Origin of the sequence: Enterobacter sp. HK-058-C-ECC (assembly GCF_047531125.1) — a bacterium.
GTDB lineage: Bacteria > Pseudomonadota > Gammaproteobacteria > Enterobacterales > Enterobacteriaceae > Enterobacter > Enterobacter quasiroggenkampii.
On the sequence record NZ_JBLKCH010000002.1, the window covers coordinates 599,696 to 656,309 of the forward strand.

General features: G+C 56.1%; 54 protein-coding genes (1 of these 54 only partly in view). 22 read left to right on the top strand and 32 right to left on the bottom strand.

The window, feature by feature from the left end; translation table 11 throughout:
* Positions 1–19 precede the first annotated feature (19 nt).
* Positions 20–811, bottom strand: coding sequence for a DNA-binding transcriptional regulator KdgR (gene kdgR / locus ACMWJS_RS06940; protein WP_023312208.1), 792 nt, complete (start codon positions 809–811; stop codon positions 20–22).
* A 178-nt stretch (positions 812–989) separates the two neighbouring features.
* On the opposite strand from kdgR, the gene ACMWJS_RS06945 reads away from it, so the two are divergent.
* Positions 990–2,363, top strand: coding sequence for an MFS transporter (locus ACMWJS_RS06945; protein ID WP_045908229.1), 1,374 nt, complete (start codon positions 990–992; stop codon positions 2,361–2,363).
* 50 nt (positions 2,364–2,413) lie between these two features.
* On the opposite strand, the gene htpX is transcribed toward ACMWJS_RS06945, so the two are convergent.
* The 4 genes from htpX to ACMWJS_RS06965 all read right to left on the bottom strand — a co-directional run bounded on the left by htpX (position 2,414) and on the right by ACMWJS_RS06965 (position 6,836).
* On the bottom strand, positions 2,414–3,295 hold the full coding sequence (htpX, locus tag ACMWJS_RS06950; RefSeq protein ID WP_014884290.1) for a protease HtpX: 882 nt from the start codon (positions 3,293–3,295) through the stop codon (positions 2,414–2,416).
* A 192-nt stretch (positions 3,296–3,487) separates the two neighbouring features.
* Positions 3,488–5,536: a carboxy terminal-processing peptidase gene (prc, locus tag ACMWJS_RS06955; protein ID WP_025910096.1), complete on the bottom strand. Its 2,049-nt coding sequence runs from the start codon at positions 5,534–5,536 to the stop codon at positions 3,488–3,490.
* Positions 5,537–5,555: 19 nt separating this feature from the next.
* The gene (gene proQ / locus ACMWJS_RS06960) at positions 5,556–6,242 is read right to left on the bottom strand and encodes an RNA chaperone ProQ (protein ID WP_014884292.1); all 687 of its coding nucleotides are present in this window, start codon (positions 6,240–6,242) and stop codon (positions 5,556–5,558) included.
* Positions 6,243–6,338: 96 nt separating this feature from the next.
* Positions 6,339–6,836, bottom strand: a complete 498-nt coding sequence (locus tag ACMWJS_RS06965; protein WP_008500476.1) for a GAF domain-containing protein — start codon at positions 6,834–6,836, stop codon at positions 6,339–6,341.
* Between the two features lie 132 nt (positions 6,837–6,968).
* Here ACMWJS_RS06965 and yebS point away from each other — a divergent pair, with 132 nt between their 5' ends.
* The 4 genes from yebS to ACMWJS_RS06985 all read left to right on the top strand — a co-directional run bounded on the left by yebS (position 6,969) and on the right by ACMWJS_RS06985 (position 12,720).
* The gene (yebS, locus tag ACMWJS_RS06970; protein WP_045908227.1) at positions 6,969–8,252 is read left to right on the top strand and encodes a membrane integrity lipid transport subunit YebS; all 1,284 of its coding nucleotides are present in this window, start codon (positions 6,969–6,971) and stop codon (positions 8,250–8,252) included.
* On the top strand, positions 8,221–10,854 hold the full coding sequence (locus ACMWJS_RS06975) for an MlaD family protein (protein ID WP_414746842.1): 2,634 nt from the start codon (positions 8,221–8,223) through the stop codon (positions 10,852–10,854). The genes yebS and ACMWJS_RS06975 overlap by 32 nt, the downstream gene beginning before the upstream one ends.
* A gap of 77 nt (positions 10,855–10,931) precedes the next feature.
* Positions 10,932–12,374 (top strand): 16S rRNA (cytosine(1407)-C(5))-methyltransferase RsmF, encoded by a 1,443-nt coding sequence (gene rsmF, locus ACMWJS_RS06980; protein ID WP_414746843.1) that lies wholly within the window; start codon positions 10,932–10,934, stop codon positions 12,372–12,374.
* Between the two features lie 106 nt (positions 12,375–12,480).
* Positions 12,481–12,720, top strand: a complete 240-nt coding sequence (locus tag ACMWJS_RS06985) for a YebV family protein (RefSeq protein ID WP_008500472.1) — start codon at positions 12,481–12,483, stop codon at positions 12,718–12,720.
* Between the two features lie 34 nt (positions 12,721–12,754).
* On the opposite strand, the gene pphA is transcribed toward ACMWJS_RS06985, so the two are convergent.
* Entirely contained in the window at positions 12,755–13,399 is a 645-nt protein-coding gene (gene pphA / locus ACMWJS_RS06990; RefSeq protein ID WP_126533680.1) for a protein-serine/threonine phosphatase, read from the bottom strand.
* A 166-nt stretch (positions 13,400–13,565) separates the two neighbouring features.
* Between pphA and ACMWJS_RS06995 the strand changes: the two genes are divergently transcribed.
* A complete protein-coding gene (locus tag ACMWJS_RS06995; protein ID WP_414746844.1) occupies positions 13,566–14,507 on the top strand; it encodes a VirK/YbjX family protein in 942 nt (313 codons plus the stop codon).
* Positions 14,508–14,583: 76 nt separating this feature from the next.
* Here ACMWJS_RS06995 and ACMWJS_RS07000 read toward each other — a convergent pair whose 3' ends face one another.
* Entirely contained in the window at positions 14,584–14,838 is a 255-nt protein-coding gene (locus ACMWJS_RS07000; RefSeq protein WP_146751426.1) for a hypothetical protein, read from the bottom strand.
* 503 nt (positions 14,839–15,341) lie between these two features.
* Between ACMWJS_RS07000 and ACMWJS_RS07005 the strand changes: the two genes are divergently transcribed.
* Together ACMWJS_RS07005 and ACMWJS_RS07010 are read left to right on the top strand one after the other, a co-directional pair.
* A complete protein-coding gene (locus ACMWJS_RS07005) occupies positions 15,342–15,701 on the top strand; it encodes a hypothetical protein (protein WP_045908221.1) in 360 nt (119 codons plus the stop codon).
* 1 nt (position 15,702) lies between these two features.
* A complete protein-coding gene (locus ACMWJS_RS07010; protein ID WP_414746845.1) occupies positions 15,703–16,155 on the top strand; it encodes a DUF3828 domain-containing protein in 453 nt (150 codons plus the stop codon).
* A gap of 765 nt (positions 16,156–16,920) precedes the next feature.
* Here ACMWJS_RS07010 and ACMWJS_RS07015 read toward each other — a convergent pair.
* From ACMWJS_RS07015 to yobA, 3 genes are read right to left on the bottom strand one after another with little or no spacing between them, the layout of a single operon-like run.
* Positions 16,921–17,259, bottom strand: a complete 339-nt coding sequence (locus ACMWJS_RS07015) for a YebY family protein (RefSeq protein ID WP_414746846.1) — start codon at positions 17,257–17,259, stop codon at positions 16,921–16,923.
* A gap of 16 nt (positions 17,260–17,275) precedes the next feature.
* Positions 17,276–18,145, bottom strand: coding sequence for a copper homeostasis membrane protein CopD (gene copD / locus ACMWJS_RS07020; RefSeq protein ID WP_414746847.1), 870 nt, complete (start codon positions 18,143–18,145; stop codon positions 17,276–17,278).
* Between the two features lies 1 nt (position 18,146).
* On the bottom strand, positions 18,147–18,518 hold the full coding sequence (gene yobA, locus ACMWJS_RS07025; protein ID WP_069718993.1) for a CopC domain-containing protein YobA: 372 nt from the start codon (positions 18,516–18,518) through the stop codon (positions 18,147–18,149).
* Positions 18,519–18,655: 137 nt separating this feature from the next.
* On the opposite strand from yobA, the gene ACMWJS_RS07030 reads away from it, so the two are divergent.
* The 3 genes from ACMWJS_RS07030 (at position 18,656) to exoX (ending at position 20,334) form a co-directional block, all read left to right on the top strand.
* Complete coding sequence (locus ACMWJS_RS07030) at positions 18,656–18,886, top strand: DNA polymerase III subunit theta (protein ID WP_008500465.1); 231 nt, start codon at positions 18,656–18,658, stop codon at positions 18,884–18,886.
* Positions 18,887–18,996: 110 nt separating this feature from the next.
* Positions 18,997–19,647: a carbon-nitrogen hydrolase family protein gene (locus tag ACMWJS_RS07035; protein ID WP_045908215.1), complete on the top strand. Its 651-nt coding sequence runs from the start codon at positions 18,997–18,999 to the stop codon at positions 19,645–19,647.
* A gap of 24 nt (positions 19,648–19,671) precedes the next feature.
* Positions 19,672–20,334, top strand: a complete 663-nt coding sequence (gene exoX / locus ACMWJS_RS07040) for an exodeoxyribonuclease X (RefSeq protein WP_008500463.1) — start codon at positions 19,672–19,674, stop codon at positions 20,332–20,334.
* Here the strand turns inward: exoX and ptrB are convergent.
* Both ptrB and ACMWJS_RS07050 read right to left on the bottom strand, forming a co-directional pair.
* The gene (gene ptrB / locus ACMWJS_RS07045; protein WP_414746848.1) at positions 20,331–22,391 is read right to left on the bottom strand and encodes an oligopeptidase B; all 2,061 of its coding nucleotides are present in this window, start codon (positions 22,389–22,391) and stop codon (positions 20,331–20,333) included. The genes exoX and ptrB overlap by 4 nt on opposite strands.
* An 85-nt stretch (positions 22,392–22,476) precedes the next feature.
* Positions 22,477–23,127 carry a tellurite resistance TerB family protein gene (locus tag ACMWJS_RS07050; protein WP_008500461.1) on the bottom strand — a complete coding sequence of 217 codons (651 nt, stop codon included), beginning with the start codon at positions 23,125–23,127 and terminating at the stop codon, positions 22,477–22,479.
* A gap of 171 nt (positions 23,128–23,298) precedes the next feature.
* Between ACMWJS_RS07050 and purT the strand changes: the two genes are divergently transcribed.
* Entirely contained in the window at positions 23,299–24,477 is a 1,179-nt protein-coding gene (gene purT / locus ACMWJS_RS07055) for a formate-dependent phosphoribosylglycinamide formyltransferase (RefSeq protein WP_334755050.1), read from the top strand.
* 41 nt (positions 24,478–24,518) lie between these two features.
* Here purT and kdgA read toward each other — a convergent pair whose 3' ends face one another.
* The 3 genes from kdgA to zwf form a co-directional block, all read right to left on the bottom strand.
* Complete coding sequence (kdgA, locus tag ACMWJS_RS07060; RefSeq protein ID WP_008500459.1) at positions 24,519–25,160, bottom strand: bifunctional 4-hydroxy-2-oxoglutarate aldolase/2-dehydro-3-deoxy-phosphogluconate aldolase; 642 nt, start codon at positions 25,158–25,160, stop codon at positions 24,519–24,521.
* 39 nt (positions 25,161–25,199) lie between these two features.
* Positions 25,200–27,011, bottom strand: coding sequence for a phosphogluconate dehydratase (edd, locus tag ACMWJS_RS07065; protein ID WP_048029427.1), 1,812 nt, complete (start codon positions 27,009–27,011; stop codon positions 25,200–25,202).
* Positions 27,012–27,244: 233 nt separating this feature from the next.
* Positions 27,245–28,720 (bottom strand): glucose-6-phosphate dehydrogenase, encoded by a 1,476-nt coding sequence (gene zwf, locus ACMWJS_RS07070; protein WP_023312228.1) that lies wholly within the window; start codon positions 28,718–28,720, stop codon positions 27,245–27,247.
* 356 nt (positions 28,721–29,076) lie between these two features.
* On the opposite strand from zwf, the gene ACMWJS_RS07075 reads away from it, so the two are divergent.
* Both ACMWJS_RS07075 and pyk read left to right on the top strand, forming a co-directional pair.
* Positions 29,077–29,946 carry a MurR/RpiR family transcriptional regulator gene (locus tag ACMWJS_RS07075; protein WP_023312229.1) on the top strand — a complete coding sequence of 290 codons (870 nt, stop codon included), beginning with the start codon at positions 29,077–29,079 and terminating at the stop codon, positions 29,944–29,946.
* A gap of 140 nt (positions 29,947–30,086) precedes the next feature.
* Entirely contained in the window at positions 30,087–31,529 is a 1,443-nt protein-coding gene (gene pyk / locus ACMWJS_RS07080) for a pyruvate kinase (protein WP_008500455.1), read from the top strand.
* Positions 31,530–31,574: 45 nt separating this feature from the next.
* Here pyk and lpxM read toward each other — a convergent pair whose 3' ends face one another.
* The 3 genes from lpxM to znuA form a co-directional block, all read right to left on the bottom strand.
* Complete coding sequence (gene lpxM / locus ACMWJS_RS07085; RefSeq protein WP_045908211.1) at positions 31,575–32,546, bottom strand: lauroyl-Kdo(2)-lipid IV(A) myristoyltransferase; 972 nt, start codon at positions 32,544–32,546, stop codon at positions 31,575–31,577.
* A gap of 121 nt (positions 32,547–32,667) precedes the next feature.
* Complete coding sequence (gene mepM / locus ACMWJS_RS07090) at positions 32,668–33,987, bottom strand: murein DD-endopeptidase MepM (protein ID WP_048029426.1); 1,320 nt, start codon at positions 33,985–33,987, stop codon at positions 32,668–32,670.
* A gap of 15 nt (positions 33,988–34,002) precedes the next feature.
* Positions 34,003–34,947, bottom strand: a complete 945-nt coding sequence (gene znuA / locus ACMWJS_RS07095) for a zinc ABC transporter substrate-binding protein ZnuA (RefSeq protein WP_045908280.1) — start codon at positions 34,945–34,947, stop codon at positions 34,003–34,005.
* Positions 34,948–35,024: 77 nt separating this feature from the next.
* Between znuA and znuC the strand changes: the two genes are divergently transcribed.
* The gene (znuC, locus tag ACMWJS_RS07100; RefSeq protein ID WP_048029425.1) at positions 35,025–35,780 is read left to right on the top strand and encodes a zinc ABC transporter ATP-binding protein ZnuC; all 756 of its coding nucleotides are present in this window, start codon (positions 35,025–35,027) and stop codon (positions 35,778–35,780) included.
* Complete coding sequence (znuB, locus tag ACMWJS_RS07105) at positions 35,777–36,562, top strand: zinc ABC transporter permease subunit ZnuB (RefSeq protein ID WP_048029424.1); 786 nt, start codon at positions 35,777–35,779, stop codon at positions 36,560–36,562. The genes znuC and znuB overlap by 4 nt, the downstream gene beginning before the upstream one ends.
* Positions 36,563–36,614: 52 nt before the next feature.
* Here the strand turns inward: znuB and ruvB are convergent, their stop codons facing one another.
* The 6 genes from ruvB to aspS all read right to left on the bottom strand — a co-directional run bounded on the left by ruvB (position 36,615) and on the right by aspS (position 41,870).
* A complete protein-coding gene (gene ruvB / locus ACMWJS_RS07110; protein ID WP_008500449.1) occupies positions 36,615–37,625 on the bottom strand; it encodes a Holliday junction branch migration DNA helicase RuvB in 1,011 nt (336 codons plus the stop codon).
* Between the two features lie 8 nt (positions 37,626–37,633).
* The gene (gene ruvA, locus ACMWJS_RS07115; protein ID WP_023617042.1) at positions 37,634–38,248 is read right to left on the bottom strand and encodes a Holliday junction branch migration protein RuvA; all 615 of its coding nucleotides are present in this window, start codon (positions 38,246–38,248) and stop codon (positions 37,634–37,636) included.
* Between the two features lie 80 nt (positions 38,249–38,328).
* Positions 38,329–38,850: a crossover junction endodeoxyribonuclease RuvC gene (ruvC, locus tag ACMWJS_RS07120; protein ID WP_003859749.1), complete on the bottom strand. Its 522-nt coding sequence runs from the start codon at positions 38,848–38,850 to the stop codon at positions 38,329–38,331.
* Between the two features lie 34 nt (positions 38,851–38,884).
* Complete coding sequence (locus tag ACMWJS_RS07125) at positions 38,885–39,625, bottom strand: YebC/PmpR family DNA-binding transcriptional regulator (protein ID WP_008500447.1); 741 nt, start codon at positions 39,623–39,625, stop codon at positions 38,885–38,887.
* A 27-nt stretch (positions 39,626–39,652) separates the two neighbouring features.
* Positions 39,653–40,096, bottom strand: a complete 444-nt coding sequence (gene nudB, locus ACMWJS_RS07130; RefSeq protein WP_008500446.1) for a dihydroneopterin triphosphate diphosphatase — start codon at positions 40,094–40,096, stop codon at positions 39,653–39,655.
* Position 40,097: 1 nt separating this feature from the next.
* Positions 40,098–41,870 (bottom strand): aspartate--tRNA ligase, encoded by a 1,773-nt coding sequence (gene aspS, locus ACMWJS_RS07135; RefSeq protein WP_414746849.1) that lies wholly within the window; start codon positions 41,868–41,870, stop codon positions 40,098–40,100.
* A 263-nt stretch (positions 41,871–42,133) separates the two neighbouring features.
* On the opposite strand from aspS, the gene ACMWJS_RS07140 reads away from it, so the two are divergent.
* From ACMWJS_RS07140 to cmoB, 5 genes are read left to right on the top strand one after another with little or no spacing between them, the layout of a single operon-like run.
* On the top strand, positions 42,134–42,700 hold the full coding sequence (locus ACMWJS_RS07140; RefSeq protein WP_045908206.1) for a hydrolase: 567 nt from the start codon (positions 42,134–42,136) through the stop codon (positions 42,698–42,700).
* On the top strand, positions 42,697–43,515 hold the full coding sequence (locus ACMWJS_RS07145; RefSeq protein ID WP_045908205.1) for a DUF72 domain-containing protein: 819 nt from the start codon (positions 42,697–42,699) through the stop codon (positions 43,513–43,515). Before ACMWJS_RS07140 ends, ACMWJS_RS07145 begins: the two co-directional genes overlap by 4 nt.
* A gap of 51 nt (positions 43,516–43,566) precedes the next feature.
* Complete coding sequence (locus ACMWJS_RS07150; RefSeq protein ID WP_021240443.1) at positions 43,567–43,962, top strand: MAPEG family protein; 396 nt, start codon at positions 43,567–43,569, stop codon at positions 43,960–43,962.
* Between the two features lie 40 nt (positions 43,963–44,002).
* The gene (gene cmoA / locus ACMWJS_RS07155; RefSeq protein ID WP_045908204.1) at positions 44,003–44,746 is read left to right on the top strand and encodes a carboxy-S-adenosyl-L-methionine synthase CmoA; all 744 of its coding nucleotides are present in this window, start codon (positions 44,003–44,005) and stop codon (positions 44,744–44,746) included.
* The gene (gene cmoB / locus ACMWJS_RS07160; RefSeq protein ID WP_045908203.1) at positions 44,743–45,714 is read left to right on the top strand and encodes a tRNA 5-methoxyuridine(34)/uridine 5-oxyacetic acid(34) synthase CmoB; all 972 of its coding nucleotides are present in this window, start codon (positions 44,743–44,745) and stop codon (positions 45,712–45,714) included. Before cmoA ends, cmoB begins: the two co-directional genes overlap by 4 nt.
* Positions 45,715–45,889: 175 nt before the next feature.
* On the opposite strand, the gene cutC is transcribed toward cmoB, so the two are convergent.
* On the bottom strand, positions 45,890–46,633 hold the full coding sequence (cutC, locus tag ACMWJS_RS07165) for a copper homeostasis protein CutC (RefSeq protein WP_167211298.1): 744 nt from the start codon (positions 46,631–46,633) through the stop codon (positions 45,890–45,892).
* 69 nt (positions 46,634–46,702) lie between these two features.
* Complete coding sequence (locus ACMWJS_RS07170) at positions 46,703–47,272, bottom strand: VOC family protein (protein ID WP_414746850.1); 570 nt, start codon at positions 47,270–47,272, stop codon at positions 46,703–46,705.
* A gap of 239 nt (positions 47,273–47,511) precedes the next feature.
* On the opposite strand from ACMWJS_RS07170, the gene argS reads away from it, so the two are divergent.
* Positions 47,512–49,245, top strand: a complete 1,734-nt coding sequence (gene argS, locus ACMWJS_RS07175; RefSeq protein ID WP_008500436.1) for an arginine--tRNA ligase — start codon at positions 47,512–47,514, stop codon at positions 49,243–49,245.
* 76 nt (positions 49,246–49,321) lie between these two features.
* Here argS and ACMWJS_RS07180 read toward each other — a convergent pair whose 3' ends face one another.
* From ACMWJS_RS07180 to cheZ, 6 genes are all read right to left on the bottom strand, one after another.
* Entirely contained in the window at positions 49,322–50,461 is a 1,140-nt protein-coding gene (locus ACMWJS_RS07180; protein WP_414746922.1) for a glycoside hydrolase family 88/105 protein, read from the bottom strand.
* A 4-nt stretch (positions 50,462–50,465) separates the two neighbouring features.
* Positions 50,466–52,049, bottom strand: a complete 1,584-nt coding sequence (locus tag ACMWJS_RS07185) for an MFS transporter (protein WP_414746851.1) — start codon at positions 52,047–52,049, stop codon at positions 50,466–50,468.
* A gap of 262 nt (positions 52,050–52,311) precedes the next feature.
* The gene (gene flhE / locus ACMWJS_RS07190) at positions 52,312–52,704 is read right to left on the bottom strand and encodes a flagellar protein FlhE (protein ID WP_196347196.1); all 393 of its coding nucleotides are present in this window, start codon (positions 52,702–52,704) and stop codon (positions 52,312–52,314) included.
* Entirely contained in the window at positions 52,704–54,782 is a 2,079-nt protein-coding gene (gene flhA, locus ACMWJS_RS07195) for a flagellar biosynthesis protein FlhA (protein WP_045908197.1), read from the bottom strand. Before flhA ends, flhE begins: the two co-directional genes overlap by 1 nt.
* Positions 54,775–55,923, bottom strand: a complete 1,149-nt coding sequence (gene flhB, locus ACMWJS_RS07200) for a flagellar biosynthesis protein FlhB (RefSeq protein ID WP_021240449.1) — start codon at positions 55,921–55,923, stop codon at positions 54,775–54,777. The genes flhA and flhB overlap by 8 nt, the downstream gene beginning before the upstream one ends.
* Before the next feature lie 148 nt (positions 55,924–56,071).
* Positions 56,072–56,614 carry the 3' portion of a protein phosphatase CheZ gene (gene cheZ / locus ACMWJS_RS07205; RefSeq protein WP_008500432.1) on the bottom strand. Its footprint extends 102 nt past the window's final position, so only the last 543 of its 645 coding nucleotides appear in the window; its start codon lies beyond the right edge, outside the window — the gene reads right to left on this strand; it ends in the stop codon at positions 56,072–56,074.

The following is a 56,614-nucleotide window of genomic DNA, read 5'->3' on the forward strand; positions in this document are numbered from 1 at the left end:
TTTTTTCTACCAGCAGGGATTAAAACGGGTAGTCGTGATATCCCATCTGTTCAGAAATTTTCCGTGCCGCAGTGTGCAGAATAGCCACATACTCATGCAGACGCTCTTCGGAGAAGCGTAAGGTTGGGAAGGAGATACTCAAGCCCGCGATCACCACGCCAAAGCGGTCAAATACCGGAACGCCGATGCAGCGTAGCCCCTCTTCCTGCTCTTCGTTATCTTCGCCATATCCCTGCTCGCGCACGCGGTCAAGCACCGTCAGCAGCGCATCCGTGCTGGTAATGGTTCGTGAGGTACTTTGCTTGTATTCCACGCCTTCAAGGATCTGCTTCACTTCCTCGCGATCGCGCCACGCCAGCAGAACTTTACCAATGGCGGTACTGTAGAGCGGGTTGCGTCGACCAATGCGCGAATACATGCGCAGATTGTACATAGAGTCGATTTTATGGATGTAAACGATGCTGTCTTCATCCAGCGCACCGAGATGAATGGTCTCTTTGGTCAGGCGAGAGATTTCACGCATCTGAATGTCAGCGCTGCGGATCAGGTCAACATTTTGTAGCGCACGCGCACCCAATTCAAACAGCTTAAGCGTCAGAGAATACTTTTCAGATTCGCCTTCCTGCGCAACGTATCCCAGGGACTTCATGGTTTGCAAAAAGCGATAAACGGTGCTTTTTGACATCATCACGCGCTGCGACAGCTCTGTAATACCTATTTCACGCTCTTCTCCAAGCGCCTGTAAGATGCCAAACACCTTCAGCACGGAAGAAACAGAATCTGGCTGTTTATCCAAATCCGCAATAGCCATTTACCACCTCATAGCGAGTGTTTTATAAAAATCAGAACCGGTTTTTATTATAAGTTCCCGTCATGTCACCTGCAATCAATCCGCGTTTACTTCGTTACAAATCTGCGACATATCGCGGCTGTAACAATGCTAAAATAGTTACCCTGAGAATAATTTCACGCTGAGCTTTTTACTCCTGATGGAAAAAAATCTTTCTGATGGCCTGCCATTACCCCAACGGTATGGCGCAATAGCGACCATCATTATCGGTATCTCAATGGCCGTCCTTGACGGCGCGATTGCAAACGTTGCCCTGCCAACCATCGCCAGCGACCTGCATGCCTCACCCGCCAGTTCGATTTGGATTGTTAACGCCTACCAGATTGCGATTGTGGTGTCACTGCTCTCGTTCTCTTTCCTCGGCGATATGTTCGGCTACCGCCGGGTATATCAGTGCGGCCTGGTAGTTTTCACTTTTACCTCCCTGCTCTGTGCCCTTTCAGATTCACTGCATACCCTGACGCTTGCGCGTATTGCGCAGGGTTTTGGCGGCGCGGCGCTCATGAGCGTAAACACGGCGCTGATCCGCTTGATTTATCCGCAGCGTCATCTGGGGCGCGGAATGGGGATAAACTCGTTTATTGTCGCAGTCTCTTCTGCCGCCGGGCCAACGATTGCGGCGGCGATCCTCTCCGTTGCGTCATGGCAATGGCTGTTCGCCATTAACGTGCCGCTGGGTATCGTCGCCATCTTTTTTGCCCTGCGCTTTCTTCCCGCTAACGGTCCCAAAAGCAGCATGCCACGCTTCGACGTGGCAAGTGCGGTGATGAATGCCCTGACTTTCGGCCTGTTGATTACGGCGCTGAGCGGCTTTGCGCAGGGACAATCTCTGATGATTACCGCCGCGGAGCTCATCGCCCTGCTGGCGATCGGCTTCTTCTTTGTACGCCGCCAGCTCACCCTGCCAGTTCCTTTGCTGCCCGTTGACCTGCTGCGTATTCCCCTCTTTTCGCTCTCAATCTGCACGTCTGTCTGCTCGTTCTGCGCCCAGATGCTGGCTCTGGTCTCCCTGCCCTTCTTTCTGCAGAGCGTAGTTGGCCGCTCAGAAGTGGAAACCGGGCTGCTGCTCACCCCCTGGCCGCTGGCGACGATGGTGATGGCACCGCTGGCAGGTTATTTAATTGAACGTGTTCATGCCGGTTTATTGGGCGCTTTGGGGCTGGCGGTGATGGCGACAGGCCTTTTCGCGTTAGCATTGTTGCCCTCGTCGCCTTCGGATCTGGACATCATCTGGCGCATGATCCTCTGCGGCGCAGGGTTTGGCCTGTTCCAGTCCCCCAACAATCACACCATTATCACCTCAGCACCACGGCATCGCAGCGGTGGGGCAAGCGGTATGCTGGGAACCGCGCGTCTGCTGGGCCAAAGCAGCGGTGCGGCACTGGTCGCCCTGATGTTTAACCTTGCCGGACAAAACGGTAACCACCTTGCGCTCCTCACAGCAGGCGCCCTTGCCACCCTCGCGGCGGTCGTCAGTGGCCTGCGGGTGACCCAGCCCAGGGTTCAGGCATAAAAAAAGCCGGGCGGAGTGTTCTCCCGCCCGGCTTTTTATGTTTTGTTGCGTTACTTCAGGTATTCCCCACTGCGCAGCGCTTCAATACGTTTATCCAGCGGTGGGTGAGACATAAACAGCTCGCTCAGCGATTTGGATTTACCGTTAATGCAGAAGGCCATCATGCTGTTCGCTTCCTGCGGCTCGTAGGAGGTTTTCAGACGCTGCAGCGCGGCAATCATCTTCTCACGACCAACCAGCTTCGCAGAGCCGGCATCCGCGTGGAATTCACGGTGACGAGAGAACCACATGGTGATGATGCTCGCCAGAATACCGAATACCAGTTCCAGAACCATCGACACGGCAAAATAGATCAGCGGGTTGCCGTTGCTCTCTTCACCTTCGTCGCGGTTGCCGCCCATGAAGCCCGCGGCAATCTGCGCCAGAATACGGGAGATAAAGATCACGAAGGTGTTTACCACGCCCTGAATCAGGGTCATGGTCACCATGTCACCGTTGGCGATATGGCTGATTTCGTGGGCGATAACCGCTTCGGCTTCGTCACGGCTCATGTTCTGCAGCAGTCCGGTGCTGACAGCAACCAGTGACGCATCGCGACGGGCACCCGTGGCGAACGCGTTGATATCCGGAGCATGGTAAATGGCCACCTGCGGCATGGCGATCCCGGCCTGACGGGACTGCTGAGCCACCGTATTCATCAGCCACTGTTCCATATCGTTACGGGGTTGCTCAATGACCTCACCCCCTACCGATTTCAGTGCCATCCACTTCGACATCAGCAGGGAGATGAACGAGCCACCAAAACCAAACAGCAGCGCCATAATCAACAGACCCTGAACGCTGCTCGACTGAATTCCTGTCAGGCTTAGCACGAGCCCGAAAACCACCATCACCGCCAGGTTGGTGAGCAGGAAGAGCGCGATTCGCATCATAATTTTCTTTTTACCTCAGTTTAACAAAACGCACTATGCGATTACCCACATCGTATGGGTATTGCGGCTATTTTCAAGCATCCTGAGGGCGTAAGTCACCAGAAAGACACAACTTTACACAATTGAAAATCTGACTGACGGAAGGATAAAGTACAAAAAGAAACAGGCACAATGTTTGTGCCTGTTGGGAGGTTATTTTGCCGGAGCGGGCTGTACGGCAGGTTTCTCTTTTTCCTGATTCGCCAGGTCGAGAGCGATATGTACCGTCTCGTCGAGATACGGATCCGGCTCCTGGTAATCTTTTGGCAGATCGTCCAGTTTCTTGAGCAGAGGCTTGCCTTCACGCTTGAAGCGATCGTTGATACGCGCCAGGCGGGTTGCATCGTCTTCGTTGTTCTCTTTTTCACGCTGAGCGTAGTTCAGAGAAACAATATTCCGCTTATCCTTCAGAGCATTGAATCGCGCAATGTCCTTCATGATGTACTGGAACTCCGGATCTTTCGCGATGCGGTCGTTATGCGCCTTCAGCAACTCAGGGCCAAACTGCGTCATATCACCCGCTTTCACGTAGGTCGCGGCATTGATGCTGTCCCACGGCAACGCGTTATCTTCAAACTTCTCGCCGGTTTCCGTCTCCTGGGTGCCAGTCGGCATGATGATGTCCGGCGTGACGCCCTTACGCTGCGTACTGCCGCCATTTACGCGGTAGAATTTCTGAATGGTGTACTGAACCGAGCCCAGCGCAGGCCATTCCGGACGCAGCATCTGATCGTAAATACGATTCAGAGAACGGTACTGCTGAACAGTGCCTTTCCCGAAGGTTGGCTCACCGACGATCAGCGCGCGGCCGTAGTCCTGCATGGCTGCGGCAAAGATCTCAGACGCGGAAGCGCTGAAGCGGTCAACGAGCACAACCAGCGGACCTTTGTAGTAGACCACACCGTCATTGTCCGCATCTTCGCGCACTTTACCGTTGTTATCGCGCACCTGAACCACCGGGCCAGATGGGATGAACAGGCCAGAGAGAGAAACCGCTTCCGTCAGCGCCCCGCCGCCGTTACTGCGCAGGTCGATGATGATGCTGCTGACGTTCTGCTTTTCAAGCTTCTGCAGCTGAACTTTCACATCGTCAGTCAGGCCGACGTAGAAGCCAGGAATATCCAGGACGCCCACCTTCTCTTTACCCACGGTTTTCACCGACATTTTCACCGCGCGGTCTTCCAGACGGATACGCTCACGGGTCAGGGTAACGATACGGGTTTTGGTGCCTTTTCCGGCTGGCAGAATTTCCAGACGAACCTTGCTGCCTTTCGGACCTTTGATCAGCGCAACCACGTCATCAAGACGCCAGCCGATCACGTCGACCATGTTCTGGCCGGTTTGTCCCACACCCACAATACGATCGCCAACGCTAATCGCTTTGCTTTTAGATGCCGGGCCACCCGCGACCATCGAATTGATCACCGTGTAATCATCGTCCATCTGCAGCACCGCGCCGATACCTTCCAGAGACAGGCTCATTTCGGTATTGAACTGTTCGGTGTTGCGTGGTGAGAGGTAGTTGGTGTGCGGATCGATTTCGTGCGCAAAGGCCGTCATGGCCAGCGAGAAGACATCCTCACTGTTGGTCTGAGCCAGGCGACGAATGGCAAATTTGTAACGACGCGTCAGCGTGTCACGGATCTCTTTTTCGTCTTTGCCGGTGAGCTTAAGGCTCAGTTCGTCGTATTTAACTTTGCCGTCCCACAGCGCATTCAGCTCAGCTTCATCTTTTGGCCAGGGCGCTTTGCTGCGGTCCAGATTGAAGGTGTCGTTGCCGGTGAAGTCCATTGGACGTTCCAGCACTTTCAGCGCGTACTGATAGCGTTCGAAGCGGCGCTTTTGCGACAGGTTGTAGAGATCGTAGAACAGATCCAGCTTGCCTGAACGCAACTCGTCACCCACCTCGGATTTTCGCTTAGCGAACTGCTCGACATCGCTGGCGAGCAAAACGTTATGGCTGTAATCCAGCAAGTTCAGATAGCGGTCAAAGATTTTGGCCGAAAAGGCCTGATCGAGATCGAACTGACGATAGTGCGAACGGGTGAAACGTGAGGTCACGCGCTCGCTCACCGTCGCGTGCTGCGTCTCTTCCTTGAGTACCGGAATTTGATCAACACGCGTGATATCGTCCACTGCAAAAGCGTGACCTGTTATAGCAAACAGACCCGCCAGCGCGGTGAGCTTAAAAAAAGTGTTCATGCCAGGCTTGGCCTCCGTTTCAGAACAACAAGTGTTCTGCGCGTACAATCATTGACATACCAGAAGTCAGCTGTACACGAACGCCATCTTTGGTGATTTCCAGTACGGTGGCGTCCATAGCATTGTTGCCCGCTTTTACCTTCAGTGCCTGACCGACGCTCAGGGCGTTAATGTCAGAAACCGGAGTATGGCGCGGCTCTTCACGAGGCGCACGTGGGGCTTTTGCTGCTGGTTTGTCTGCACGCGGTTTGCGATCGTTATTATCGTGACGACGCGGCGCAGGGCGTGGTTTACGCTCACGACGAGGCGCTTCTTCCTGGCCGTTTGCCGCGGCGGCTTCGCGTTTTTTCGCTTGCTGTTCCGCACGTTGTGCCTGAACGCGTGCTTTGGCTTCTTCCAGCTGCTTGCGCGCATGCTCAACGTGCTGCTCGTCCAGCTCACCGCAAGGGTTGCCGTCGAGATCCACGCGAGTCGCGCCAGGTTTGATACCGTACAGGTAACGCCAGCTCGAAGTATAAAGACGTAAGGCGGAACGCAGCTGAGTTTTGCTGAGGTTCATTTCCCCTTCAACACGTGCCACCAGATCCTGAAAAATACCGACTTTCAGGGGACGAGCTTCGCCTTCCGCGCTGAAGCACTGCGGGAAACGCTCGGCCAGAAATGCGATAACTTCTTTACTGCTATTCAACTTAGGTTGATTTTCCATGAAATTTCCTGATTACAACGGACGTTGCCAACAAGCGCAGGCATGAACAGGCGTCATTATAATGACGCTATCAGTAAATGCTACGTTATCCGTTGATTATCCTGCGACGCTCGCAAAGAATTTTTGATAATCGGTTGCTGCGAGTACGTTTTCCAGATTCGCCACCAGCTCGCGCAGCCCCTGTTCGTCCTCGGTTGTAAAGCGACTGAAGACCGTACTGTCGATGTCCAGAACGCCAATAATCTGATTTTTGACCACCAGCGGCAGAACGATTTCAGAATTACTGGCAGCATCACAGGCAATGTGTCCGTCAAACGCATGAACGTCTTCCACACGCTGGACCTGATTCTCGGCCACCGCCGTGCCGCATACGCCACGCCCAACCGGGATACGCACGCACGCCAGCTTGCCCTGGAACGGACCAAGCACCAGCGTTTCACCTTCCAGAAGGTAAAAGCCCGCCCAGTTTACGTCAGAGAGACGTTCAAACAGCAATGCGCTAGTATTTGCCAGAGTGGCTAAGAAGCTGGTCTCACCCGCCATCAATGCCTTAAAATCGCGGTTCAGATCCGCGTAGAATTCTGTTTTGTTCATTATTCAATCACTTAGTTGTCTTACAAAATTACCGCATAGCCTATTAAAATAAGCATTAAATGCGCTCATGCTCAAGATGAATCCGTTCATGAGTTATTATAACTTTCAACAATACTTATTTGTGCGCAGCTGATGGCCTTAAAAACAACCAAAATTACGCCGACGAGAAAGATAACTGTCCATACGGTAAGCGAAGCTTTGCCTCGTGCACATTATCAGCGTTGCCCCCAGTGCGATACGCTTTTTATGTTGCCGAAGATGAAATCGCACCAAAGTGCCTTCTGTCCCCGCTGCGACGCTAAAATTCGCGATGGCCGCGACTGGTCGTTGACCCGCCTCGCCGCCATGGCCGTCACCATGCTGCTGCTGATGCCCTTCGCCTGGAGCGAACCGCTGCTGAAGCTCTACCTGCTTGGCGTGCGCATTGATGCCAACGTGCTGCAGGGTATCTGGCAGATGACCCGTCAGGGCGATCCAATTACCGCCGCCATGGTGCTGTTCTGCACCGTTGGCGCACCGCTGGTGCTGGTTGCCGCCATTGCCTATCTCTGGTTTGGCAATATTCTTGGCATGAACCTTCGCCCGGTGCTGCTGATGCTGGATAAGCTCAAAGAGTGGGTCATGCTGGATATTTATCTGGTCGGCGTGGGCGTTGCGTCCATAAAAGTCCAGGACTACGCCTTTTTGCAGCCCGGCATTGGACTCTTCGCTTTCATCTGTCTGGTGTTGCTGAGCATCCTGACGCTGATCCACCTGAACGTTGAGCAGCTCTGGGAGCGTTTTTACCCTCAGCGCCCCGCCACGCGCCCCGATGAAAATCTGCGCGTCTGTCTGGGATGCCACTATACCGGGTTGCCCGACCCGCGCGGACGCTGCCCGCGGTGCCACATTCCATTACGGCTGCGGCGCAACAACAGCCTGCAAAAATGCTGGGCCGCGCTGATCGCCTCCCTGGTGTTCCTGATCCCCGCCAATATGCTGCCGATTTCCATCATTTACGTGAATGGCGGACGTCAGGAGGATACTATCCTCTCCGGGATTATCTCCCTTGCGCACAGCAATGTCGGGGTGGCGGCGATCGTCTTTATTGCCAGTATCCTGGTTCCCTTTACCAAAGTGGTAGTGATGATTACCCTGCTCATCAGCATTCACTTAAAGTGTGAACAAGGTTTACGGACACGCATTCTGCTTCTGCGATTCGTCACCTGGATTGGCCGCTGGTCAATGTTAGATTTGTTCGTGATTTCGCTGATGATGTCGCTCATCAATCGCGATCAGTTACTTGCTTTTACAATGGGACCCGCGGCTTTTTATTTCGGCTCTGCGGTGATATTGACTATTCTTGCTGTGGAATGGCTGGATAGCCGCTTACTTTGGGATGCACATGAGTCAGGAAACCCCCGCTTCGCCGACTGAAGCGAGAATTAAAACAAAACGCCGCATTTCGCCATTCTGGTTGCTGCCCGTCATCGCCCTGATGATTGCAGGCTGGCTTATCTGGACAAGCTATGAAGATCGCGGGAGTACGGTCACCATTGATTTCCAGACCGCCGACGGCATCGTCGCCGGACGAACGCCCGTTCGCTTCCAGGGGGTTGAGGTCGGTACGGTTCAGGATATCTCCCTTGGAAAAGGGCTGAACAAGATTCAGGTGCGGGTCAGTATCAAATCTGACATGCAGGATGCCCTGCGCAGCGAAACGCAGTTCTGGCTGGTGACGCCCAAAGCCTCTCTGGCCGGTGTCTCCGGACTGGATGCGCTCGTGGGCGGTAACTATATCGGCATGATGCCGGGTAAAGGCGAGCCGCAGGATCACTTTGTTGCGCTGGATACGCAGCCCAAATATCGCCTCAATAACGGCGATTTGATGATTCATCTCCAGGCGCCGGACCTCGGTTCCCTGAACAGTGGCTCCCTGGTCTATTTCCGTAAGATCCCGGTGGGCCGGGTGTACGATTACTCGATTAACCCGAACAAACAGGGCGTCACTATTGATGTGCTGATCGAGCGTCGCTTCACCAATCTGGTGAAAAAGGGCAGCCGCTTCTGGAACGTCTCCGGCGTGGATGCCGACCTCAGCCTGAGCGGTGCGAAAGTGAAGCTGGAAAGTCTGGCCGCCCTGGTGAACGGCGCCATTGCCTTTGACTCCCCGGAAAACTCGAGCCCTGCCACCGCTGATGACACGTTCGGATTGTACGCCGACCTGGCGCACAGCCAGCGCGGCGTGATCGTCAAGCTTGCCCTGCCCGATGCTAAGGGGCTAAAAGCGGGTTCAACGCCGCTGATGTATCAGGGTCTGCAGGTCGGCCAGCTCACCAAAATGACGCTCAACCCGGGCGGGTCGGTCACCGGGGAAATGACGGTCGATCCGAGCGTGGTCGATCTCCTGCGCGAGAAGACGCGCATCGAAATGCGCAGTCCAAAGATCTCCCTGAACGATACCAGCCTCAGCACGCTGTTGACCGGCAATACCTTTGAGCTGATCCCGGGTGAAGGTCAGCCCAGCAACAGCTTCGTGATTGCCCCGGCGGATAAAGCTCTGTTGCAAAAACCGGGTGTGGTGACGATTACCCTGAATGCGCCTGAAAGCTACGGGATTGAAGCCGGTCAGCCGTTGATTTTACACGGCGTGCAGGTGGGACAGGTGCTGGAGCGCAAGCTCTCCGCAGAGGGGGTGCAATTCTCCGTCGCCATCGACCCGCAATACAGAGACCTGGTGCACGGTGACAGTAAATTCGTGGTGAACAGTCGCGTCGACGTGAAAGTGGGTCTGGACGGCGTGGAGTTTCTCGGTGCCAGCGCCAGCGAATGGGTCAACGGCGGTATCCGCATTTTACCTGGGGATAAAGGCCCCGTGCGCGACAGCTACCCGCTGTATGCTAACCTGGAGAAAGCGATTGAAAACAGCCTGAGCGATCTTCCTACCACCACGCTGACGTTAAGCGCCGAGACCCTGCCGGACGTTCAGGCGGGCTCCGTGGTGCTGTATCGCAAGTTTGAAGTCGGGGAAGTGATTACCGTACGCCCGCGTGCCGACGCCTTTGATATCGAACTGCACATCAAGCCGGAGTACCGCAAGCTGCTGACGCCAAACAGCGTCTTCTGGGCCGAAGGCGGCGCGAAAGTTCAGCTTAACGGTAACGGACTGACCGTGCAGGCCTCTCCGCTGTCACGCGCGCTGCGGGGGGCGATTAGCTTCGATAACCTCAGCGGTGCGGGCGCGAATCTGCGCAAGGGCGATAAACGTATTCTCTTCCCGTCCGAGACCGCCGCCCGCGCCGTGGGGGGGCAGATTACCCTCCACGCGTTTGACGCCGGTAAGCTGGCGGAAGGCATGCCCATCCGCTATCTGGGTATTGATATCGGGCAGATCCAGAAGCTGACGCTGATCACCTCGCGTAACGAGGTACAGGCCACCGCCGTACTTTACCCGGAATATGTGCAGACCTTTGCCCGTACGGGTACGCGCTTCTCGGTGGTCACGCCGCAGATCTCGGCCGCAGGCGTTGAGCATCTCGACACCATTTTGCAGCCGTACATCAACGTGGAGCCAGGCCAGGGCAATGCCCGTCGTGATTTCGAGCTGCAGGAAGCCACGATCACCGACTCGCGCTACCTTGGCGGCCTGAGCATCGTGGTGGAAGTGCCGGAAGCGGGCTCGCTGAGCATCGGCACCCCGGTACTGTTCCGCGGTATTGAAGTAGGTACGGTCACGGGCCTGACGCTCGGTACGCTCTCCGACCGCGTAATGGTGGCGTTGCGCATCAGCGAACGCTACCAGCACCTGGTGCGTAATAACTCGGTGTTCTGGCTGGCATCCGGCTACTCGCTGGACTTCGGCCTGACGGGAGGCGTGGTGAAAACCGGCACCTTCAACCAGTTCATTCGCGGTGGCATTGCCTTTGCCACGCCACCGGGAACGCCGCTGGCACCGAAAGCGCAGCCGGGTAAACACTTCCTGCTGCTCGAAAGCGAACCGAAAGAGTGGCGCGAATGGGGAACCGCCCTGCCGCGTTAAACTGCAAGGCTCCGGTGTCAACGCACCGGAGCCTTTATGCTACACTGCGCACCTGAACTTTTCCCTGTGGTGTGCCCGTGGCTCAAAACTCCGTATTTCTTCCTGAACAATTCCTGGCGCAGATGCGCGAGGCGCTTCCTTCTCACCTGTCGTTAGACGATTTTATCGCTGCCTGCCAGCGTCCGTTACGCCGCAGTATTCGCGTCAATACGCTGAAAATCAGCGTCGAAGATTTTCTGGCACTGGTCTCGCCGTACCGCTGGCAGCTTACGCCGGTACCGTGGTGCGCAGAGGGGTTCTGGATCGAGCGCGATGACGAAGACGCCGTGCCGCTGGGAAGCACCGCGGAACATCTGAGCGGTCTGTTCTATATCCAGGAAGCCAGCTCAATGCTGCCGGTGGCTGCCCTGTTCGCAGAGGGCAACTCGCCCGATCGAGTGATGGATGTGGCCGCGGCGCCTGGCTCAAAAACCACGCAAATTGCAGCCCGTATGGGTAATCGGGGCGCGATCCTCGCCAACGAGTTTTCCGCCAGCCGCGTGAAGGTATTGCATGCCAACATCAGCCGCTGCGGTATTCATAATGTTGCCCTGACGCACTTCGACGGGCGCGTGTTTGGCGCCGCCTTGCCGGAAGCCTTCGACGCCATCCTGCTGGACGCCCCCTGCTCCGGCGAAGGGGTGGTGCGTAAAGATCCCGATGCGTTAAAGAACTGGTCCGTGGAAAGCAACCTTGAGATCGCCGCCACGCAGCGGGAGCTGATCGAGAGCGCATTCCATGCCCTGCGCCCTGGCGGCACGCTGGTCTATTCAACGTGCACCTTAAACCGCGATGAAAACGAAGACGTCTGCTTGTGGCTGAAAGCGCAATACCCGGATGCGGTCGAGTTCCTGCCGCTCGACGATCTGTTTGCCTCAGCACAGGAGGCGGCCACCCCTGAGGGTTTCCTTCATGTGTTCCCACAGATTTACGACTGCGAAGGCTTCTTTGTGGCGCGTCTGCGTAAAACACAGGCGGTTGCTCCCCTGCCCGCACCTAAATTCAAGGTCGGCAACTTCCCGTTTGCCCCCCTCAAAGGGCGCGATGCAGCACAGCTTATCGCCGCCGCCGAAAAAGTTGGCCTGGCCTGGGATGAGAGCCTGCACCTCTGGATGCGTGATAAAGAGGTATGGCTGTTCCCGGCTGAGATCGAGCCGCTCATCGGAAAGGTCCGTTTTTCCCGAATCGGAGTCCGCCTGGCGGAAGTGCATAATAAAGGCTATCGCTGGCAGCATGAGGCCGTCATCGCCCTTGCCGGACGCGAGAATACCTTTGCCCTGACGCATCAGGAAGCCGAAGAGTGGTACCGTGGTCGCGATGTCTATCCTGACAGCACGCCATCAGGCGATGAAGTGATCGTGACGTATCAGGGATACCCGCTCGGGCTGGCAAAAAAAGTCGGTTCACGACTGAAAAACAGCTATCCGCGCGAGCTGGTTCGCGATGGACGGCTGTTTACCGGTAACGATCGCACGGCCTGAAAAAAAGCGCATTTTTTTACTGGCGATTTTGCTCTCCTTGTCTACGATCAAAAATGGGTGGCCGCACTGGTCATACCAGATTTTGACAACCGACCCGGAGAGCACTATGACGAAAACCAGCGTGCGTATTGGCGCTTTTGAAATCGACGACGCAGAGCTGCGCGGCGAAGCACAAGGCGATCGAACGTTAAGTATTCCCTGCAAATCCGACCCGGATTTGTGCATGCAGCTCGATGCATGGGATGCAGACACCAGCGTCCCTGCAATACTTGATGGCGAACACTCAGTCCTTTACCGTGAGCATTACGATAGTAAAACCGATGCCTGGGTCATGCGTCTTGCCTGACCTAAAGAGAACCCGCCCGAAGGCGGGTTATTTATTACTGCAGCTGCGCCAGCGTAAAGTAACCGTCAAATACGGCGCCCGTATCAATGTAGTGAAGATTGTCAAAATCATACCTTCTGTCGACGGGCGTATGTCCGAACCAGAAATGATCCGCACCGCTGATGCCCTGCCCTTTGCCCACCATAAACCCCATCAACCGATCGCGGTCCCATAAAACGCGATGGGCACTGACCGGTTTTTGCCAGCGGTATTCCGCTGCCGGATAATCCGCATGGGCAATCACGTTCAGACCGTTCGCACAGGTTATCTCAATGATATGCGGTAAATCGCGACAGGCCTCGAGCAACGACAGCGCAAGCTGTTGCTGGTCGCGTTCAAGCTGCGCAAACCACATTCCGCCATTCATCATCCAGAGAGAAAAATCGTTATTATCCAGACCGTCGAGCGCCATTTGCTCATGGTTGCCCCGGACGGCACGAAACCATTTTTCATGAATTAACTGCAGGCATTTCACGCTATCAGGCCCACGATCGATCATATCCCCAACGGAAATAAGCAAATCCTCATACGGGTTAAAATGACGGCGTTTAAGCTCCTCCATAAGCCACTGATAACAGCCATGTATATCGCTGACAACCCAGACGTGACGCCACATCCCACCTTCAATTCGCTGATACATAGCTCCTCCTGTTAACAGTATAGCCGCCGCAGAAAATGCAACAGGCGGGCGTGGTCCTCACGAAGTGAAACAAACGGTAAACCAAACAGAAATAAAGATCCTCGCGCTATTAATCCCTTTTTCCTGGCTCTTTAGAATAAAGGGAGAAAAAAAGAGGGGTCTTCACGTGTCTAATACGCACCTGCATAACGATGTTTTCTATCCGCATCGCACAAATATTATTTCCGAGCTGGTGAACGGCAAACGCGTCCCGGGACCGATCTGGCGCAAACGCGAATATCGCCTGAAGTTCCTGTTACGTTCGCTGGTGTTCTGGTCTTCTACCCATAGAATGCTGGAGGCGCTTTCTGGTCGCGACGATTTCGACAAACTGCTGGCCTCTCAAATTACATTGCCAAGCAAAACCCACCGGCAGTACCTGATGCGCGGTTTGACGGCTAACGATCGCGCCGACGCGATCGTTAGCCATTATTACTGGATTGATAGCCTGAAAGAGAGCTGCCTCGCCCAGGCCCTGACCAGCCCGCAGGAGCAACCCGTTGCGCAGTTCCATGCAAAAGACGGTGTTATCTATACGGTCAATGCGTCCTCTGCGGGGAAAGCCGAGCGTGAAGGTGAAAGCACGCTGTGGCTTCGCGACAACGAGGATACGCTGCTGGCCAGCCTGACCTTTAGCGTCGCGCGCAGCAATGGTCAGCAAGTCATGGTCATTGGCGGACTTCAGGGTCCCCGCCGCAGCGTAACGCGTGACGTGATTAAACAGGCCACCCGCGCCTGCCACGGCTTGTTCCCAAAGCGCGTGTTGATGGAAGTGCTTTTCCAGCTGGCTGCACAGTCCTCTGTCCGGGCGATTTTTGCCGTCAGCGATGAGGGCCACGTGTTCCGCGCGTTGCGCTATCGCCTCAGCAAAGGCCGCCATTTCCACGCCAGCTATGATGAATTCTGGGCATCTCTGGACGGTAAAAAACTCTCCGCTTTCTGCTGGCAGCTGCCGCTGCAGATGGCACGCAAATCCCTTGAAGAGATCGCCAGTAAAAAACGCGCAGAATACCGCCGTCGCTTTGAGCTGCTTGATGAAATTAAGGCGTCGGTTCGGTCTCACTTCTAAGTCATAAATAACGACTGACAACGTAACTGCCCTGAAAGGGCTGTTACGTTCTTCAAATCTGAACACGTTATTATCGTCAGGTTCGTTCTGGCAATAAAAAGGCACATTGTTCGATTTCCGTATCGAATATTAATGTCACAAGTTCGCGCCATGTCGAACCGGGTTCTTTTACCCTCTTCTCAACGACTGGCTTTTTCATCTGAAAATCGAGCGTTGACCTGCGGTTGAAAATGGCCTCTTTCGGGGCATGAATAATATGTCCGCGACTGGTGTTGGTCAGCGGATATTTTGATACCGCACCGCTGTGAGCATTAAACCCCGGAAGACTCATCAAAACGTCCACAGGAACCGTTTCATTTGTTTGTGAATCGCCACGGCGGTAAAGCCGCCGCCACATTTACAGGCAAACTCTTTAAGGTTGAAATGCGGGGATACATGACCCATTTTTACTTATCTCCTGCAGGCCTAACCCTGCCTTGCGTTTAACGAAAAATTTAATGATTCCATTGACCATATGCGTACCCAGTAACGAAATGGCGATTGCAATCGTGCCACGCGGCACCTGCATACTAAAGATTGTCTGCATGACCGGAATGAACGGCTTGATACAGTAGAACATCAGCACTTCAGACAAAGTGTGTTTGTAGGGCATGGGATTTCGCCCATAAAAAAAATCCCACTTAGCGGCGGGCATCAGGTTGGTTTATTATTTAATTTATTCCCATAAATCATACCGATAGTGGTTAATCGCAAGTCACCATTCCTTACATAAATGCCTAACTTATTGGCGTAATGTTTTTTCCAGTTACTCATTCAATTGACAAGGAAAACATTATGTGGAATGCAAATAGCGCCGTTTCGTATGCTCGCCAGCATGCCGGCGCTCATAGTCAAAAAAGATGTGCCGAATTTGTCTCGAAGGCCATTCGCGCAGGTGGTGCGAATATTCACAACACGCATTACGCTAAGGATATGAAAAGCAATTTGATTGCTGCCGGTTTCCATCTCGTTTACGGGACACCCATTAAAGGTGACGTGGCAGTTATTCAGCCTATCCCCGGACACCCCTGGGGCCATGCGTGCATCTATAGCGGAAGCGGTGTCTGGTATTCTGATTTTGTTCAGTCTTCGATGTACCCAGGAAAGGGGTACAGAGACATACAACCCGCATACGAAATTTACAGGCATAACTAATATGAGAAAAATTATCCTGACAGCCTTGTTACTTCCCTTGATAGCGTCAGCTGTGGGGAAGTTACCACCAGAAGTGGATGCAGCGTTGCAGTTTAATAAATGGTACATCTCGCAGATTATGAGCGACAAGCAGCCAGAGGCCGATTATGCCGCACTGGGTAAGTACGTAACCCGCGACACCATCCACAAACTCGAAGCCATGGATAAGCTTGATCCCAATGAATACGACGTTCCCGATGTTGATATGTTCATTAAGTCTCAGGATTATTACGATGACTGGGGTGTTGTCAGCGCCGTGGGACTCGATTTCGATGCAGCATGCATGCAGGTTTATATTTCTTTCGGCAAAAAGAAAGATCACACCGTGATTGATTGCATGGTGAAAGAGGATGGAACCTGGAAAATACAGTCCGTTGCAGGCGCGGACGTACCAGACAATTTAAGCACTAAATGATAACGACCCTATGACAGGGGTACTAATGCAATGCATTTTCGCAAATTCCCCTGCCGTATCGCCGGAAAGCAGCACCGGGCCTGCGGCTATCTACAATGAGCGATTGCTGCCGCCTGGTTAGCCGGTGCGATTTTTTGATAAGCCCAGGGATCCGAAAAAACAGCCAGGACGGCAGTATAAATCTGGATAGTCTTACGAAAGGGTTTGTAAAGGCGAGGAATTATTCAGGGCTTGAGTTTATGGACAGGCCACCGTCATTTCATGAGATCCGAAGCCTGTCCGGGAGGATGTAAGAGATGGAGTTTGTTCAGCGGCTGTTCGATCACAAGTCAGAAAAAATGACCACAAAGTACCTGGACAGCAGGAAAAAAGAATTCATGATGATTTGATAAATTTGCGTGTAAATGAATTGTGAATGTTAAAAACGGTATGGTATAACGAGAAATGCCGGATATTGAAGTTCGGACAATTTTAGGACATTTTCGGACGGAGCGCCGTAAGTGACTGAAATAAAACGCAGATAAAAAGAGACCGAATACGATTCCTGTATTCGGTCCAGGGAAATGGCTCTTGGGAGAGAGCCGTGCGCTAAAAGTTGGCATTAATGCAGGCTAAGTCGCCTTGCCTTTTAAGAATAGATGACGACGCCAGGTTTTCCAGTCCACAGTTAAAGCGGTCGGAAAAAAAGCGCCAGAGCATCATAAAATGTGAAAAACCGCAGTGCTTTCGCAAGCATCTGCGGTTTTTTATTGGAAACCTGAACAGTTAGCAGAGCTTGTCGGCGCGCTCGATAAACGGGGCCAGACTCATTTTCTGGCCCGGATTCGCCGGGTCATCGTTCTGAATAATGCTAATCGGCTGGCCGCTGCTTTTTCCGCTGGCCACCTGCTGCTCGGCGGTTTCATTTAACGGGTATTGCACCAGCGTGCTCGGGTTGATGGCATACAGCGCATGGCCCGGACGGCAGGTCAGCATCACCTCTTCGCGGTTGAACGCCCATTTATCCTTACCCACTTCAAAACGGCTGACGGTGATAACCTGCGGTGCGGCAAACGCGCTCCCCGTGCAGGCCAGCAATATGAGAGAAAGTACTGTCTTTTTCATATGATATTTAACCTTGTCAGAAGGGTTCCCAGGTGGCGAACAGACTGACCGTTGCCAGTACCAGCCCCCCCAGCACCACTTCTGCCTGTGTCATCCTGATAAAAATCTGTTGTGCTCGCCCGCTCTCCGGACGAAACCGTGGCACCAGAAAATACCGATTTGCCAGCGCAATTACCACCATCAACGCCACCAGCGCACATTTGAACAACAAAAACTGCACGTAGTCAGCCTGCCAGGGAATATGGACGCCCAGTATCATGAGCGTATTGATCGCTCCGCTGAGCAGCACGCCCGCGACGGCATAATGGCCCACGCGCGAGAAGCGCATCATGGTATAGATGGCGGCATTCTGCCAGCGCCCTTTCGCCAGACGCATACAGAACAGCAGGGGCAGTAATCCGCCCAGCCAGGCTGCGGCACAGATCAGGTGAAACGCGTGATTAAGGCGCTGCAACGCCCCCATCGGACCGTCGTTCATCGCCGCGTGCCCTACCCCCGCCAACAGAATAAGCTGGCCCATGGCGAGCAGCAGCAGCCGCGAACCTTTCAGTGGCGCGAGCCATGCTGCAGCGACCGTCATCACAGCAAGAATTATTTGCCACAGCCAGACGCCGCCAAACTGTGTCCTCATCACGCCGAACCAGACCTGCGGGGCAAACACATCTCCCCAGCCGTTACCCATCAGTCCGCCCTGAAGCATAAACATCAAGAGTGCAGCCGTCAGGCTCACTAAGGCCGCCACTTTCTGCTGCAGCTGAAAACGCCGGGACATCAGCCGCTGGAGAGAGGAAGGCGCAAACCAGACGCTGTAAAGCGCGTTGCCAAAAACCAGCATCAGCGCCCCGAAATGGATAAAGCGCAACCCGATATAACACAGCGCCAGCATGCTATTTCACACTAAAGTGATAGCTGCCTTTGGTTTTATGACCGTCTACAGAGACGACATGCCAGTCCACCTGGTACGTCCCTGACGTCAGCGTTTGTTCCAGCGGAACGGTGAGTTGCGTCTTGTTCTTTTCGTCTCGCGTAGCGGTACCCGTTTTGATGACCTGCTTTTGTGCGTCCGTCACCACCACACCGCTAAATCCCGGTTCGATGCCTTCTGAAAAATGCAGTGTAAGTGCCTGCGGAGCGCTCACCACGCTGTCCGCTGCCGGGATCGGCTGCTTAAGATGCGCATGCGCCAGTGCGGAGGAGGTCATCATTGTAGAGGTCAGAAAAACCAGTGCGCATACCGCGCGGGAAGCGGAGAAACCCATCGCAATCATTCCTTTTTGTTATGTCTGTATGCTAAAGAATAACGCTGTATAATAAACGAGTCGAGGAACATCCTGCCTCCGCTTGTCATCGTCGTGCAATCGCGGTAACGTTGCCGCCGCAGAAAAAGGAGAAGGTAATGAAGATCAATCTGGCCGCCCTTCCACAGGACGAGATGGATAAAGTGAATGTCGATCTCGCTGCCGCTGGCGTCGCGTTCAAAGAGCGTTACAACATGCCTGTCGTGGCTGAAGTCGTTGAACGGGAACAGCCCGCCCATCTGCGCGACTGGTTTCGCGAAAGACTCATCGCCCACCGTCTCGCCTCGGTTAACCTCTCCCGTTTACCGTACGAACCTAAAGTTAAATAAGCTTAACGAGCCGTTACACTTCCTTACGCTGAATCTGGCAGGATAAGAAAACCCTGATAAATTTAGGTGCATTCTTAAATCTCTGCGACTCAGTGTATAAGGAAGTCACGATGTCACATTGGAATATAGCGGCAGCCCAGTATGGTGGGCAGCATCAGAGTGTCGATGACCATATCACGCACCACCTGCGCTTCATCGCCGAAGCAGCACGGCAGCGGTGCGATCTGCTGGTGTTCCCTGAACTCTCATTAACAGGCTCGGGTAACACTACGCTACCTCCCCCACCCGATGACGCGCAGCTGGAACCGCTGCTGGACGCGGCGCATTTTTACCGGATTACCGTGATTGCCGGGCTCCCCCTGGAACGGAACGGTCAGCGCCAGAAAGGCCTCGCGCTCTTCACGCCCGCCCGTCACCGCATCCTGCGCTACCCGCAAGGTAGCGGTGCCAGCCTGGTGCCGGGGGAGAAACAGCTCAGCATTATTGATGCGCATGCCGATTCCCCCAATCTCGATCCCAGAGCGTCGCTGTTTACCAGCAGCCAGTCCGTGGAGGATCACCGCTGGCGGCAGTCCATCAGTACCCTGCAGCGCTTCGCGCATAAATATGCCATTGCGGTGCTGATGGCGAACGCCTGCGGCGGTAGCGCGCTGTGGGATGAAAAAGGTCAGTTGATCGTCCGCGCCGATCGGGGCGAGCTGCTGTTGACCGGCACGCTCGGCGGAGAGGGTTGGCAAGGCGATATCATTCCTTTAGGCTAGGCGTTTTAAGCTCAGGAGTGTTCAATGCTGCGCGTCATCGATACCGAAACTTGCGATCTTCAGGGCGGAATTGTGGAAGTGGCCTCTGTCGACGTGGTTGATGGTAAAATCGTCAACCCAATGAGCCATCTGGTGCGTCCCGACCGCCCCATCAGCCCTCAGGCGATGGCTATCCATCGCATTACCGAATCGATGGTGGCGGACAAGCCGTGGATCGAAGAGATCATTCCCCACTATTACGGTAGCCCCTGGTACGTCGCGCATAACGCCAGTTTTGACCGCCGGGTGCTACCTGAGATGCCGGGGGAATGGATTTGTACCATGAAGCTGGCGCGTCGCCTCTGGCCGGGCATTAAATACAGCAATATGGCGCTGTACAAGTCCCGCAAGCTCAGCGTCCGCACGCCTGAAGGGCTTCACCATCACCGGGCCCTGTATGACTGCTATATCACCGCCGCGCTACTCATCGATATTATGAACACCTCGGGCTGGACGCCGGACGATATGGCAACGATTACCGGACGCCCCGCACTGCTGACCACGTTTACTTTTGGTAAATACCGGGGCAGAGCGGTGTCGGATATTGCGGATAAAGACCCGGGCTATTTGCGCTGGCTGTATAACAACCTCGACAAAATGAGCCCGGAACTGCGCCTGACGCTGAAACATTATCTGGGCGAAGCTTAACGCTCCGCACGGCCTGGCAGCGTCTCCTGCGCCAGGCCAATCAGGAAGGCATATTCCAGAGCAACCCCTTCGTAAGATTTAAATCGACCCGATTTCCCGCCGTGACCGGAGTCCATATCGGTACACAGCAGCAGCAGGTTGTCGTCGGTTTTCAGCTCCCGCAGTTTCGCCACCCATTTTGCCGGCTCCCAGTACTGCACCTGAGAATCATGCAGACCGGTGGTGACCAGAATGTGGGGATAGGCTTTCGCTTCCACGTTATCGTACGGGCTGTACGTTTTCATATAGCGGTAGTAAATCTCATCCTGCGGATTGCCCCACTCTTCAAACTCCCCTGTTGTAAGCGGGATGGATTCATCGAGCATAGTCGTCACCACATCGACAAACGGCACCTGCGCGACAATTCCCTTAAAGCGCTCGGGGCGCTGGTTGATCACCGCCCCCATCAGCATGCCTCCCGCGCTGCCGCCCATGCCAAAGCAGAGCTGCGGATCGCCATAGCCCTGCTCAATCAGCGCATCGCAGACGTCGAGGTAGTCATTGAAGGTGTTTTTCTTTTTCAGGAATTTCCCGTCCTCATACCAGTGCTGCCCCAGCTCACCGCCGCCGCGAATATGGGCGATGGCGAAAACAAAGCCGCGATCGAGCAGGCTTAATCGGCTGCTGCTAAAATCGGCATCCATGCTTGAGCCGTAGGAGCCGTAGCCGTACACCAGGATCGGGGTTTTGCCTTTCTGGAAGTGGGCTTTGTGATAGACGAGCGAGACGGGGACCTCGACGCCATCCCGGGCGGTGACCCACAGGTGCTCGCTGCGGTAGTTTTCAGACTCAAACCCTTTGACCTCGGTCTGTTTAATCACCTGGCGCTGCCCGGTATCCATGTCCAGCTCAAACAGGGTGTCCGGCGTGGTCATCGATGAGTAGCCGTAGCGCAGCCGCGAGGATTCAGGTTCCGGGTTGAAACCAATCCACGTCACATAGGCCGGGTCGTCGAACGCGATCCCCACCACTTCCCGCGTTTTACGGTTGATTTGCCGGATACTGGTCAGCCCCCGCTGACGCTCCTCCACCACCAGCCAGTCGGTGAACAGGGTGAACCCTTCCAGCATCACCTGATCCCGCGCGGGAATAAGCACCTCCCACTTGCGCTCATCGCGCACTTTGGTTTTATAGAGACCAAAGTTTTTACCCTCGCGATTCGAACGCAGATAAAAGCTGTGCTGGAAGTGATCCAGGCTGTACTCATGATCCTTCCGACGCGGCAGGAAACAGAGCGGCTGGGCATCGGGCAGTTCGGCATCCAGCAGCAGGATTTCCGACGTCGTGGCGCTGGCCAGGAAGATAATCACATAATGGCGCGAGGAGGTTTTATGCAGGCTGACATAGAACGTTTCGTCTTTCTCTTCATAGACCAGCTCGTCGTCTGCAGAGTCCGTTCCCACGGTATGCCGCCATACCTGATAAGGCAGCAGCGTAGAGGCATGCTTTTTGACGTAGTAAACCGTCTCGGAATCATTCGCCCAGACAAAATCCGGGGAGACGTTTTCCAGCATTTCAGGATACCAGTTGCCGGTGTCCAGATTGCGAAAACGCAGGCCGTACTGGCGACGCGAGAGATAATCCTCCGCCAGCGCCATTACCGCGTTATCCGGTGAAATGGACATGCCGCCCAGAGTATAAAACTCGCTGTGGGCGGCGCGCTGGTTGGCATCCAGCAGAATATCCCACGCATCCCATTCGGCGCTCAGCACCGACTGACGCTGGTAGATGGGATACTCGTTGCCGGGCTCGTAAATATGGCGGTAGCGATAGCCGTTTTTGGTCCAGGGCGCCGAGATATCGCGCTGAGGAATGCGCTGCACCATCTCATTCAGCAGCTGGTCCTGAAGCGTCTGCTGGCTGGACATGACCTTGCGGCCGTAGTCATTTTCCTCGTGCAGATAGTCGAGCACCTCTGGCCGGGAGCGCGAATCGTCCCGTAGCCAGTAATAGTTGTCTATACGCGTATCGCCATGCGTGGTGATCGCATAAGGTATACGTCGGGCTTTCGGTGGCATGTCATCATTCTTTTGAGTTTTACACCCTATAAGGTTGGCAAAACCCACGCATGATGCAAGCGAAACCGGATCGCAACGGCGAGCACTAGCCCTGTAACGCCTGTTTTTGTTCCCGGATATCCCGCTCAATGCCCTCACGCACGTCTTGGGGGATCTTCAGCGCGTCTCCAAGCGCATTCAGGTAGCTGCGTTCCATAAAGTGATCGATATCGATGGCGGCACAGCTGAGGAAATAGAGTTCAAGCGCCTCTTCCTCATTTTTCACGCTTTGCGCCAGACGCTGCGGCTCCAGAGGCTGTTCAATGGCCTGCGCCACCAGCGCTCTGCCCTTCTCTTCAACGCCAGCTTCACGCAACTGCTGTTCGATCGCCAGTCGTTCCTTATCGTCAATATGCCCGTCACTTTTCGCGGCAAAAACCAGCGCCAGGATCAACCGTTCAGTACGCAGATCCAGCGGCGAGGTATGCTCGCCATAATGCGGTTCGTCGCTGTGCGCGGTCCGGACCCTGTCCTTGTATTTATTCCACAGGACGGTGCCCGCAATGGCGCCCCCACCGGCCAGCAGCGCGCCTGTCCCGTACTTTGCCAGCAGCTTGCGCGAGGATTTATTCGCGACCAGCAGGCCAGCCAAGCCGCCGAGCGCCCCGGGTACCAGCAGTTTACTGAGGTCCCGCTCTCCGGAAGACGATGTTTTCTGCCCTAACAGTGATTGCAATTGATTTAGCCAGCCAGACATGGTTTCCCTCACTTAACGGTGAATATGTTCCACAGCGTAAGCGAGCAGGCGTCAGGAAATGTCTGGCCGGGCTAAAGAAGCGCAAATTTCTTCCTCCCGCGCCTAGCGGTGCACAAGACAGACGCAAACGTTTTCGTTTATACTGCCCGCAACTTTTTCAGGGGGATTGTTATGATTCGTTTAGGAACCGCGCTGCGACCTGCGGCGACGCGAGTGATGCTGTTGGGATCGGGCGAGCTGGGAAAAGAGGTCGCTATTGAGTGCCAGCGTTTAGGCGTAGAAGTCATTGCCGTAGACCGTTACGCCGATGCGCCCGCCATGCACGTCGCCCATCGTTCTTATGTGATTAACATGCTGGATGGCGATGCCCTTCGCGAGCTGATTACGCGCGAGAAACCCGATTTCGTGGTACCAGAAATTGAAGCCATCGCCACCGATACGCTGATTGCGCTTGAGCAGGAAGGCCAGCGCGTGGTGCCCTGCGCGAAAGCCGCAAAGCTGACCATGAACCGCGAGGGCATTCGTCGCCTGGCGGCGGAAGAGCTGGAATTGCCCACCTCGAGCTATCATTTTGCTGGCGATAAGGCCGCATTCCTGCAGGCCGTAGAGGAGATTGGTTACCCGTGCATCGTTAAGCCGGTGATGAGCTCCTCCGGTAAAGGACAGAGCTTCATTCGCGACGGCAGCACGCTCGATAAGGCGTGGGATTACGCCCAGCAGGGTGGCCGCGCCGGTGCCGGTCGCGTCATCGTCGAAGGCGTGGTGAAGTTTGATTTCGAGATCACCCTGCTGACCGTCAGCGCCGTTGACGGCGTCCATTTCTGCGACCCGATTGGTCACCGCCAGGAGGATGGCGATTACCGCGAATCCTGGCAGCCGCAGCAGATGAGCGCTCTGGCGCTGGAACGTGCGCAGGCGATCGCCCGTAAAACCGTCCTGGCGTTGGGCGGCTATGGCCTGTTCGGCGTGGAGCTGTTTGTGTGCGGTGATGAAGTGATTTTCAGCGAGGTCTCCCCGCGCCCGCATGACACCGGCATGGTCACGCTGATTTCGCAGGATCTTTCCGAGTTCGCTCTGCACGTGCGTGCCTTCCTCGGCCTGCCCGTCGGCGGTATCCGTCAGTACGGCCCGGCCGCCTCGGCGGTGATCCTGCCGCAGTTAACCAGCCAGAACGTTACGTTTGATAACGTCGACGCGGCGGTGGGTGCCGGGTTGCAGGTACGTTTGTTCGGTAAGCCGGAGATCGACGGTACCCGTCGTCTTGGCGTGGCATTAGCCACCGCGGATAACGTTGACGACGCCGTGGCAAGAGCGAAAGCGGCCGCAGCAAGCGTTAAGGTAGAGGGATAAAAAAACGGGCCGAAAGGCCCGTTTTTCATGCGACGAATGACTTACTGCTTCGCGCCTTCCACCGCTTCGCGAGCCAGTTTTGTGATGCGATCCCAGTCGCCCGCTTCCAGCGCATCCGCCGGAACCAGCCATGAGCCACCGATGCACAGCACGCTTTTCAGCGCCAGGTAGTCACGGTAGTTGGCAGGAGAGATACCGCCTGTCGGGCAGAAACGTACCTGGGAGAAAGGACCCGCAATCGCCTGCAGCGCTTTGGTGCCGCCGTTCGCTTCCGCCGGGAAGAATTTAAACTCTTTCAGACCGTAGTCCATGCCCAGCATCAGTTCAGAGACGGTGCTGATACCCGGGATCAGCGGAATAGTGCCTTCGGTCGCGGCCTTCAGCAGCGACTCGGTCAGGCCCGGGCTGATGGCAAACTGTGCGCCCGCTTCGGTCACTTCAGCCAGCTGTTTTGCGTTCGTCACGGTACCCGCACCGATGATGGCGTCCGGCACTTCTTTAGCAATGGCGCGAATGGCGTCCATCGCGCAGGCGGTACGCAGGGTCACTTCCAGAACGCGAACGCCGCCCGCAACCAGCGCTTTCGCCATCGGTACAGCGTGCTCCAGCTTGTTTACCACGATAACCGGCACGACAGGGCCCGTGGTCAGGATTGCTTCTGCACTTGTTTTCCAGTTTTTCATCAGAGTTTTCTCTCGCCAGATCGTTAAAATCAAGTCGTCTTAAAACGTAATACAGGTTGCGCCCTGCTCAGCACCGGAGAGTTTCTCACGCAGCGCGCCAAACATTTCGCGTCCTGTTCCCACGCGCGACGCGCTCAGGTCAGGAATATGGGGCTGACGTGCCGCCAGTTCGGCATCATCCACCAGCAGGGTTAACTCGCCTGTCTGACCGTTAACGCGGATCATGTCACCGTCACGCACTTTCGCCAGCAGGCCACCGTCGTACGCTTCCGGCGTCACGTGGATGGCTGAAGGCACTTTACCTGAGGCGCCAGAGAGGCGTCCATCGGTCACCAGTGCAATTTTGAAACGGCGGTCCAATAATACACCAAGTGGTGGCATAAGTTTATGTAATTCTGGCATTCCGTTGGCTTTTGGCCCCTGATGACGCACCACCACCACGCAGTCTTTATCGAGCAGACCGGCGTCAAAGGCAGGTAATACGTCGTGCTGGCTTTCAAATACCACCGCCGGCGCTTCGATAATCTGGTTCTCTTCCGGTACGGCAGAGGTCTTCATCACCGCGCGACCGAGGTTACCGCTGAGCACTTTGGTGCCACCGTGAGGAGAGAACGGTTTGTCGATGGTGGCGATAACCTGCGCATCAAGAGACGCGCTCGCCCCATCACGCCAGTCCAGCTCGCCGTTGTTCAGCCATGGCTCCTGGGTGTAGCGCTGCAGGCCAAAGCCCGCCACGGTGTTGACATCTTCATGCAGCAGACCACCTTTCAGCAGCTCGCGCATCAGCAGCGGTACGCCGCCCGCGGCCTGGAAGTGGTTGATGTCCGCCGGACCATTCGGGTACAGGCGCGCCATCAACGGCACCACGGAAGAGATCTCGGAGAAGTCATCCCAGTTAATCAGAATGCCCGCAGCACGCGCCATGGCCACCAGGTGCATGGTGTGGTTGGTTGACCCACCGGTTGCCAGCAGCGCGACAATCCCGTTGACGATGACCTTTTCGTCGACCATTTTGCCCATCGGCATCCATTCGTTGCCGTTTCCGGTCAGACGCGTGACCTGACGGGCCGCGGCCTCGGTCAGCGCTTTGCGCAGCGGCGCGTCCGGCTGGATAAAGGATGAGCCCGGAAGCTGCATCCCCATAAACTCCACCACCATCTGGTTCGTGTTCGCGGTACCGTAGAACGTACAGGTGCCCGGCGCATGGTAGGACGCGGCTTCCGCCTCCAGCAGCGCCTGACGGTCTGCTTTCCCTTCCGCGTACAGCTGGCGGATACGGACTTTTTCTTTATTCGGCAGTCCGCTTGCCATTGGGCCCGAGGGCACGAAGATCGCAGGCAGATGACCAAACGACAGCGCGGCCATCACCAGGCCCGGAACAATCTTGTCGCACACGCCGAGATAGAGCGCGCCATCAAACATGTTGTGTGACAGACCCACCGCCGCGGACATGGCAATCACTTCGCGGCTCAGCAGGGAGAGCTCCATACCGTCCTGACCCTGCGTTACGCCGTCGCACATGGCGGGTACCCCACCCGCCACCTGGCCGACCGCATTCACGCTGTGCAACGCTTTACGGATGATATCCGGGTAAACCTCATAGGGCTGGTGCGCGGAGAGCATATCGTTATAGGCGGTAATGATAGCGATATTGTTACGCAACATGCTTTTCAGCGACGCTTTATCGTCAGGCTGGCAGGCGGCGAAGCCGTGCGCCAGGTTACCGCAGGCCAGTTGAGATCGGTGGACGGTGTTGCTCTTTGCCTGCTCAATCCGGGCGAGGTAGGCCGAACGGGTCTCTTTCGAGCGCTCAATAATGCGCTGTGTTACGCGTAACAATGTCGGATTCATAAAAGCTCCTCTCATTTATCTGTCCGGGCTCGGGAGTTTACAAAGTCGCTGGCAGTTGTTAACAACGCTGAAACGCTTGCTGTCCGGAGCTCAGGGGCAAAATCACTTCCGGCAGTGTAATAAAAAAAGCTCCGCGGGTGAATCCACGCGGAGCTTAAAAGTTGAAAATTGTGCCACGAGCTGTGTTAGATCATGTTACCGGTAAAATAACACTTTCGGGCTAGCGGATTATATTACTCAAACTCATTCCAGGAGCGGCCATCGCGGGTGATCATCGCCACCGACGCGACAGGTCCCCAGGTACCCGCCTGATACGGTTTTGGCGCATCCTGATCGGCAGCCCAGGCTTCGGTGATGGAGTCGACCCATTTCCAGGCCTCTTCCACTTCATCGCGACGCACGAACAGCGCCTGAATACCGCGCATGGTTTCCAGCAGCAGACGCTCGTACGCATCGGCCAGGTGCGTCTGGTTGAAGGTTTCGGAGTAGCTCAGATCCAGCTTGGTGGTCTGCAGGTTGTGTTTATGATCCAGGCCCGGCACTTTGTTCAGGATCTGGATATCCACGCCCTCGTCCGGCTGCAGACGAATGGTCAGCTTGTTCTGCGGCAGCTCCTGCCAGGACTCTTTGAACAGGTTCAGTTCCGGGTTTTTAAAGTAGACTACTACCTCGGAGCACTTGGCAGGCAGACGCTTACCGGTGCGCAGGTAGAACGGAACACCCGCCCAGCGCCAGTCGTCGATGTCCACGCGGATCGCCACGAACGTCTCGGTGTTGCTGGACTTGTTCGCGCCCTCTTCTTCCAGGTAGCCCGGCACTTTTTTGCCCTGCGCAAACCCGGCGGTGTACTGGCCGCGAACGGTTTTCTCACGCACATTGGAGCGGTCGATGCGGCGCAGCGATTTCAGCACTTTCACTTTTGCGTCTCGGATGCTGTCTGCCGTCAGGTCAGACGGTGGAGACATGGCAATCATGCACAGAATCTGCAGCAGGTGGTTCTGGATCATGTCGCGCATCTGGCCGGCCTGGTCAAAGTAACCCCAGCGGCCTTCAATACCCACCTCTTCTGCCACGGTGATTTCCACGTGGTCGATAGTGCGGTTGTCCCAGTTATTCACAAACAGGGAGTTAGCAAAACGCAGGGCCAGCAGGTTCAGTACCGTTTCTTTACCGAGATAGTGGTCGATACGGTAGACCTGGCACTCTTCAAAGAACTCGCCCACCTGGTCGTTGATTTCACGCGAGGTTGCCAGCGACGTACCCAGCGGCTTCTCCATCACGACGCGCGCCGGTTTGGCGTTCAGTTTGGCTTCGCCCAGGCCTTTGCAGATGGCGCCGAAGGTGCTTGGCGGCATGGCGAAATAGTTAATCGTGACACGGTTTTTCTGATCCAGCATCGCGCCTAAGCGGGTAAACGCGCTGACGTCATTAACGTCCAGGTTGCAGAAATCGAGACGTCCACTCAGGGTATCCCACAAACTTTCATCAATTTTTTCCTTCATGAAAGTTTCGAGCGCCTCGCGGACGACTTTGGTATAAGCGTCCTTGTCCCAGTCGGCGCGCCCTACACCCAGGATACGGGTATCCGGATGAATTTGGCCCGCTTTCTCCAGTTGATACAGGGAAGGCAGCAATTTTCGGCGTGCAAGATCGCCTTTCGCGCCGAAAATGACCAGGTCACATGCCTGGGCTGTTTGCGTTACCGCCATGTCATTCTCCTCAGTTGGATCACCTGGTACTTCTGCCAGGTATCGTTGTAATTTTATTACAATGCACTGTACTGCTTTTACGTCATTCCCGAAACCATTAGCGCTTATCGTCGCGTGCGATACCGCGATTTTTCACCCTTCGGATGATTTCGACGGCTTAATGACGCAACAACCGTCGTTTCTTTGCGCAACAGGGTCATAGCAAAACCCGACACCGATCAAGTAATGAAAAAAAACAACAACATTATCTTGTCGATTGTTACCCTTAATGGAAGCCACAAGGGTAATATCGGCTAAATCGAATCACGATTTCATCAATTTATGAAATCGTTTACACCCATGAGCATCCTGTTAACATGAACATGCTGGAAAAAATCCAGTTTCAACTGGAACACCTTAGCAAATCCGAGCGAAAAGTGGCCGAGGTCATTCTCGCCTCTCCCGCTCAGGCGATTCATTCAAGCATCGCCGCTCTGGCACAGGAAGCGGGTGTTAGCGAACCCACGGTCAATCGCTTTTGCCGCAGCCTGGAAACACGCGGCTTTCCTGATTTTAAACTGCATCTGGCTCAAAGTCTGGCTAACGGCACCCCTTATGTTAATCGTAATGTGGATGAAGACGACAGCGTTGATGCCTATACCGCGAAAATTTTTGAGTCGGCCATGGCTTCGCTCGACCACGTCCGTCAGTCACTGGACATGAGCTCCGTGAATCGCGCGGTGGATTTACTCACCCAGGCCAAGCGAATTGCGTTCTTTGGGCTCGGGTCGTCGGCAGCCGTCGCGCATGACGCCATGAACAAATTTTTCCGCTTTAACGTCCCGGTGATTTATTCCGATGACATTGTCCTGCAACGCATGAGCTGTATGAATTGCAGTGAAGATGACGTCGTGGTACTGATTTCGCATACCGGCCGCACCAAGAGTCAGGTTGAGCTGGCGCAGCTGGCCCGTGAAAACGATGCCATGGTGATTGCCCTCACAACGGCAGGCACGCCGCTGGCGCGTGAGGCAACGCTGGCGATCACCCTCGACGTGCCGGAAGATACCGACATTTATATGCCGATGGTCTCCCGCCTGGCCCAGCTTACCGTGATTGACGTGCTCGCGACCGGTTTTACCTTACGTCGGGGGGCAAAATTCCGGGATAACTTGAAGCGGGTCAAGGAAGCGCTGAAGGAATCGCGTTTTGATAAAGAATTGCTTATAAAGAGCGATGTTCCCTGATAGTTGATAACGAATACGTCACGAATAATGACGATGTAACGATTTACGGCATTCGGTCCCCTCACCGCTGCCTTGCAGCAGATGAAGGCCGATTCAATGTTCACGCAACACCAAAGTTGTTTCAGTCAACGGAGTATTACATGTCCAGAAGGCTTCGCAGAACCAAGATCGTAACCACCTTAGGCCCGGCCACCGATCGCGATAATAATCTCGAAAAAATTATCGCCGCCGGTGCCAACGTGGTGCGTATGAACTTCTCTCACGGTACGCCAGAAGACCATAAATTACGTGCCGATAAAGTGCGTGAAATCGCAGCTAAACTGGGCCGCCACGTTGCTATCCTCGGCGATTTGCAGGGTCCAAAAATTCGTGTCTCCACCTTTAAAGAGGGGAAAGTTTTCCTCAATATCGGCGACAAATTTCTGCTGGATGCCAACCTGGGCAAAGGCGAAGGCGATAAAGAAAAAGTCGGTATCGACTATAAAGGCCTCCCGGCTGACGTCGTACCTGGCGATATCCTGCTGCTTGACGACGGTCGCGTACAGCTGAAAGTGCTGGAAGTTCAGGGCATGAAAGTGTTCACCGAAGTTACCGTCGGCGGCCCGCTCTCCAACAATAAAGGCATCAACAAACTGGGCGGCGGCCTCTCTGCAGAAGCGCTCACCGATAAAGACAAAGCGGACATCGTGACGGCTGCGCTGATCGGCGTTGATTACCTTGCTGTCTCCTTCCCGCGCTGCGGCGAAGATCTGAACTATGCGCGTCGCCTGGCACGCGATGCAGGCTGCGATGCCAAAATCGTCGCCAAAGTTGAGCGTGCAGAAGCCGTTTGCGATCAGGATGCCATGGACGACGTGATCCTCGCGTCTGACGTGGTGATGGTTGCGCGCGGCGACCTGGGTGTGGAAATCGGCGACCCTGAGCTGGTCGGTATTCAGAAAGCCCTGATTCGTCGCGCACGTCAGCTGAACCGCGCGGTGATCACCGCGACTCAGATGATGGAATCGATGATCACTAACCCGATGCCAACCCGTGCAGAAGTCATGGACGTGGCAAACGCCGTGCTGGACGGAACCGATGCGGTGATGCTCTCCGCAGAAACCGCAGCGGGCCAGTATCCGGCAGAAACCGTGGCCGCCATGGCGCGCGTCTGCCTGGGCGCTGAAAAGATCCCAAGCATCAACGTCTCTAAACACCGTCTGGACGTGCAGTTCGACAACGTGGAAGAAGCGATTGCGATGTCAGCAATGTATGCGGCAAACCATCTGAAGGGCGTTACCGCGATCATCACCATGACCGAATCTGGCCGCACCGCGCTGATGACCTCGCGTATCAGCTCGGGTCTGCCGATCTTCGCCATGTCCCGTCACGAACGTACGCTGAACCTGACGGCGCTGTACCGCGGCGTGACGCCGGTTCACTTCGACAGCACCAATGACGGCGTGGCCGCCGCGCACGATGCCGTAAACCTGCTGCGCGACAAAGGCTATCTGGTGTCAGGTGATATCGTTATTGTGACCCAGGGTGATGTGATGAGCACCATCGGCTCAACCAACACCACCCGCGTTATGACCGTCGAGTAATAACGTCTCTGTTAAAAAGCCCTCTCCAGATGGAGAGGGCTTTTTTTATTTCGTTGGATACAACTCTTTGCGTTTATACGGCTCTGTTTCGCCCGGTTTGCGCGTTTTAAGCAGCTTCAAAATCCAGGTGTACTGTTCGGCATGCGGTCCCACCAGAATCTCCACCTCTTCGTTCATCCGACGCGCAATGGTGTGGTCATCGGCGGTGAGCAGATCGTCCATCGGCGGACGAACCTCAATGCTCAGGCGATGCGTTTTGCCGTCATAGACCGGGAACAGCGGGATCACCCGGGCACGACAAACTTTCATCAGGCGACCAATCGCGGGGAGCGTCGCTTTATAAGTCGCAAAGAAATCGACAAACTCGCTGTGCTCGGGACCGTGGTCCTGATCCGGCAGATAGTAGCCCCAGTATCCCTGACGTACCGACTGAATGAAGGGCTTAATGCCATCGTTACGGGCATGCAGGCGTCCGCCAAAACGACGACGCACCGTATTCCAGACAAAATCGAAGATCTTATTGCCCTGATTGTGGAACATTGCCGCCATCTTCTGGCCCTGAGAGGCCATCAGCATCGCCGGAATATCAACGCCCCAGCCGTGTGGGACAAGGAAAATGACTTTCTCGTCATTGCGACGCATCTCCTCGATGATTTCCAGCCCTTTCCAGTCAACGCGATCGACAATTTTATCCGGCCCTTTCAGCGCCAGCTCCGCCATCATCGCCATGGCCTGCGGTGCGGTGGTATACATCTCATCAATGATTGCCTCGCGCTCGGCATCACTCTTTTCCGGAAAACAGTAATAGAGGTTGATCTGCGCGCGACGGCGAGCACTCTTGCCAAAACGCCCAGCCAGACGGCCAATTTTACCCAGGACAGGATCGCGGACGGAAGCCGGCAGCATCGCTATCCCTGCAAAGGCATAAACGCCAAGCCAGGCGCCCCAGTTGCGCGGATGACGAAAGGATTTTTCAAACTCAGGAATGTATTCAATATTGTTTTTTTGGGTTTCCATGCTGGATCCAGGGTCTGATGACGCAAAAAATTATTCAGATAGTGTAGCGAGGCAGTCGTCCGCGCACAAAAGAAAAAGCCGGCGTCAGTGTGCGCCGGCTTTTTTAACAAAAACAGAGGGCTTAGTCTAAGCTCAGCTGCGGCAACACCTCTTTCACCTGCGCCAGATAATCAGTACGATCTTTACCTGTCAGGCCTTCGGTGCGCGGCAGTTTCGCCGTCAGCGGGTTCACTGCCTGTTGGTTAATCCACACTTCATAATGCAGATGCGGGCCGGTAGAGCGTCCGGTATTACCGGAGATCGCAATACGATCGCCACGTTTCACCTTCTGGCCCGGTTTAACCAGCAGCTTACGCAGGTGCATGTAGCGGGTCGTATACGTACGGCCATGACGTACCGCGACGTAATACCCAGCTGCACCGCTACGTTTGGCCACCACCACTTCACCATCCCCTACCGCCAGAACCGGTGTGCCCTGCGGCATGGCAAAGTCAACGCCACGGTGCGGTGCGACACGCCCGGTTACCGGGTTCAGACGACGCGGGTTAAAGTTGGAGGAGACGCGGAACTGTTTAGCCGTCGGGAAGCGCAGGAAGCCTTTTGCAAGGCCCGTACCGCTGCGGTCGTAGAACTTACCGTCTTCGGCACGGATCGCGTAGTAATCTTTGCCCTCGGAGCGCAGACGCACGCCCAGCAGCTGGCTTTGCTCGCGCTTACCGTCCAGCATTTCGCGGGACATCAGAACGGAGAACTCATCGCCCTTCTTCAGTTTGCGGAAATCCATCTGCCACTGCATGGCTTTGATCACCGAACTGATTTCAGCGCTGGTCAACCCTGCATCACGCGCGCTGGAAACAAAGCTTGCCCCCACGGTGCCTTTCAGAACGCTGTTAACCCAGTCGCCCTTCTGCATTTCGCTGGTCATTTTAAAGCCCGTCGCCGTGCGATCGTAGGTGCGGGTTTCGCGGCGGGACATTTCCCAGGTCAGACGCTGCAGATCGCCATCGGCCGTTAACGTCCAGGAGAGCTGTTGCCCAATTTTCAGGTTGCGAAGATCTTTATCTGCCGCCGCCAGCTGGCTGATATTCCCCATGTCGATGCCGTACTGGTTCAGCACGCTGCTCAGCGTGTCCCCGGTAGAAACAACATATTCGTGAATACCCGCTTCGTTCTCGGTTTTATCGTCCAGTTCATCCTGTGGAATAGCTTCATCTTCCTGAGCCGACTGGTCGATAGGCTCGCTGGCTTCAGGCAGCAAAGAACGGATTTCGCTCTTTTCAAGCTCGATGGTTTTGATGATAGGGGCAGAACTCGGGTGGTAAACATAGGGCCGCCAGACGGCGACCGCTAAGGTGAGTACTGTAAGCGACCCCAGCATGACGCGGTGGGGTCGAGGCAGATTGTTAAATGCCAGGGCGACAGAGCGGGCTATCTGTTGCACGTATTCACTTCCTCGTTAATCTCCTTTCAGGCAGCTCGCATACTGGTTCGCCAGTTGGCTGAGGAACTGCGAATAGCTCGCTTTGCTCAACTGGATATTCGTTCCTAGCGGGTCAAGGGTCCCCATGCGCACGGATGTCCCCCTGGCCACGGCTTCTACGACCGCTGGCCTGAACTGTGGCTCAGCAAAAACGCATGTCGCTTTTTGCTCAACCAGCTGTGTTCTGATTTCATGTAAACGCTGCGCACCAGGTTGAATTTCAGGGTTGACGGTAAAATGACCCAGCGGGGTCAAACCGTAGTGTTTTTCGTAATAGCCGTAGGCGTCATGAAAAACGAAATACCCTTTTCCTTTCAACGGTGCGAGCTCATTACCAACCTGCTTATCGGTTGCGGCTAATTGTGCCTCAAAATCTTTCAGGTTGGCGTCTAGTTTGGCTCGACTTTGCGGCATAAGTTCCACTAATTTGTCATGGATTGCAACCGCTGAAAGCCGCGCTATCTCTGGGGATAACCAAAGATGCATGTTGTACTCGCCGTGATGGTGATCTCCATCACCTTTTTCACCGTCGGCAGCATGATGGTCATGTTCGTCGCCGTCGTCATCCGCCCCTTTCATGAGTAACGGTTTCACGCCGGGGAGGTCGGCAATCGCGACCTGTTTTTCACCCGCCACCTGTTTTGCTGACTTCTGCATAAACGCTTCCATCTCCGGACCGATCCAGACAACTAAGTCCGCGTTTTGTAAGCGTTTTACATCGGAAGGGCGCAGGGAATAATCATGCTCCGATGCACCATCCGGGAGCAGAACCTGGGTTTCTGTTACCCCGTCAGCAATGGCTGACGCGATGAACCCGAGTGGTTTAAGCGAAGCGACAACCGCAGCGTTAACATCTTGTGCGGTTGTACCCCAAAGGGCAGCGGATAATGCTGCGAAAAGAAGCGTATTTTTATGTAACATAATGCGACTAATCATCGTAGTGAATGCGTGGAATGTGATATTATAACATTCGTTGACTTCTTCAAGCTTAAAATGACATGACGACATTGGTTTCCCTTGAAAATATTTCGGTCTCATTTGGCCAGCGCCGCGTCCTCTCTGACGTGTCGCTCGATCTGAAGCCCGGCAAAATTCTGACGCTGCTCGGCCCCAATGGCGCAGGCAAATCCACTCTGGTACGTGTGGTGCTGGGTCTGGTCGCACCCGATGAAGGCGTGATCACGCGCGAGGAAAAATTGCGCATCGGCTATGTGCCGCAAAAACTGCACCTCGACGCCACACTGCCGCTGACGGTGAGCCGTTTCCTGCGCCTGCGCCCCGGCACGCGTAAAGCCGATATTCTCCCGGCGCTGAAGCGCGTGCAGGCGGGCCATCTAGTCGATGCGCCGCTGCAAAAACTGTCCGGCGGAGAAACGCAGCGCGTTTTACTTGCCCGCGCGTTGCTCAGCAGCCCGCAGCTGCTGGTACTGGATGAGCCGACGCAGGGTGTAGACGTCAACGGCCAGGTCGCGCTATACGACCTCATTGACCAGCTGCGCCGGGAACTGAACTGCGCGGTGCTGATGGTATCCCACGACCTGCATCTGGTGATGGCAAAGACTGACGAAGTGCTGTGTCTTAACCACCATATCTGCTGCTCCGGCACGCCTGAAGTGGTCTCCATGCATCCGGAATTTATTTCCATGTTCGGCCCTCGCGGCGCTGAACAGCTCGGCATCTATCGCCATCATCATAATCATCGCCATGATTTGCAGGGACGAATCGTTCTGCGTCGGGGAAATGGACACTCATGATTGAACTGTTACTGCCCGGCTGGCTGGCCGGGATTATGCTTGCCTGCGCCGCGGGCCCGCTCGGCTCGTTTGTGGTGTGGCGCAGAATGTCTTACTTCGGTGATACCCTGGCGCACGCGTCCCTGCTGGGCGTGGCTTTTGGCCTGCTGCTGAACGTCAACCCGTTCTACGCGGTGATTGTGGTTACGCTGCTGCTGGCGGCCGGTTTGGTCTGGCTGGAAAAGCGCCCTCACCTCGCCATCGATACCCTGCTTGGCATCATGGCGCACAGTGCCCTGTCGCTGGGCCTGGTGGTGGTCAGTCTGATGTCGAATATCCGCGTGGATCTGATGGCTTACCTGTTCGGTGACCTGCTGGCCGTCACGCCAGACGATCTCATCGCTATCGCGATTGGCGTTGTGGTGGTGCTCGGCATTCTACTCTGGCAGTGGCGTAACCTGCTGGCCATGACCGTCAGCCCGGACCTGGCGTTTGTCGACGGCGTGAAGCTGCAGCGCGTTAAGCTGCTGCTGATGCTGGTAACGGCGTTAACCATTGGCGTGGCGATGAAGTTTGTCGGGGCGCTGATTATTACGTCACTGCTGATCATCCCTGCGGCTACGGCGCGTCGTTTTGCCCGTACGCCGGAGCAGATGGCCGGTGTGGCCGTGATTGTCGGAATGATTGCGGTAACGGGTGGACTCACCTTCTCGGCGTTCTATGACACGCCTGCGGGGCCGTCCGTAGTGCTGAGTGCAGCGGTGCTGTTTATCTTCAGTATGATGAAGAAGACCGCGCAGTAGTGGACATGTCCCCGGTGGCGCTTCGCTTACCGGGGCTACAAATTATCGCTGCTTACGGCATTGCCGGTGGCGTAATGCCGAAATGATTCCACGCCCGCACCGTCGCCATACGTCCACGCGGTGTGCGCTGCAGGAACCCCTGCTGGATCAGATACGGTTCAAGCACGTCCTCAATGGTTTCACGCTCTTCCCCGATTGCCGCCGCCAGGTTATCCAGCCCGACCGGGCCACCAAAGAACTTGTCCAGCACCGCCAGCAGCAGCTTGCGGTCCATGTAGTCAAAACCTTCAGCATCGACGTTAAGCATATCCAGCGCCTGCGCGGCGATCTCAGCGGAGATCGAACCGTTGTGCTTCACCTCAGCAAAGTCACGCACGCGGCGCAGCAGGCGGTTGGCAATACGCGGCGTACCGCGGGAACGTTTCGCCACTTCAAACGCCCCCTCTTCGCTCATCTCCAGCCCCATATAGCGGGCGCTGCGGCCAACGATGTGCTGGAGGTCGGCCACCTGGTAAAACTCCAGACGCTGCACGATCCCGAAACGATCGCGCAGTGGAGAGGTCAACGACCCGGCTCGCGTCGTTGCGCCAATCAGGGTAAACGGCGGCAGATCGATTTTGATGGAACGCGCAGCCGGACCTTCACCAATCATGATATCCAGCTGATAATCTTCCATCGCCGGATAGAGCACCTCTTCCACCACCGGTGACAGACGGTGGATCTCATCGATAAACAGCACGTCATGCGGTTCGAGGTTGGTCAGCATGGCCGCCAAATCGCCCGCCTTCTCCAGCACCGGGCCGGAGGTGGTGCGCAGGTTTACGCCCATTTCATTAGCGACGATATTCGCCAGCGTGGTTTTGCCCAACCCCGGAGGGCCAAAAATCAGCAGGTGATCGAGCGCATCGCCGCGCAGTTTTGCCGCCTGGATAAAAATCTCCATCTGGGAACGAACCTGCGGCTGGCCAATGTACTCATCAAGCAGTTTTGGGCGAATCGCGCGATCCACCACATCTTCTGCCTGAACAGTGCCTGCCGAAACCAGGCGGTCTGCTTCAATCATCCTTTACCTCACAATGCAGCGCGCAGCGCTTCACGAATCAGGGTTTCACTGCTGGCATCCGGTTTGGCAATTTTACTTACCATGCGGCTGGCCTCCTGAGGTTTATAGCCCAGCGCCACCAGCGCGGCAACCGCTTCCTGCTCGGCGTCATCATCCGTCGCAGGCGCGCCTGGGGAGGTCAGCACCAGATCGGCCGCCGGCGTGAAGAGATCGCCATGCAGGCCTTTGAAGCGGTCTTTCATCTCGACAATCAGGCGCTCTGCCGTTTTCTTACCAATGCCAGGAAGCTTAATCAGCGCAGCAGGATCTTCACGCTCAACGGCATTCACAAACTGTGGCGCTGACATGCCGGATAAGATCGCCAGCGCCAGCTTTGGCCCGACGCCGTTGGTTTTAATCAGCTCGCGGAACAGTGTGCGTTCCTGTTTGTTGTTGAAGCCGTACAGCAGTTGAGCATCTTCACGCACCACAAACTGAGTAAAGACGATCGCCTCTTTGCCCGCGTCCGGCAGCTCGTAGAAGCAGGTCATCGGCATATGGACTTCATAGCCCACGCCACCCACTTCCAGCAGCACTAACGGGGGTTGTTTTTCAATGATGATGCCTCTGAGTCTGCCTATCACGTGACGCTCCTGCGTTCTGGAAGAAATTAACTGCCGACATAATAAAAAAAGGCTGGATAAACATCCAGCCTGATTTGTCATTATCGTAACCTGCCTCGCGCCAGATTGAGCCGCGACTCGCTCATTTGCATCGCGTTCTGGCTGACGTGACAGTGGGTAATTGCAATCGCCAGCGCATCCGCGGCGTCAGCCTGCGGGTTTGCAGGGAGCTTCAGCAGGGTACGCACCATGTGCTGCACCTGACTTTTCTCCGCGCTACCGATGCCCACCACCGTCTGCTTGACCTGACGTGCCGCGTATTCAAATACCGGCAAATCCTGGTTTACCGCAGCCACGATGGCCACTCCACGCGCCTGACCGAGCTTTAGCGCCGAATCGGCGTTTTTCGCCATAAAGACCTGCTCGATGGCAAAATAGTCCGGCTGAAACTGGGTGATGATCTCCGACACGCCCGCATAAATGAGCTTCAGGCGCGAAGGCAGATCGTCCACTTTGGTGCGAATACAGCCGCTGCCGAGGTAGGTTAACTGGCGTCCCACCTGACGGATAACGCCATACCCGGTGACGCGTGAGCCTGGGTCAATCCCGAGAATAATCGACATCACGCGTCTCCTGTAACGGATCTACACGCTCTCATTAGAGAGTCGCTGCAACCTCATCAGAGATTTCACCGTTGTGGTACACTTCCTGCACGTCGTCGCAGTCTTCGAGCATGTCGATCAGACGCAGCAGTTTTGGTGCAGTTTCCGCATCCATGTCCGCTTTGGTGGACGGGATCATGGAGACTTCAGCGTTGTCTGCTTTCAGGCCAGCCGCTTCCAGCGCATCGCGCACTGCACCCATCTCTTCCCACGCGGTGTAAACGTCGATAGCACCGTCGTCAAAGGTCACCACGTCTTCCGCACCGGCTTCCAGCGCCGCTTCCATGATCGCATCTTCGTCGCCTTTCTCGAAGGAGATGACGCCTTTTTTGCTGAACAGGTACGCAACGGAACCGTCAGTGCCCAGGTTGCCACCGGTTTTGGTGAACGCGTGGCGCACTTCCGCAACGGTACGGTTACGGTTGTCGGACAGGCACTCAACCATTACCGCCGTACCGCCAGGACCGTAACCTTCATAGATGATGGTTTCCATGTTCGCGTCTTCATCGCCGCCCACGCCACGTGCGATAGCACGGTTCAGGGTGTCACGCGTCATGTTGTTGGACAGGGCTTTATCCACCGCCGCGCGCAGACGCGGGTTAGAAGCCGGGTCACCGCCGCCCAGACGCGCTGCCGTCACCAGCTCGCGAATGATTTTGGTAAAGATCTTACCGCGCTTGGCATCCTGTGCCGCTTTGCGGTGTTTGGTGTTGGCCCACTTACTATGACCTGCCATAAAAAGTTCTCCAAAAATCGCGCCTTTTCAGGCTGCGTTAATTACAAATTCTTCAATCGCCTGCCGGTTGCTCCACGACTTGGTCAGTGCGGCGGCATCCGCCGCATTCACCCAGCGGTAGGTCAGGTGTTCGGTAAACACGATCTCCCGTTCATGGGGGAGCGCGAGACAGAACCAGGACTCCGTATTGCGCTCGGTACCCGGCGCGTAGCGATGACGTAAATGGCTAAAAATTTCAAACTCCACCGTGCGCTGACAGTCCTTCAGGGTCAGTTGCTCGCGGGCAACGTCAATGGCGACCTCTTCCTTTACTTCACGCGCGGCGGCCTGCGGCGCGGTTTCCCCCTCTTCCAGACTGCCGGTAACCGACTGCCAGAATTCAGGGTCATCGCGCCGCTGCAACATCAGCACCCGCTTCGTGTCTTCTGCATAAATGACCACCAGGACCGAAACGGGGAGCTTATATGTCATATCAGTTTTTCTCTTCCTTCTTCACCACCTCAATGCCCAGCTCAGCCAGTGCGGCCGGGTTGGCAAAGCTTGGCGCTTCGGTCATCAGACACGCGGCGGCAGTGGTTTTCGGGAAGGCGATCACATCACGGATGTTATCGGTGCCGGTCAGCAGCATGGTCAGACGGTCAAGACCGAAAGCCAGACCCGCGTGCGGAGGCGTACCGTATTTCAGCGCGTCCAGCAGGAAGCCGAATTTCTCACGCTGCTCCTGCTCGTTGATGCCCAGGATGCCGAACACGGTCTGCTGCATTTCACCGCTGTGAATACGCACGGAACCGCCGCCCACTTCGTAGCCGTTAATGACCATATCGTAGGCGTTCGCGACCGCCTCTTCCGGTGCCGCTTTCAGCTCTGCCGCCGTCATCTCTTTTGGCGAGGTGAACGGGTGGTGCATCGCGGTCAGGCCGCCTTCACCGTCGTCTTCAAACATTGGGAAGTCGATAACCCACAGCGGCGCCCATTTGCTCTCGTCGGTCAGGTTCAGGTCTTTGCCGAGCTTCAGACGCAGCGCGCCCATCGCATCCGCAACGACTTTCTTGTTGTCTGCACCGAAGAAGATCATGTCGCCGTCCTGCGCGCCGGTGCGCTCCAGGATCGCTTCCACGATGTCTGCGTTCAGGAATTTCGCGACCGGGCTGGTGATACCTTCCAGACCTTTCGCACGCTCGGTCACTTTAATATAGGCCAGACCTTTCGCGCCGTAGATCTTGATGAAGTTACCGTAGTCGTCGATCTGCTTACGGCTCAGAGCCGCGCCGCCCGGTACACGCAGCGCAGCTACGCGGCCTTTGGCATCGTTAGCCGGGCCCGCGAATACCGCGAACTCCACGTTTTTAACCAGATCAGCTACGTCTACCAGCTCCATTGGGTTACGCAGGTCTGGTTTGTCAGAGCCATAGCGACGCTCGGCTTCCGCGAAGGTCATGATTGGGAAATCGCCCAGCTCAACGCCTTTCACGTCATTCCACAGGCTACGCACCAGGGCTTCCATCACTTCACGCACCTGCTCGGCGGTCATGAAGGAGGTTTCCACATCGATCTGGGTAAATTCAGGCTGGCGGTCAGCACGCAGGTCTTCGTCGCGGAAGCATTTCACGATCTGATAGTAGCGATCGAATCCGGACATCATCAGCAGCTGTTTGAACAGCTGTGGAGACTGCGGCAGCGCGTAGAATTTGCCTTTATGAACGCGGGATGGCACCAGGTAATCGCGCGCGCCTTCCGGCGTGGCTTTGGTCAGCATCGGGGTTTCGATATCGAGGAAACCTTGGTCATCCATAAAGCGACGCACCAGGCTGGTGATTTTCGCGCGGGTTTTCAGGCGCTGAGCCATTTCCGGGCGACGCAGATCCAGGTAGCGGTATTTCAGACGCGCTTCTTCGGTGTTGACGTGGTTGGAGTCCAGCGGCAGCGCTTCAGCACGGTTGATGATCGTCAGATCGGACGCCAGCACTTCAATGGCACCCGTCGCCATGTCGGCGTTAACGTTTTTCTCGTCACGCGCACGTACGGTGCCGGTGACCTGAATGCAGAACTCATTACGCAGCTCAGAGGCCAGCTTCAACGCATCTGCGCGATCCGGATCGAAGAACACCTGAACGATACCTTCGCGGTCGCGCATATCGATGAAGATAAGGCTACCAAGATCACGACGACGATTGACCCAACCACACAGGGTGACCTGCTGTCCGACGTGGGACTGACGCAGCTGCCCGCAATATTCTGTACGCATGAGATATCCCTTAATTAGCCGCAGGCTAAATGTCGCCTGGTATGCAGGCTACTATGTCGCAGCTTTCTGTATGTCACAACTGGATGAAAAAAGGCGGCTATTATACTGGAAATTCCGCCGGACGATAAGAGCGAACCACGGCCAGGCGGTCGTTTGCTGCACTCTTATTGCGCATTCTCACAAAAATTAACAAAATTATGCGACCAATAACAGGCCATCACGTCGTATGGTGTCTGGAAGTGATTAATTTAACGGGAGTAACGATGTTAACCCTTGATGCCAGAAAAACCGCGCTTGTAGTCATTGATTTACAGGAAGGCATTTTGCCCTTCGCCGGTGGCCCGCATACCGCGGACGATGTAGTCAGCCGCGCCGCCCGCCTGGCGGAAAAATGCCGCGCCAGCGGTGCCCCGGTTGTCATGGTGCGCGTCGGCTGGTCTGCGGATTACGCCGAAGCGTTAAAACAGCCCGTTGATGCGCAGGCACCCGCGCGAGCCCTGCCGGAAAACTGGTGGACGTACCCGGTCTCGCTTGGCAAACGCGACAGCGACATCGAAGTCACCAAACGCCAGTGGGGCGCATTTTACGGCACCGATCTTGAGCTGCAGCTCCGCCGTCGCGGCATTGACACCATTATCCTGTGCGGTATTTCCACCAACATCGGCGTGGAGTCGACTGCCCGCAACGCGTGGGAGCTCGGCTTTAATCTGGTGATCGCCGAAGATGCCTGCAGCGCGGCCTCCGCGGAACAGCACCAGGGCAGCATGACCCACATCTTTCCGCGCATCGGCCGCGTGCGCAGCACGGATGAGATTGTCAGCGCGCTATGATGTATGTCGGTTTACCCCAGTGGTCGCACCCGAAATGGGTGCGCCTTGGCATCACCAGCCTTGAAGAGTATGCCCGACACTTCAACTGCGTCGAAGGTAACACTACCCTCTATGCGCTCCCGAAAGCCGAGATTGTTGCGCGCTGGCGGGAACAAACGACCGACGACTTCCGCTTCTGCTTCAAGTTTCCGGCCACCATTTCTCACCAGGCTGCGCTGCGAAACTGCGGTGAGTTGACCGACGAATTCTTTGCCCGGATGGCGCCTCTGGCAAACCGCATTGGCCAGTACTGGCTGCAGCTTCCGGCCGTCTTTGGCCCGCGCGACCTGCCCGCACTGTGGACGTTTCTGGACGCCCTGCCCCGGGAGTTTACCTACGGCGTGGAAGTTCGACACCAGGACTTCTTTGCGAAGGGAGAAGCAGAAAAAGCGCTCAACCGCGGCCTTCTCGAGCGTTCCGTTAACCGGGTGATCCTCGATAGCCGTCCGGTGCACAGCGCGATACCGCACAGTGAGGCCATCATTGAGGCGCAGCGTAAAAAGCCAAAAGTGCCCGTTCATGCCGTGGTGACCGCGCAGAACCCCATGGTCAGGTTTATCGGCAGCGATAACATGCCGCAAAACCAGGCGCTGTTCGCCGTCTGGCTGGAAAAACTGGCCTCGTGGGAACACACCACCACGCCGTATCTCTTTTTGCACACGCCGGATATTGCCCAGGCCCCCGAACTGGTCGATGCTCTGTGGCAGGCCTTGCAGACTGCGGTGCCGTCCGTGGGCAGCGCCCCTTCCATCCCACAACAATCTTCTCTTTTCTGATATCACCCCCTATCATAGTGAAGTGCCATCTGCCAAAAACAGGGAGTTTGTATGGTCAGCGCGCTGTATGCGGTGTTAGGTGCATTACTGCTGATTAAATTTTCATTTGATGTTGTGCGCCTCAGAACGCTCTACCGCGTCTCCTACGGTGACGGAGGATTTTCCGAGCTGCAAAGCGCAATCCGCATTCACGGCAATGCGGTCGAATACATCCCCGCGGCCTTAATCCTGCTGCTGTTTATGGAGATGAATGGCGCAGAAACCTGGATGGTGCACATCTGTGGCCTGCTGCTTATCGCTGGCCGCCTGATGCACTATTACGGTTTTCACCACCGCTTAATCCGCTGGCGTCGTTCCGGCATGAGTGCGACCTGGTGTTCACTTTTGCTGATGGTGCTGGCTAACCTGTGGTATATGCCGTGGGAGTTGGTTTTCTCCCTCCATTAGCGCACAATACGCCACTTTATTTTTCCCGGATTTTTACGTTATGTCAGATCGCGACACGCTTTTTTCCGCGCCTATCGCCAGCCTGGGCGACTGGACCTTCGATGAACGGGTAGCCGAAGTCTTCCCGGATATGATCCAGCGCTCTGTTCCCGGTTATTCCAATATTATCTCTATGATCGGCATGCTGGCTGAGCGCTTCGTTCAACCCGGCACGCAGGTCTATGACCTGGGCTGCTCGCTCGGCGCGGCAACGCTGTCGGTTCGTCGTAACGTTCACCACGAAGGCTGCCGAATCATAGCCGTCGATAACTCCCCGGCGATGGTTGAACGCTGCCGTCGTCATATTGACGCCTACAAAGCCCCTGTGCCAGTGGACGTGGTGGAAGGCGATATCCGCGAGATTGAGATCACTAACGCGTCCATGGTCGTGCTGAATTTCACGCTGCAGTTCCTGGTGCCGGAAGACCGCCAGTTGCTGCTGGACAAAATTTATCAGGGGCTGAATCCTGGCGGCGCGCTGGTGCTCTCAGAGAAATTCAGCTTTGAAGATGCCGAGGTTGGCGAGCTGCTGTTCAATATGCATCACGATTTCAAGCGTGCGAACGGCTACAGCGAGCTGGAGATCAGCCAGAAGCGCAGCATGCTCGAAAACGTGATGCTGACGGACTCCGTAGAAACACACAAGGCTCGCCTGCGTCAGGCCGGATTTGAGCATAGCGAACTGTGGTTCCAGTGCTTCAACTTTGGTTCTCTGGTGGCCCTGAAAGCGGGGAAACCGGCATGATCGAGTTCAGTAACTTCTATCAGCTGATTGCCAAAAATCAGCTCTCACACTGGCTGGAGACGCTGCCTGCGCAGATTGCCGCCTGGCAGCGCGATCAGCAGCACGGCCTGTTAAAGCAGTGGGCGAATGCGGTGGAGTTTCTGCCCGAGCTGACCCCGCATCGTCTGGATCTCCTGCACAGCGTCACCGCAGAGAGTGAAGAACCGCTTCCGCCAGGACAGATCAACCGCATCGAAACGCTGATGCGCAACCTGATGCCGTGGCGCAAAGGGCCGTTCTCGCTGTACGGCGTGAACATCAATACCGAATGGCGCTCAGACTGGAAATGGGATCGCGTTCTGCCCCACCTTTCCGACCTGACCGGGCGCACCATTCTGGACGTGGGCTGCGGCAGCGGTTACCACATGTGGCGCATGATTGGCGCGGGTGCGCATCTGGCGGTGGGTATTGACCCGATGCAGCTGTTCCTGTGCCAGTTTGAAGCGGTACGTAAGCTGCTGGGTAACGACCAGCGCGCACACCTGCTGCCGCTGGGTATTGAGCAACTGCCCGCTCTGAAAGCGTTTGATACCGTGTTCTCCATGGGCGTGCTGTACCACCGTCGTTCCCCGCTGGAGCACCTGTGGCAACTGAAAGATCAGCTGGTCAGCGGCGGCGAGTTGGTGCTGGAAACGCTGGTCATCGAAGGCGATGAACATGCCGTTCTGGTGCCGGGCGATCGCTACGCGCAGATGCGCAACGTTTACTTCATCCCTTCCGCGCTGGCGCTGAAGAACTGGCTGGAGAAATGCGGGTTTGTGGACGTGCGGATTGCCGATGTCAGCGTGACCTCAATCGAAGAGCAGCGCCGCACCGACTGGATGATCACCGAATCGCTGGAGCAGTTCCTCGACCCGACCGATCACAGCAAAACCATTGAAGGCTATCCGGCGCCGATGCGTGCGGTGCTGATAGCGACAAAGCCGTAACCTGTTAGCCGGGTGGCGGCTGCGCCTTACCCGGCCTACTCCCTACCTTGTAGGCCGGGTAAGCGAAGCGCCACCGGGCGCAGGAGAAAAAAAGGCCCCTGTGTAATTTGCAGGGGCCTGGTACAAGCAAGCATCATATTGGGCGACATGATGCGCGGTAAAAATCGGTACGTTGCTACACGTGATGGCGCTCAATCAGCGACTTCATTTCCGCAACCGACTCTCCCTCGACACCGTAGCGTGAATACTCATCCGCTTCAGCATCCGTCGACATAGACAATCCTGTATTGCGATAACGCATGGGTGACGGCATCCATTTGCCTGCCGAGCTGTGCAGCTCTTTTACCCCGGCGTTTAAAAACAGTTCCAGATTGCTGGCACGGACTCCCGCACCCGCCATTATTATTGGAACGCGGGAATGTGCGTTTAGTTCCGTAATTAATTGCATTCCTTTTTCTGCGGACGCCTGTTGACCCGAGGTCAGAACGCGCGCCACACCAAGTTCTCCAAGCGTTTCAAAGGCCTGAAGCGGATCTTTACACATATCAAATGCGCGATGAAACGTGACGGCCAGCCCCTTCGCGGCGCTCATGACCTGACGCATGCGCGGGAGGTCGATATTACCGTCTTCATCCAGCAGGCCGGTGACCAGCCCCGGGAACCCCAGGTCGCGAACGAGGGCGATGTCTTCAAGCATGGCACCGAACTCGCCCGCCGTGTAACAAAAATCACCGCCGCGCGGACGAATAATCGGGTGAACGGGAATGGTGACGGCCTGACGGGCGGCCCTCAGCACGCCGTAAGAAGGCGTCAGCCCGCCCTCTTTGGGTGCCGTACACAGTTCAATGCGGTCAGCCCCGTGTTTTTGCGCGGTGACGGCGCACTCCACGCTGTAACAGCAAATCTCCAGCAGCGCCATTTAATCCTCCTTTACTCCCACCAAACGCGCCATCATGACATGCCTTCCGCTTTCAGTCCCGGCGGGAACTCACATCTCTTGCGCTTCACTGGCAACGATCTGCTCAATGGTCCAGGGATGAAACTTCACCGTGACGTTCCCGTCCGTGACGGCCAGCGTCGGATTCGGTAATCGCTCGTGCTCACCTTTGGGTGAACTGGTTTTCACAAAAATCCCTGGCTGGCTTAAGCCTTCGTCAGCTAACAGGGCCAGCGCACGCGCGTTCAATGTCTCCGGCTCGCCCGGCAGGACAATCTCAATATGCTCCCACCCTTCGTGCGGATAGCGCTTCTCGCCCGGCCACGGCAGTTCAACCACGCTGAATTGCCAGTGGGCCACGTTCACCGGCTCACGCAGCCTGAACAGGCAAATAGGCCGACCGTTAATGATGTTCTCGGACAGTAACTCGCCGCACTGTTCGAACCCACGACGCCAGCGCTCTGCGGTGGCATTCTGATGGCAGCGCAAAGAGATGTGATCGGCCTCAAGCGGCGCAATATCCAGACCCAGACGGGTGGCAAGTTCTGTGAACGCCTGGGTGAAGCGCGGTAAATCTGCGGAAATATCATGCAGTTCGTCAATGGATTGCCAGTTCGCCATAAGTCACTCTCTTTTCGTGTCGCAAAGCCGCTAATTTACTCTGTTGCCCTGTTTTGACCAACCGCAGAATCCGGCTTTTTATGACTGCATGTTTATGCACACCTTCTTAGCCTGGATTCTGAGCAATCTTCAGGCCCCGCGATGCTGACGGCAGAAGGCATTTGCAGTATACTCCCGCCCTAAATTCTCTAACTGGCGCGGGTGGTTGTGAGCCCGCATCAAAAAAGTAAGGTATCCAGGTGAATATTCAGGCTCTTCTCTCCGAAAAAGTCAGTCAGGCACTGATTGCCGCAGGTGCGCCTGCGGATTGCGAACCGCAGGTTCGTCAGTCAGCAAAAGTACAGTTTGGCGACTATCAGGCTAATGGCGTGATGGCAGTGGCTAAAAAACTGGGCATGCCGCCGCGACAGCTCGCTGAGCAGGTACTGACGCATCTGGATCTCGCCGGCATTGCCAGCAAAACCGAAATCGCCGGCCCGGGCTTTATCAACATCTTCCTTGAGCCTGCCTTCCTGGCAAGCCACGTTGACGCGGCGCTGAAATCTGACCGTCTGGGTGTTTCCCAGCCGGAAGCGCAGACCGTCGTGATCGACTACTCTGCCCCGAACGTGGCGAAAGAGATGCACGTTGGCCACCTGCGCTCCACCATCATCGGTGATGCCGCGGTGCGTACGCTCGAGTTCCTCGGTCACAAGGTGATCCGCGCGAACCACGTGGGCGACTGGGGTACCCAGTTCGGGATGCTGATTGCTTACCTGGAAAAACAGCAGCAGGAAAACGCGGGCGAAATGGCGCTGGCGGACCTGGAAGGGTTCTATCGTGAAGCCAAAAAACACTACGACGAAGACGAAGCCTTTGCCGAGCGCGCGCGCAGCTACGTGGTAAAACTGCAGGGCGGCGATCAATACTTCCTCGAGATGTGGCGCAAGCTGGTTGACATCACCATGTCTCAGAACCAGCTGACCTATAACCGTCTGAACGTCACCCTGACCCGTGACGACGTGATGGGTGAAAGCCTGTATAACCCAATGCTGCCCGGCATTGTGGCTGACCTGAAAGCGAAAAACCTGGCGGTTGAGAGCGAAGGCGCAACGGTTGTGTTCCTTGATGAGTACAAAAACAAGGAAGGCGAACCGATGGGCGTGATCATCCAGAAAAAGGATGGCGGCTATCTCTACACCACGACCGACATCGCCTGTGCGAAATACCGTTACGAAACGCTGCATGCCGACCGCGTGCTGTACTACATCGACTCCCGTCAGCACCAGCACCTGATGCAAGCGTGGACGATCGTGCGTAAAGCCGGTTACGTGCCGGACAGCGTTCCGCTGGAACACCACATGTTCGGCATGATGCTGGGTAAAGACGGCAAGCCGTTCAAAACCCGTGCGGGCGGGACCGTGAAGCTGTCCGACCTGCTGGACGAAGCGCTGGAACGCGCCCGTCGTCTGGTGGCCGAGAAGAATCCGGACATGCCGGCCGACGAGCTGGAAAAACTGGCCAACGCTGTGGGTATCGGTGCGGTGAAATATGCTGACCTGTCCAAAAACCGTACCACCGACTATATCTTCGACTGGGATAACATGCTGGCGTTTGAAGGCAACACGGCGCCATACATGCAGTACGCCTATACCCGCGTGCTGTCGGTCTTCCGTAAAGCCAATATCGACGAAAGCGTGCTGGCGAATGCCACCGTGACCATCACGGAAGATCGTGAAGCACAGCTGGCAGCGCGCCTGCTGCAGTTCGAAGAGACGCTGACCGTGGTCGCACGTGACGGCACGCCGCACGTGATGTGCGCATACCTGTACGATCTGGCGGGTCTGTTCTCCGGCTTCTACGAGCACTGCCCTATTCTCTCCGCGGAGAATGAATCGGTCCGCAACAGCCGCCTGAAGCTGGCGCAGCTGACGGCGAAGACCCTGAAGCTGGGTCTGGATACCCTGGGTATCGAAACCGTAGAACGTATGTAATGCAAAAAACCCGGCGCAAGCCGGGTTTTGTTTTGTAGCCCCGGTAAACGCAGCGCCACCGGGGATATCCACAGGTTCAGAAGTATTTACGCAAATACTCCGTCAGACACAGTATCGCCATCGCCTGCCCATACGGCATTGAGGTCAGCGGGATTTGACGATAAAACTCAAGATCGCTCCCCATGCCCGTGCCGAACGACGTTTGCAGCAGCTCGCCTTCCGGCGAGATATTCCTGACGATACCGCGAATTGCTTTTTCTGCCACTTCGGCATACTCCGCGCCAACATAGCGCTTGCGCACGGCTTTCAGAATGCCGTAGGCAAACCCTGCCGTGGCGGACGCCTCAAGATAAGAATGTGGATCGTCAAGCAGCGTGTGCCACAAACCACTCCCGTCCTGACACTTCGCCAGCGCGGCAATCTGCGCGTTCAATACCTGCACCAGGTAGCGGCGCACGGCGTTGTTTTCCGGCAGATCCACCAGTTCGAGGAAGTCCGGGATCACGATGGTGAGCCAGCTGTTACCGCGCGCCCAGCGGGCACGGGCAAAGTTATGATTACCGTCATAGCTCCAGCCGTGGAACCACAGTCCGGTCTCCCGGTCCATCAGATTCTGCACGTGCAGCAGGAACTGATACACCGCCTCTTCAACGTACTCCGGTTTGTTGAGCAGCTTACCGATTTTCGCTAGCGGCAGCACCGTCATCATTAGCGTGTCGTCCCACATCTGCTGATGGTTCTCTTCCGCCAGGGTGATGTGCTGCATCCCGCCGTGTTCAGTGCGCGGCATCTCCGCCATCGCCCATTCCGCCCAGCTTTCCAGCCACGGCAGCCAGGCCTGATTTTGGGTCTCTTCGTAACGATAAGCGAGCGTCAGGAACGGCGACATGGTATTCACGTTTTTGGTGGTTGCGCCTTCCGCAAAGCGGTCGGCAAACCAGCTGTCGATGATGTCGCGCATACCTTCCTCGCCGGTCTGGCAGTAATACTGCCAGATACCATACAGGCCGACGCCGTGCGTCCACTCCCATCCGGCCCAGCCTTTGGTGTCGATCACGCGCCCGTCGTCCAGCCGCAGCAAAAATTCACCCGTTTTGTCGCGGATATTGACCAGATTATGCGTCACCTTTTGAATCAGCGATTTCAGCTCGTCCCGGGCGATAAAGCGCTCTGGCTGACGTAATAACGGGCTATGTTTGACAGGCCAAACTTTCATCATCTTAACCTCTGTTGTATGTCGAATTCAGTACCGCGCGATCCTTGAGAGAAGGTGCCGCTGGCTTATTGCGATTCAGATAACCGATGTTGTTATTGCCCCACAGTGACTCATAAGGCATACCGGCCAGCATCTCGACGGTGGCGCGGGCGTGTGGCGTCGCTGACTCAGGCATCGCATGACCACTCTCACGCATTTTCGCGGTCTCCTCGCGCAGCGTGCTGTGGGTTTGCAAATTGAGTTTGAAGCGCAGGGAAACAAGGAAGCCGCAGAACAGCACCAGGATGGTGCCCACGCTCAGGATCATCAAAATGGTGTGGCTCACTTCCGCAGGCTGCATTTTCTGACCACTGACAAAGCCAGACATCTGCATCACGATGCCCACCAGCATCACCGCACCGGCCTGCGACGCCTTACGGGTCAGGGTCATGATGCCCGCGAAAATCCCTTCGCGGCGCTGGCCGGTGATCACTTCATCCACGTCAGCAATGTAGGTGTAGGTATTCCATGGCACGTAGTTGATACCGCCACGACCCAGCCCTGCGACCGCAGAGATCAGCAACAGCAGAGCGTAGACGTCGCTCAGGCCAGCATAATAGAGTACGGCGTATGAGAGAGACGCCAGGCCAAACAGCACCACAACCATGCGGTAGGACGGTGCAGGCCCGAAGCGGATACACAGCGGGATCATGGCGATAACCGCAATGAACTGGAAGATAGCCATCGTGCCCAGCAGACTGGACGCCATTGACGCTTCCTGCATCAGCACGAACACCACGTAGTAGGTGAATACCGCGTTAAACACGTCCTGCGCGATATAGCCGCCGAGGTACATGCCCAGATGCTGACGGAAAATTTTGATGCGCAGCGTGGAGCTTAACTCAACGATCAGCCGGTTGAGGCTCTGCCCCAGCGTCAGTTTCTTCTTCTCTTCTTCAGCACGCAGCGCCGCTTCAGACCACTCTTCGCGCGGGCGCTCCCAGGTGAAGCACCAGACGAAGGTCAGCATCAGCGCGCAGAGCACAGAAAAGACCAGGCTTGCGTAGAAGAAGGAAACCGCGTTGTCTTTCCCGAAGTGGGTCAACAGGATCCCCGGCAGGAAGGAGGCCAGAATGGCGGACATCTGCGCCATAGAGATGCGCGCCCCGGAGAACTTCGTTTTCTGTTTAAAGTCGTCAGTCATTTCCGGCACCAGCGTTTCGTACGGCACCAGAATCATGGTGTAGACAATATCAAACACCAGATAAGTCAGCAGGTAATACCAGAAGCTCATGTCCCCAACCCACATCAGCGAGTAGCTGAACACGCACGGAATACCCAGCAGGATAAAGAACTTACGACGGCCAAAGCGCTTACCGAGCCAGGTCGTACCAAAGTTATCGGTTAAAAAGCCCATTAACGGGCTAACCACGGCATCCAGCACCCTTGCCGCGGCAAAGATAAACGTTGCTTCGATCGGTGAGAGCCCGCAGAAGGTGGTATAAAAATATAAAAGCCAGGCCGCCGTCAGGGCGGTGGTACCCGCCCCAAGGAAATCGCCTGATCCGTACGCAAGATAATTCGCGAGTCCAATTTTACGTGTTTTCATTGCCGTCAACCCTAATCAGTTTTGGGAGACTCCCTGCAAGCAAGCCTCGTCCGGGAGCTTTAATACGGCTACAGTAATTGCATCGGCTTGTTGATACCTTTCTGTTTCTGCCATTGCAAAGAGGGGGAATGGCAAAAATACAAAGAGTATGGTTACGCGCGTCACTGATTTATAAAACAGTGTTTCTTTTTGATCAAAAGGCGAGGTCAGTTTTGAGAGCCAGCCATCAAAATTGCCTGATGGCTGGTGAAAAGGCAGGGTGTTAGCGGTAGTTCACGATGACAGAATTGCTCTGCACCTTCAGCGCCGGGATCAAACGTCCTCCGCCCGGCACTTCCCAGATGAAACGCAACGGCTCAATAGCTGGCACGCCGTTGAACGCCTGCGTTGTTCCATTTTCGCCGTCGATTTCGGTACAGCGCGTCTGAGAGCAGAGGCGCACCCGCAAGCCCGCAGGCGTAGGGCCAATCAGCCGGTAGTTCCAGACCACAAGGCCCATCTGACCGGAAACCTCTTCCGAAGGCGACAGCGGGTTAGACGACATGGCAACACCGCGGTTGCTGAGGGTCACCCCAATGCTGCTCGCCTGCCAGGTACCTCCCCCGGCAGCCTGCGCTGCCAGCGGGAAGAGCACTATCCAAAGCCACTTACGCATTATTTTCCTCCAATCGTCGCGGTCATGCGGATATGACGGTTATCCGACAGCTCCAGATTCGACAGCACGACCAGCTGGTTCAGGCTGCGACGCAGGAAGCGCGACAGCAGCGGACGCAGCGCGTGGTTCACCAGCAGCACCGGCGGCGCCCCCAGCATCTCCTGACGCGCCAGCGCCTCCTGGGTTTGCGCCAGCAGACGGTCCGCCAGGCCCGGCTCCAGGCCGCCCCCACCCTGCAGAGCCTGCAGCAGCAGACGCTCAAGCGGCGTATCGAGGCCGATCACCTGCACTTCCCCGGTTCCCGGGAACCACTGCTGGGTGATTGCCCGTCCCAGCGCCACGCGCACCACCGCCGTCAGCTCGTGCGGATCGCTTTGTATCGGCGCGTGCTCGGCAAGGGTTTCCAGAATGGTGCGCATATCGCGGATCGGCACCTTCTCGTCGAGCAGGTTTTGCAGCACCTTATGCAGCGTGGTTAAGGTCAGCACGCCGGGGACCAGATCTTCCGTCAGCTTCGGCATTTCCTGCGTGACGCGGTCCAGCAGCTGCTGCGCTTCCTGACGGCCAAACAGCTCCGCCGAGAATTGCCCAATCAGGTGATTAAGATGGGTTGCCACCACGGTACTGGCTTCCACAACCGTATAACCCTGGATCTGCGCCTGCTCTTTCAGCGCGCTTTCAATCCAGATCGCGGCCAGACCAAAGGCCGGGTCGATAGTTTGCTCACCCGGCAGCGTGCCTGCGGCAGTGCCGGGGTTAATCGCCAGCCAGCGGCCCGGATAGGCATCGCCGCTGCCGATTTCAACGCCTTTCATCAGAATGCGATAGCGCGCGGGCGGCAGGTCCATATTGTCGCGGATGTGTACCACCGGCGGCAGGAAGCCCATGTCCTGGGCGAATTTTTTACGAATACTGCGGATACGACCGAGCAGCTCGCCGTCCTGCTGGAAATCGACCATCGGGATCAGGCGATACCCGACTTCCATTCCCAGGGAATCTTCGAGCTGAACGTCGTTCCAGGTCGCTTCAACGGCCTGGTTATTCTCCGGCATTTTGACCGGAACAGGTTCCGCTGCCGGTTTGGTTTCACGGCCACGCATCCACCAGGCAAGACCCAGCAGCGCCGCCGTAAACAGCAGGAAAACGAGGTTTGGCATACCCGGCACCAGGCCGAGCAACCCGAGAACCGCCGCGGCCAGCAGCATCACGCGCGGGTTACTGAACAGCTGGCCAACCATCTGCTCGCCAACGTCCTGATCGGTGCTCACGCGGGTCACGATGACACCCGCCGCAGTGGAAATCACCAGCGCCGGGATCTGCGCGACCAGACCGTCACCGATGGTCAGCAGCGTATAGCTTTCCGCCGCGTGGCCCATGTCCATCCCGTGCTGCAACACGCCCACCAGCAGGCCGCCGACCACGTTAATCACCATGATCAGAATGCCCGCGATGGCGTCACCGCGGACAAACTTACTCGCACCGTCCATGGAGCCGTAGAAGTCCGCCTCCTGCGTCACTTCCGCACGGCGCTTTTTAGCTTCATCTTCAGCGATAAGACCGGCGTTCAGATCGGCGTCGATCGCCATCTGCTTGCCGGGCATCCCGTCGAGCACAAAGCGCGCGCCCACTTCCGCAATACGCCCTGCACCTTTGGTGATGACCATAAAGTTGATGATCACGAGGATGACGAACACCACGATACCGATAGCGAAATTACCGCCCACCAGGAAGTGGCCGAACGCTTCCACCACTTTACCTGCCGCTGCCGCCCCGGTGTGACCTTCCATCAGGATGATACGCGTGGACGCCACGTTCAGCGCCAGTCGCAGCAAGGTGGTAAACAGCAGGATGGTCGGGAACGCGGCGAACTCCAGGGTACGCTGGGTAAACATCGCCACCAGCAGCACCATAATGGACAGCGCGATATTGAAAGTGAAAAGCAGGTCGAGGATGAACGCCGGGAGCGGCAGTACCATCATCGACAGAATTAGCAGGATCAGAATCGGCCCGGCCAGGATCTGCCATTGGGTCGATTTCAGGTTGCCGGGCAGGCGCAACATTGCCACCAGATTAGCCATCAGTGTCCTTCTCGTTCATAAAATCCAGCGCGGCAGGCACCGGAAGGTTCTCAGGTTTCACAGGCCGTTGACCGCCGGCCAGACGCCAGCGCTTCAATTGCCACACCCAGGCCAGCACTTCCGCCACGGCGGCGTAGAGTTGTCCCGGGATCTGTTGTCCAATATCCGCATGGCGGTACAGGGCACGCGCCAGCGGAGGCGCTTCCAGGATCGGCACGCGGTGTTCCGTGCCAATTTCCCGGATACGCAAAGCGATCAGCCCCGCCCCTTTTGCCACCACTTTCGGCGCGCTCATTTTGTTTTCGTCATAGCGAAGCGCAACGGAGTAGTGTGTCGGGTTGGTGACGATGACGTCGGCCTTCGGCACATCGTCCATCATGCGGCGACGGGCGGCGGCACGTTGCATCTGGCGGATACGCCCCTTCACGTGCGGGTCACCTTCCATCTGCTTATATTCGTCACGGATATCCTGACGTGACATCCGCAGTTTCTTGAAGTGGGTATAGAGCTGGAAGATCACGTCAAAACCCACCATCGGGATAATGCTGAGCACCACCAGCAGCGCGCAGAGTCCGACCAGATTCAGGGCATTGCTCATCGCGGTGAGAGGCGATTCGCTGATGAGACGCATCATTTCCGGCCAGTGGTACCAGAGGTAAAACCCCGCGGAGCTGCCCATCAGCACCGATTTGAGAATGGCTTTGAGCAGCTCGGCCCCGGTCTGCGCAGAGAACATTTTCGCAATGCCCGGCAGCGGGTTCAGTTTGGAAAATTTCGGCTGCAGCGATTTGGCGCTGAAGACCAGACCGCCAAGCATCACCGGCGAGACCAGCGCGACCAGCACAACCCCGGTGATCAGGGGCAGCAGCGCAACCATGGCCCCTTTAATCAGCTGAATAATCTGGCTGAGGATCAGATTCGGATCGTTGACCATACTGTGGTCAAAACGTAAGCCGGTTGACAGCATGCCCGCCAGCTTGCGGGCGAGCGACTCCCCGCCCCACCAGATAATGCACACGCCTACGATAAGGATCAGCAGGGAGGTCAATTCTCGGGATCGGGGGATTTGCCCTTCCTCACGCGCCTTTTCTAGTCGGTGGGGTGTGGGGGCTTCCGTTTTGTCGTCGTTCTCTTCTGCCACTGTGCACGCTCAGCCCATTACGTCACGGGTATCATGCCAGCGCAGCGGAAATCCAATGGCGGGAAAAGCCCGTTTATTCGGGCTCTTTTCGGTGATTTTGTCGCAAACCGCCTCAGGGGGCATCCCTCCCCTGAGGCGGAATGGACCATCAGAAGCCGAGGCTGTCCAGCAGGTCGTCCACCTGATCCTGGCTTGCCACCACGCCCGCCTTGCTGGCGTCGAGCTGTGGACCATTGAGCAGGCTTTCGTTCTCGCGTTTTGGACGGGCTGCCGGTTCCGGGATGTTCTCCAGCAGCACCATCAGCAGTTGGCGCTCAATCTCCTGGATCACATCCATCATGCGCTTGATAACCTGACCGGTCAGGTCCTGGAAATCCTGCGCCATCATGATGTCCAGCAGTTGGGCATTGGTGAAGCTGGTGTGACCCGGCACATCCCCCAGGAACTGACGGGTATCGGTCACCAGCTCGCGGGCATCCGCCAGCTCGATAGGGTTCTCAAACCACTCGTCCCAGCGTTTGGTCAGCGCTTTCGCCCCCTTTTCCATCGCATCCTGGTGCGGCTGTGACGCTTCAACGCTGTTCAGCGCACGTTCAGCGGCCTGAGCGGTCATCTGCACGACGTAGTCCAGACGATCGCGGGCATCAGGAATCGCTTCCGCCGCTTCGGCAATCGCCTGATCCAGACCCAG

What these genes read in the sequence shown, in the direction of transcription:
- kdgR (WP_023312208.1), bottom strand. Translation starts at nt 811, where the DNA reads ATGGCTATTGCGGATTTGGATAAACAGCCAGATTCTGTTTCTTCCGTG.
- ACMWJS_RS06945 (WP_045908229.1), top strand. Translation starts at nt 990, where the DNA reads ATGGAAAAAAATCTTTCTGATGGCCTGCCATTACCCCAACGGTATGGC.
- htpX (WP_014884290.1), bottom strand. Translation starts at nt 3,295, where the DNA reads ATGATGCGAATCGCGCTCTTCCTGCTCACCAACCTGGCGGTGATGGTG.
- prc (WP_025910096.1), bottom strand. Translation starts at nt 5,536, where the DNA reads ATGAACACTTTTTTTAAGCTCACCGCGCTGGCGGGTCTGTTTGCTATA.
- proQ (WP_014884292.1), bottom strand. Translation starts at nt 6,242, where the DNA reads ATGGAAAATCAACCTAAGTTGAATAGCAGTAAAGAAGTTATCGCATTT.
- ACMWJS_RS06965 (WP_008500476.1), bottom strand. Translation starts at nt 6,836, where the DNA reads ATGAACAAAACAGAATTCTACGCGGATCTGAACCGCGATTTTAAGGCA.
- yebS (WP_045908227.1), top strand. Translation starts at nt 6,969, where the DNA reads ATGGCCTTAAAAACAACCAAAATTACGCCGACGAGAAAGATAACTGTC.
- ACMWJS_RS06975 (WP_414746842.1), top strand. Translation starts at nt 8,221, where the DNA reads ATGAGTCAGGAAACCCCCGCTTCGCCGACTGAAGCGAGAATTAAAACA.
- ACMWJS_RS06985 (WP_008500472.1), top strand. Translation starts at nt 12,481, where the DNA reads ATGACGAAAACCAGCGTGCGTATTGGCGCTTTTGAAATCGACGACGCA.
- pphA (WP_126533680.1), bottom strand. Translation starts at nt 13,399, where the DNA reads ATGTATCAGCGAATTGAAGGTGGGATGTGGCGTCACGTCTGGGTTGTC.
- ACMWJS_RS07000 (WP_146751426.1), bottom strand. Translation starts at nt 14,838, where the DNA reads ATGAGTCTTCCGGGGTTTAATGCTCACAGCGGTGCGGTATCAAAATAT.
- ACMWJS_RS07005 (WP_045908221.1), top strand. Translation starts at nt 15,342, where the DNA reads ATGTGGAATGCAAATAGCGCCGTTTCGTATGCTCGCCAGCATGCCGGC.
- ACMWJS_RS07010 (WP_414746845.1), top strand. Translation starts at nt 15,703, where the DNA reads ATGAGAAAAATTATCCTGACAGCCTTGTTACTTCCCTTGATAGCGTCA.
- ACMWJS_RS07015 (WP_414746846.1), bottom strand. Translation starts at nt 17,259, where the DNA reads ATGAAAAAGACAGTACTTTCTCTCATATTGCTGGCCTGCACGGGGAGC.
- copD (WP_414746847.1), bottom strand. Translation starts at nt 18,145, where the DNA reads ATGCTGGCGCTGTGTTATATCGGGTTGCGCTTTATCCATTTCGGGGCG.
- yobA (WP_069718993.1), bottom strand. Translation starts at nt 18,518, where the DNA reads ATGGGTTTCTCCGCTTCCCGCGCGGTATGCGCACTGGTTTTTCTGACC.
- ACMWJS_RS07030 (WP_008500465.1), top strand. Translation starts at nt 18,656, where the DNA reads ATGAAGATCAATCTGGCCGCCCTTCCACAGGACGAGATGGATAAAGTG.
- ACMWJS_RS07035 (WP_045908215.1), top strand. Translation starts at nt 18,997, where the DNA reads ATGTCACATTGGAATATAGCGGCAGCCCAGTATGGTGGGCAGCATCAG.
- exoX (WP_008500463.1), top strand. Translation starts at nt 19,672, where the DNA reads ATGCTGCGCGTCATCGATACCGAAACTTGCGATCTTCAGGGCGGAATT.
- ptrB (WP_414746848.1), bottom strand. Translation starts at nt 22,391, where the DNA reads ATGCCACCGAAAGCCCGACGTATACCTTATGCGATCACCACGCATGGC.
- ACMWJS_RS07050 (WP_008500461.1), bottom strand. Translation starts at nt 23,127, where the DNA reads ATGTCTGGCTGGCTAAATCAATTGCAATCACTGTTAGGGCAGAAAACA.
- purT (WP_334755050.1), top strand. Translation starts at nt 23,299, where the DNA reads ATGATTCGTTTAGGAACCGCGCTGCGACCTGCGGCGACGCGAGTGATG.
- kdgA (WP_008500459.1), bottom strand. Translation starts at nt 25,160, where the DNA reads ATGAAAAACTGGAAAACAAGTGCAGAAGCAATCCTGACCACGGGCCCT.
- edd (WP_048029427.1), bottom strand. Translation starts at nt 27,011, where the DNA reads ATGAATCCGACATTGTTACGCGTAACACAGCGCATTATTGAGCGCTCG.
- zwf (WP_023312228.1), bottom strand. Translation starts at nt 28,720, where the DNA reads ATGGCGGTAACGCAAACAGCCCAGGCATGTGACCTGGTCATTTTCGGC.
- ACMWJS_RS07075 (WP_023312229.1), top strand. Translation starts at nt 29,077, where the DNA reads ATGAACATGCTGGAAAAAATCCAGTTTCAACTGGAACACCTTAGCAAA.
- pyk (WP_008500455.1), top strand. Translation starts at nt 30,087, where the DNA reads ATGTCCAGAAGGCTTCGCAGAACCAAGATCGTAACCACCTTAGGCCCG.
- lpxM (WP_045908211.1), bottom strand. Translation starts at nt 32,546, where the DNA reads ATGGAAACCCAAAAAAACAATATTGAATACATTCCTGAGTTTGAAAAA.
- znuA (WP_045908280.1), bottom strand. Translation starts at nt 34,947, where the DNA reads ATGTTACATAAAAATACGCTTCTTTTCGCAGCATTATCCGCTGCCCTT.
- znuC (WP_048029425.1), top strand. Translation starts at nt 35,025, where the DNA reads ATGACGACATTGGTTTCCCTTGAAAATATTTCGGTCTCATTTGGCCAG.
- znuB (WP_048029424.1), top strand. Translation starts at nt 35,777, where the DNA reads ATGATTGAACTGTTACTGCCCGGCTGGCTGGCCGGGATTATGCTTGCC.
- ruvB (WP_008500449.1), bottom strand. Translation starts at nt 37,625, where the DNA reads ATGATTGAAGCAGACCGCCTGGTTTCGGCAGGCACTGTTCAGGCAGAA.
- ruvC (WP_003859749.1), bottom strand. Translation starts at nt 38,850, where the DNA reads ATGTCGATTATTCTCGGGATTGACCCAGGCTCACGCGTCACCGGGTAT.
- ACMWJS_RS07125 (WP_008500447.1), bottom strand. Translation starts at nt 39,625, where the DNA reads ATGGCAGGTCATAGTAAGTGGGCCAACACCAAACACCGCAAAGCGGCA.
- nudB (WP_008500446.1), bottom strand. Translation starts at nt 40,096, where the DNA reads ATGACATATAAGCTCCCCGTTTCGGTCCTGGTGGTCATTTATGCAGAA.
- aspS (WP_414746849.1), bottom strand. Translation starts at nt 41,870, where the DNA reads ATGCGTACAGAATATTGCGGGCAGCTGCGTCAGTCCCACGTCGGACAG.
- ACMWJS_RS07140 (WP_045908206.1), top strand. Translation starts at nt 42,134, where the DNA reads ATGTTAACCCTTGATGCCAGAAAAACCGCGCTTGTAGTCATTGATTTA.
- ACMWJS_RS07145 (WP_045908205.1), top strand. Translation starts at nt 42,697, where the DNA reads ATGATGTATGTCGGTTTACCCCAGTGGTCGCACCCGAAATGGGTGCGC.
- ACMWJS_RS07150 (WP_021240443.1), top strand. Translation starts at nt 43,567, where the DNA reads ATGGTCAGCGCGCTGTATGCGGTGTTAGGTGCATTACTGCTGATTAAA.
- cmoA (WP_045908204.1), top strand. Translation starts at nt 44,003, where the DNA reads ATGTCAGATCGCGACACGCTTTTTTCCGCGCCTATCGCCAGCCTGGGC.
- cmoB (WP_045908203.1), top strand. Translation starts at nt 44,743, where the DNA reads ATGATCGAGTTCAGTAACTTCTATCAGCTGATTGCCAAAAATCAGCTC.
- cutC (WP_167211298.1), bottom strand. Translation starts at nt 46,633, where the DNA reads ATGGCGCTGCTGGAGATTTGCTGTTACAGCGTGGAGTGCGCCGTCACC.
- ACMWJS_RS07170 (WP_414746850.1), bottom strand. Translation starts at nt 47,272, where the DNA reads ATGGCGAACTGGCAATCCATTGACGAACTGCATGATATTTCCGCAGAT.
- ACMWJS_RS07180 (WP_414746922.1), bottom strand. Translation starts at nt 50,461, where the DNA reads ATGAAAGTTTGGCCTGTCAAACATAGCCCGTTATTACGTCAGCCAGAG.
- ACMWJS_RS07185 (WP_414746851.1), bottom strand. Translation starts at nt 52,049, where the DNA reads ATGAAAACACGTAAAATTGGACTCGCGAATTATCTTGCGTACGGATCA.
- flhE (WP_196347196.1), bottom strand. Translation starts at nt 52,704, where the DNA reads ATGCGTAAGTGGCTTTGGATAGTGCTCTTCCCGCTGGCAGCGCAGGCT.
- flhA (WP_045908197.1), bottom strand. Translation starts at nt 54,782, where the DNA reads ATGGCTAATCTGGTGGCAATGTTGCGCCTGCCCGGCAACCTGAAATCG.